Annotated in this window: 54 protein-coding genes and 2 rRNA genes; 21 read left to right on the top strand and 35 right to left on the bottom strand. The window is 65.0% G+C overall.

The window, feature by feature from the left end; genetic code table 11:
• Positions 1-31: 31 nt before the first annotated feature.
• The 3 genes from DNX69_RS23350 to DNX69_RS26795 are packed head-to-tail and all read left to right on the top strand — an operon-like array spanning position 32 to position 815.
• Positions 32-358, top strand: coding sequence for an MbcA/ParS/Xre antitoxin family protein (locus DNX69_RS23350; protein ID WP_110788398.1), 327 nt, complete (start codon positions 32-34; stop codon positions 356-358).
• A gap of 10 nt (positions 359-368) precedes the next feature.
• Positions 369-659: an RES family NAD+ phosphorylase gene (locus DNX69_RS23345; RefSeq protein ID WP_234827060.1), complete on the top strand. Its 291-nt coding sequence runs from the start codon at positions 369-371 to the stop codon at positions 657-659.
• 30 nt (positions 660-689) lie between these two features.
• Positions 690-815: a hypothetical protein gene (locus tag DNX69_RS26795; RefSeq protein ID WP_283809358.1), complete on the top strand. Its 126-nt coding sequence runs from the start codon at positions 690-692 to the stop codon at positions 813-815.
• Between the two features lie 7 nt (positions 816-822).
• Here DNX69_RS26795 and DNX69_RS23340 read toward each other — a convergent pair whose 3' ends face one another.
• From DNX69_RS23340 to DNX69_RS23325, 4 genes are all read right to left on the bottom strand, one after another.
• The gene (locus tag DNX69_RS23340) at positions 823-1,380 is read right to left on the bottom strand and encodes a sugar O-acetyltransferase (protein ID WP_110788397.1); all 558 of its coding nucleotides are present in this window, start codon (positions 1,378-1,380) and stop codon (positions 823-825) included.
• Positions 1,377-2,345 carry a bifunctional riboflavin kinase/FAD synthetase gene (locus DNX69_RS23335; RefSeq protein ID WP_110788396.1) on the bottom strand — a complete coding sequence of 323 codons (969 nt, stop codon included), beginning with the start codon at positions 2,343-2,345 and terminating at the stop codon, positions 1,377-1,379. Before DNX69_RS23335 ends, DNX69_RS23340 begins: the two co-directional genes overlap by 4 nt.
• A gap of 122 nt (positions 2,346-2,467) precedes the next feature.
• Complete coding sequence (locus DNX69_RS23330) at positions 2,468-3,160, bottom strand: ribonuclease T2 family protein (protein ID WP_110788395.1); 693 nt, start codon at positions 3,158-3,160, stop codon at positions 2,468-2,470.
• Positions 3,161-3,253: 93 nt separating this feature from the next.
• Positions 3,254-3,715, bottom strand: coding sequence for a hypothetical protein (locus DNX69_RS23325; RefSeq protein WP_110788394.1), 462 nt, complete (start codon positions 3,713-3,715; stop codon positions 3,254-3,256).
• A 166-nt stretch (positions 3,716-3,881) separates the two neighbouring features.
• On the opposite strand from DNX69_RS23325, the gene DNX69_RS23320 reads away from it, so the two are divergent.
• The 6 genes from DNX69_RS23320 to DNX69_RS23295 all read left to right on the top strand — a co-directional run bounded on the left by DNX69_RS23320 (position 3,882) and on the right by DNX69_RS23295 (position 10,690).
• Positions 3,882-4,172, top strand: a complete 291-nt coding sequence (locus DNX69_RS23320; RefSeq protein WP_110788393.1) for a hypothetical protein — start codon at positions 3,882-3,884, stop codon at positions 4,170-4,172.
• A 14-nt stretch (positions 4,173-4,186) separates the two neighbouring features.
• Positions 4,187-4,723, top strand: a complete 537-nt coding sequence (locus DNX69_RS23315) for a DUF3617 domain-containing protein (protein WP_110788392.1) — start codon at positions 4,187-4,189, stop codon at positions 4,721-4,723.
• Positions 4,724-4,844: 121 nt separating this feature from the next.
• Entirely contained in the window at positions 4,845-5,225 is a 381-nt protein-coding gene (locus DNX69_RS23310; protein ID WP_110788486.1) for a hypothetical protein, read from the top strand.
• 119 nt (positions 5,226-5,344) lie between these two features.
• Positions 5,345-7,693: a TonB-dependent receptor gene (locus tag DNX69_RS23305; protein ID WP_110788391.1), complete on the top strand. Its 2,349-nt coding sequence runs from the start codon at positions 5,345-5,347 to the stop codon at positions 7,691-7,693.
• Between the two features lie 207 nt (positions 7,694-7,900).
• The gene (locus DNX69_RS23300) at positions 7,901-8,257 is read left to right on the top strand and encodes a hypothetical protein (RefSeq protein ID WP_110788390.1); all 357 of its coding nucleotides are present in this window, start codon (positions 7,901-7,903) and stop codon (positions 8,255-8,257) included.
• A 522-nt stretch (positions 8,258-8,779) separates the two neighbouring features.
• Positions 8,780-10,690 carry a TonB-dependent receptor gene (locus DNX69_RS23295; RefSeq protein ID WP_234827059.1) on the top strand — a complete coding sequence of 637 codons (1,911 nt, stop codon included), beginning with the start codon at positions 8,780-8,782 and terminating at the stop codon, positions 10,688-10,690.
• Between the two features lie 24 nt (positions 10,691-10,714).
• Here DNX69_RS23295 and DNX69_RS23290 read toward each other — a convergent pair whose 3' ends face one another.
• The 3 genes from DNX69_RS23290 to DNX69_RS23280 form a co-directional block, all read right to left on the bottom strand.
• Entirely contained in the window at positions 10,715-11,227 is a 513-nt protein-coding gene (locus DNX69_RS23290; protein WP_110788485.1) for a GNAT family N-acetyltransferase, read from the bottom strand.
• Between the two features lie 48 nt (positions 11,228-11,275).
• Positions 11,276-12,937 (bottom strand): mechanosensitive ion channel family protein, encoded by a 1,662-nt coding sequence (locus DNX69_RS23285; RefSeq protein ID WP_110788388.1) that lies wholly within the window; start codon positions 12,935-12,937, stop codon positions 11,276-11,278.
• 277 nt (positions 12,938-13,214) lie between these two features.
• Entirely contained in the window at positions 13,215-13,703 is a 489-nt protein-coding gene (locus DNX69_RS23280; protein WP_110788387.1) for an NUDIX domain-containing protein, read from the bottom strand.
• Between the two features lie 131 nt (positions 13,704-13,834).
• Between DNX69_RS23280 and DNX69_RS23275 the strand changes: the two genes are divergently transcribed.
• On the top strand, positions 13,835-14,716 hold the full coding sequence (locus DNX69_RS23275; RefSeq protein WP_110788386.1) for a metallophosphoesterase family protein: 882 nt from the start codon (positions 13,835-13,837) through the stop codon (positions 14,714-14,716).
• Between the two features lie 158 nt (positions 14,717-14,874).
• Here DNX69_RS23275 and DNX69_RS23270 read toward each other — a convergent pair whose 3' ends face one another.
• The 3 genes from DNX69_RS23270 to DNX69_RS23260 all read right to left on the bottom strand — a co-directional run bounded on the left by DNX69_RS23270 (position 14,875) and on the right by DNX69_RS23260 (position 17,562).
• Positions 14,875-15,426 carry a hypothetical protein gene (locus DNX69_RS23270; RefSeq protein WP_110788385.1) on the bottom strand — a complete coding sequence of 184 codons (552 nt, stop codon included), beginning with the start codon at positions 15,424-15,426 and terminating at the stop codon, positions 14,875-14,877.
• 261 nt (positions 15,427-15,687) lie between these two features.
• Positions 15,688-15,903: a DUF4170 domain-containing protein gene (locus DNX69_RS23265; protein ID WP_011159927.1), complete on the bottom strand. Its 216-nt coding sequence runs from the start codon at positions 15,901-15,903 to the stop codon at positions 15,688-15,690.
• 24 nt (positions 15,904-15,927) lie between these two features.
• Entirely contained in the window at positions 15,928-17,562 is a 1,635-nt protein-coding gene (locus DNX69_RS23260) for an isocitrate lyase (protein ID WP_110788384.1), read from the bottom strand.
• A gap of 213 nt (positions 17,563-17,775) precedes the next feature.
• On the opposite strand from DNX69_RS23260, the gene DNX69_RS23255 reads away from it, so the two are divergent.
• The 6 genes from DNX69_RS23255 (at position 17,776) to DNX69_RS23230 (ending at position 23,417) form a co-directional block, all read left to right on the top strand.
• On the top strand, positions 17,776-19,218 hold the full coding sequence (locus DNX69_RS23255; RefSeq protein WP_110788383.1) for a helix-turn-helix domain-containing protein: 1,443 nt from the start codon (positions 17,776-17,778) through the stop codon (positions 19,216-19,218).
• Positions 19,219-19,254: 36 nt separating this feature from the next.
• Complete coding sequence (locus tag DNX69_RS23250) at positions 19,255-19,608, top strand: type II toxin-antitoxin system RelB/DinJ family antitoxin (RefSeq protein ID WP_110788382.1); 354 nt, start codon at positions 19,255-19,257, stop codon at positions 19,606-19,608.
• A gap of 10 nt (positions 19,609-19,618) precedes the next feature.
• The gene (locus DNX69_RS23245; RefSeq protein WP_110788381.1) at positions 19,619-19,891 is read left to right on the top strand and encodes a type II toxin-antitoxin system YafQ family toxin; all 273 of its coding nucleotides are present in this window, start codon (positions 19,619-19,621) and stop codon (positions 19,889-19,891) included.
• Positions 19,892-20,070: 179 nt separating this feature from the next.
• Positions 20,071-21,366, top strand: coding sequence for a lytic murein transglycosylase (locus tag DNX69_RS23240; RefSeq protein ID WP_425327324.1), 1,296 nt, complete (start codon positions 20,071-20,073; stop codon positions 21,364-21,366).
• Positions 21,367-21,779: 413 nt separating this feature from the next.
• Positions 21,780-22,088: a sodium:proton exchanger gene (locus DNX69_RS23235; protein WP_110788380.1), complete on the top strand. Its 309-nt coding sequence runs from the start codon at positions 21,780-21,782 to the stop codon at positions 22,086-22,088.
• A gap of 228 nt (positions 22,089-22,316) precedes the next feature.
• Positions 22,317-23,417: an alkene reductase gene (locus DNX69_RS23230; RefSeq protein ID WP_110788379.1), complete on the top strand. Its 1,101-nt coding sequence runs from the start codon at positions 22,317-22,319 to the stop codon at positions 23,415-23,417.
• Positions 23,418-23,671: 254 nt separating this feature from the next.
• On the opposite strand, the gene DNX69_RS23225 is transcribed toward DNX69_RS23230, so the two are convergent.
• The 13 genes from DNX69_RS23225 to DNX69_RS23165 form a co-directional block, all read right to left on the bottom strand.
• Positions 23,672-25,417: an ABC transporter substrate-binding protein gene (locus tag DNX69_RS23225; protein ID WP_110788483.1), complete on the bottom strand. Its 1,746-nt coding sequence runs from the start codon at positions 25,415-25,417 to the stop codon at positions 23,672-23,674.
• 118 nt (positions 25,418-25,535) lie between these two features.
• A complete protein-coding gene (locus tag DNX69_RS23220; protein ID WP_110788378.1) occupies positions 25,536-25,862 on the bottom strand; it encodes a DUF2160 domain-containing protein in 327 nt (108 codons plus the stop codon).
• Positions 25,863-25,871: 9 nt separating this feature from the next.
• The gene (locus DNX69_RS23215) at positions 25,872-26,678 is read right to left on the bottom strand and encodes a carbohydrate ABC transporter permease (protein ID WP_110788377.1); all 807 of its coding nucleotides are present in this window, start codon (positions 26,676-26,678) and stop codon (positions 25,872-25,874) included.
• A complete protein-coding gene (locus tag DNX69_RS23210) occupies positions 26,678-27,580 on the bottom strand; it encodes a carbohydrate ABC transporter permease (RefSeq protein WP_110788376.1) in 903 nt (300 codons plus the stop codon). Before DNX69_RS23210 ends, DNX69_RS23215 begins: the two co-directional genes overlap by 1 nt.
• Positions 27,580-28,680, bottom strand: a complete 1,101-nt coding sequence (locus tag DNX69_RS23205; RefSeq protein WP_110788375.1) for an ABC transporter ATP-binding protein — start codon at positions 28,678-28,680, stop codon at positions 27,580-27,582. Before DNX69_RS23205 ends, DNX69_RS23210 begins: the two co-directional genes overlap by 1 nt.
• Positions 28,681-28,692: 12 nt before the next feature.
• Complete coding sequence (locus tag DNX69_RS23200; RefSeq protein WP_110788374.1) at positions 28,693-29,772, bottom strand: ABC transporter ATP-binding protein; 1,080 nt, start codon at positions 29,770-29,772, stop codon at positions 28,693-28,695.
• The gene (gene glpD / locus DNX69_RS23195; protein WP_110788482.1) at positions 29,769-31,304 is read right to left on the bottom strand and encodes a glycerol-3-phosphate dehydrogenase; all 1,536 of its coding nucleotides are present in this window, start codon (positions 31,302-31,304) and stop codon (positions 29,769-29,771) included. The genes DNX69_RS23200 and glpD overlap by 4 nt, the downstream gene beginning before the upstream one ends.
• A 195-nt stretch (positions 31,305-31,499) precedes the next feature.
• Complete coding sequence (locus DNX69_RS23190; RefSeq protein ID WP_110788373.1) at positions 31,500-32,297, bottom strand: DeoR/GlpR family DNA-binding transcription regulator; 798 nt, start codon at positions 32,295-32,297, stop codon at positions 31,500-31,502.
• Positions 32,298-32,567: 270 nt separating this feature from the next.
• Positions 32,568-33,185: a flavin reductase family protein gene (locus tag DNX69_RS23185; protein ID WP_110788372.1), complete on the bottom strand. Its 618-nt coding sequence runs from the start codon at positions 33,183-33,185 to the stop codon at positions 32,568-32,570.
• 16 nt (positions 33,186-33,201) lie between these two features.
• A complete protein-coding gene (locus DNX69_RS23180; RefSeq protein WP_110788371.1) occupies positions 33,202-33,816 on the bottom strand; it encodes a TetR/AcrR family transcriptional regulator in 615 nt (204 codons plus the stop codon).
• A 17-nt stretch (positions 33,817-33,833) separates the two neighbouring features.
• Positions 33,834-36,968 (bottom strand): efflux RND transporter permease subunit, encoded by a 3,135-nt coding sequence (locus tag DNX69_RS23175; protein ID WP_110788370.1) that lies wholly within the window; start codon positions 36,966-36,968, stop codon positions 33,834-33,836.
• Positions 36,969-36,989: 21 nt separating this feature from the next.
• Complete coding sequence (locus DNX69_RS23170) at positions 36,990-38,096, bottom strand: efflux RND transporter periplasmic adaptor subunit (protein ID WP_110788369.1); 1,107 nt, start codon at positions 38,094-38,096, stop codon at positions 36,990-36,992.
• A gap of 233 nt (positions 38,097-38,329) precedes the next feature.
• Positions 38,330-40,954: a hybrid sensor histidine kinase/response regulator gene (locus DNX69_RS23165; RefSeq protein ID WP_110788368.1), complete on the bottom strand. Its 2,625-nt coding sequence runs from the start codon at positions 40,952-40,954 to the stop codon at positions 38,330-38,332.
• A gap of 390 nt (positions 40,955-41,344) precedes the next feature.
• Between DNX69_RS23165 and DNX69_RS23160 the strand changes: the two genes are divergently transcribed.
• Positions 41,345-41,560 carry a CsbD family protein gene (locus tag DNX69_RS23160; protein WP_110788367.1) on the top strand — a complete coding sequence of 72 codons (216 nt, stop codon included), beginning with the start codon at positions 41,345-41,347 and terminating at the stop codon, positions 41,558-41,560.
• Positions 41,561-41,670: 110 nt separating this feature from the next.
• Here DNX69_RS23160 and ggt read toward each other — a convergent pair whose 3' ends face one another.
• Positions 41,671-43,257 (bottom strand): gamma-glutamyltransferase, encoded by a 1,587-nt coding sequence (gene ggt / locus DNX69_RS23155; RefSeq protein ID WP_110788366.1) that lies wholly within the window; start codon positions 43,255-43,257, stop codon positions 41,671-41,673.
• 246 nt (positions 43,258-43,503) lie between these two features.
• Between ggt and DNX69_RS23150 the strand changes: the two genes are divergently transcribed.
• Positions 43,504-43,719 (top strand): SlyX family protein, encoded by a 216-nt coding sequence (locus DNX69_RS23150; RefSeq protein ID WP_110788481.1) that lies wholly within the window; start codon positions 43,504-43,506, stop codon positions 43,717-43,719.
• A 149-nt stretch (positions 43,720-43,868) separates the two neighbouring features.
• On the opposite strand, the gene DNX69_RS23145 is transcribed toward DNX69_RS23150, so the two are convergent.
• From DNX69_RS23145 to DNX69_RS23130, 4 genes are all read right to left on the bottom strand, one after another.
• Positions 43,869-45,407: a class I adenylate-forming enzyme family protein gene (locus DNX69_RS23145; protein WP_110788480.1), complete on the bottom strand. Its 1,539-nt coding sequence runs from the start codon at positions 45,405-45,407 to the stop codon at positions 43,869-43,871.
• A gap of 110 nt (positions 45,408-45,517) precedes the next feature.
• The gene (locus tag DNX69_RS23140) at positions 45,518-46,126 is read right to left on the bottom strand and encodes a nuclear transport factor 2 family protein (RefSeq protein WP_110788479.1); all 609 of its coding nucleotides are present in this window, start codon (positions 46,124-46,126) and stop codon (positions 45,518-45,520) included.
• Positions 46,127-46,271: 145 nt separating this feature from the next.
• The gene (locus DNX69_RS23135) at positions 46,272-46,937 is read right to left on the bottom strand and encodes a Crp/Fnr family transcriptional regulator (RefSeq protein ID WP_110788478.1); all 666 of its coding nucleotides are present in this window, start codon (positions 46,935-46,937) and stop codon (positions 46,272-46,274) included.
• Positions 46,938-47,116: 179 nt separating this feature from the next.
• Positions 47,117-47,530 (bottom strand): DUF3775 domain-containing protein, encoded by a 414-nt coding sequence (locus DNX69_RS23130; protein ID WP_110788365.1) that lies wholly within the window; start codon positions 47,528-47,530, stop codon positions 47,117-47,119.
• A gap of 138 nt (positions 47,531-47,668) precedes the next feature.
• Here DNX69_RS23130 and DNX69_RS23125 point away from each other — a divergent pair, with 138 nt between their 5' ends.
• From DNX69_RS23125 to DNX69_RS23115, 3 genes are all read left to right on the top strand, one after another.
• Positions 47,669-48,517 carry an MBL fold metallo-hydrolase gene (locus DNX69_RS23125; RefSeq protein ID WP_110788364.1) on the top strand — a complete coding sequence of 283 codons (849 nt, stop codon included), beginning with the start codon at positions 47,669-47,671 and terminating at the stop codon, positions 48,515-48,517.
• Between the two features lie 109 nt (positions 48,518-48,626).
• Positions 48,627-49,469: a fumarylacetoacetate hydrolase family protein gene (locus DNX69_RS23120; RefSeq protein WP_110788363.1), complete on the top strand. Its 843-nt coding sequence runs from the start codon at positions 48,627-48,629 to the stop codon at positions 49,467-49,469.
• A gap of 133 nt (positions 49,470-49,602) precedes the next feature.
• Positions 49,603-50,220 (top strand): glutathione S-transferase family protein, encoded by a 618-nt coding sequence (locus tag DNX69_RS23115; protein WP_110788362.1) that lies wholly within the window; start codon positions 49,603-49,605, stop codon positions 50,218-50,220.
• A gap of 16 nt (positions 50,221-50,236) precedes the next feature.
• Here DNX69_RS23115 and DNX69_RS23110 read toward each other — a convergent pair whose 3' ends face one another.
• The 7 genes from DNX69_RS23110 to DNX69_RS23080 form a co-directional block, all read right to left on the bottom strand.
• A complete protein-coding gene (locus tag DNX69_RS23110) occupies positions 50,237-50,785 on the bottom strand; it encodes a methylated-DNA--[protein]-cysteine S-methyltransferase (protein WP_425327323.1) in 549 nt (182 codons plus the stop codon).
• Positions 50,786-50,831: 46 nt separating this feature from the next.
• A complete protein-coding gene (locus DNX69_RS23105; protein WP_110788360.1) occupies positions 50,832-51,380 on the bottom strand; it encodes a glucosyltransferase in 549 nt (182 codons plus the stop codon).
• A gap of 110 nt (positions 51,381-51,490) precedes the next feature.
• Positions 51,491-52,636, bottom strand: a complete 1,146-nt coding sequence (locus tag DNX69_RS23100) for a PepSY-associated TM helix domain-containing protein (protein ID WP_110788359.1) — start codon at positions 52,634-52,636, stop codon at positions 51,491-51,493.
• 4 nt (positions 52,637-52,640) lie between these two features.
• Positions 52,641-54,971 (bottom strand): TonB-dependent siderophore receptor, encoded by a 2,331-nt coding sequence (locus tag DNX69_RS23095; RefSeq protein ID WP_110788358.1) that lies wholly within the window; start codon positions 54,969-54,971, stop codon positions 52,641-52,643.
• A 226-nt stretch (positions 54,972-55,197) separates the two neighbouring features.
• Positions 55,198-55,782 (bottom strand): hypothetical protein, encoded by a 585-nt coding sequence (locus DNX69_RS23090; RefSeq protein WP_110788357.1) that lies wholly within the window; start codon positions 55,780-55,782, stop codon positions 55,198-55,200.
• Positions 55,783-56,053: 271 nt separating this feature from the next.
• Positions 56,054-56,168 (bottom strand): 5S ribosomal RNA (rrf, locus tag DNX69_RS23085).
• Between the two features lie 75 nt (positions 56,169-56,243).
• Positions 56,244-56,372, bottom strand: a 23S ribosomal RNA gene (locus DNX69_RS23080); the annotation flags it as partial.

Here is a 56,372-nt window from a genome sequence, read left to right as displayed (position 1 = left end):
AGACTAATCTATTGATCGACGGAGGAATTCCATGTCGGTCAGGCCGCCTGCGGAAGTCTTTGAGGAATTGAAGAGGCTTCGCCGCGAGGGGGATAACCGCCCCCTCGACGAATTGCTCGACGACGCCCGAGTGGCACTTCAGGGACGACCCGACTCCCCCATCAACCTGATCCGCACGCTTGAAATCCGGACCCTGGCCGACCGGGTCTTTGCCGATCCTGCCAAGGCGGAGGGTTGGCTCAACCGTCCGAACAGAAGCTTGAACGGACAGCGTCCCGTGGACCTGCTGCGTGACGAGCTCGGCGCTGCGGTCGTCCGCGAAGAGCTGGAGCAGATCGACCACGGAATCTTCGCCTGAGTCCCCTGCCATGGAGCTCTGGCGGATCTCGAATTATGCGGATCTGACCGGGACAGGCGGGCTCAGAGCCAGCGGTCGCTGGCACAGCCGGGGGAGACGGATCGTCTATCTCACCGATCACCCGTCGAGCGCGATGCTCGAAATGCTCGTCCACATGGACCGCGAGTTTCTGCCTCCGACCTACCAAATGCTCCGCATCGCGATCCCCAGCGGGGTCGAAACGGATGTCGTCGCGTCTGACGAACTGCCGTTGGATTGGGCCGAACGGCTCGAAGTGAGTCGCCGGATCGGCGACAATTAGCTCGATCACGGGTCGCACCCGTTGCTCCGTGTGCCCTCAGTCATCGTGCCGCAAGCGGTCAACTACCTACTCAATCCGGCTCACCCCGGCGCGGCAGGCATCGCGATCGCCGAGATCGTCCACACTCGGTTCGATCGGCGGCTGATCGGCGAATAGAGCTGTTTCAGCCCTTCCCGAGCGGCTTGGCCGGATTGCCGCCGACGATGGCATTGGCCGGCACGTCCCGGGTGACGACGCTGCCGGCGCCGATCACGGCGCCGTCGCCGATGCTGATGCCGGGCAGGATGATGGCACCGCCGCCGATCCAGACGTCGGCGCCGATCGTCACCGGGCGGCCGAATTCGAGCCCGTCGCGGCGGGTGGCAGCGTCTCTCGGGTGGTCGGCGGCGTAGATCTGCACTGCCGGCCCGATCTGGGTGCGGTCGCCGATTTTCACCGGCATGATGTCCAGGATCACGCAGTTGAAATTCAGGAAGACGTTGTCGCCGAGAAAGATATTGTAGCCGCAGTCGCAGAAGAACGGCGGCCGCACCACCGCGCTTTTGCCGACAGCGCCGAAATGCTCCGACAGCAGCGCATGGCGCTCCGCAGCAGGCTGGGCGCCGGAAGCGTTGTATCGGACGATCCAGGCCTTGTTGGCGGCCTCGTCGGCGGCGAGCTCCGGGCTGCCGGGGCGATACAGTTCGCCCGCCAGCATCTTCTCTTTTTCGGTCCGGCTCATCGCAACGTTCCGAGCTTCGGGAACGCCCCGTGGTCGGCGGCGAGCGCGGCGCGGGCACGGGCGGAGTCATCGTCCATCTGACGGATCAGCGCCTCGATGCTCTCGAACTTCTCCTCGTCGCGGATGAAGGCGATGAAGGCGATGTCGAGCGTCTCGCCGTACAAAGGCTCGCTAAAATCGAACACGAACACTTCAAGCAGCGGAGCGCCGTTGTCGAAGGTCGGGCGGCGGCCGAAATTCGCCACCGCGTCGTAGTGCCTGCCGTTTCGGCCGACCCGCACCGCGTAGATGCCGTGCTTCAGGCCGCACTCCGGATCGAGCCTTATATTGGCGGTCGGATAGCCGAGGTCGCGGCCGCGCTTGTCGCCGTGGATCACCTGCCCGGTGACGAACCATGGCCCGCCGAGCATCTCCGTCGCGGCGGCGATATGGCCCTCCTCCAGACATTTGCGGATCGCGCTCGACGACACCGGATGATCGCCGAAATCGACATGCGGCTGGACGTCGACCTCGATCCCGAGCGACGGCGCTTCGGCCACCAACATCGACGGCGAACCGCCGCGGCCCTTGCCGAAGTGGAAATCATAGCCGATCGCGATGCCCTGCACCCCGAGGCGGCCGATCAGCTCCTGCTGGATGAAATCGTGCGCCATGGTCGAAGCGCGGTGCGCGTCGAAACTGAGGATCACGGCGCCGTCGAGCCCGGTGCCGGCGAGCAGCCGCAGCTTGGCGGTCTCGTCGGTGAGGCGGAATTGCGGGACGTCGGGGCTGAAGAACTTGCGCGGATGCGGCTCGAACGTCACCGCCAGCGCCGGCGCCTTCTTGATCCGCGCCATGTCGAGGCAGGCGCCGATCACGGCGCGATGGCCGCGGTGGACACCGTCGAAATTGCCCATCGCCACTACCGCGCCCTTCGGGATCGCGGCCGCCGGCGTATCGTCGCGGATTACGGCAAAGCCTGTCATTTCGGATTCAGTTCATCGCTTTCAGGAGGGACCCGGACCGTGACGCGGAGCCGCGCACGGTGTCAAGCCGTCGCTCGGCCAGGGACACCTGCCAGGACGCTCTCCGAACCGGCAATCGCCCCTCAGCCGCCGCGCTGCGGCGGGACTTCGAGCCGGTCACGCCGGCAGGCGCGGCGGTCGACCTCCTTGCAGGCCCGGAACTGCAGATCCTTGCTCATGCAGATCCGCACTTCGCTCAGCCGTTTGCGGTCGCACATCACCGCGATCGCCGCATTCGATAGCCCCGGATTGACCTTGATAAAGGCCTCCTCGACCTCGTCGGGGGTGACAGTCCGCGGCTCCTTGGCGTCGATGAACTCCGGCGGCACCCGGACCGCGGCGCGGGCCTTGCGGATCTGCTCGAAATAGCCGCGCTGCGACAGCCCCGCGCAAGTGCCGTGCTTGTCCCACTCGTTGTAGATCAGCCCTGGCGCCGGCATCAGATCCAGCATCGAATCGACGATGCGGCGATCGAGCCGCGGGGCCGAGCGCTCGCAATATTCGGGAAAGCCGCGCTCGTATTGCGGCCACAGCCCGTGCACCACGAAGGCGAACGGCCGGCCGCCACACTGCAACTGCTGGGAGCGGCCGGTGAGGCCGCGCTCGGAAGCCTGGGCGCAATAAGACGGCGACCACGACAGCGCGAGCACATAGAAATCGAACTCGCCGGGCGCGTTCTGGCGATGGTCCTGGGCTGCCGCGGGGGCGACCAACAGAGCCGAGATTGCCGCGCAGGCGGCGATCAGCGATCGTCGTCGACGAACAAATCCAAGCATGTCACAGGGCCCTGTTGCTGGAACGCGAAAAGCCTACCAGGACTCAGGAACGTTTCAAGAACGCAAAAGACGATGGTGCCGCAGCGCCCCGGCTCAGGGCTTGGCGGCTCGGCAGGCCGGGTTGAACGCCCAGTTGCGGTCGAGCCCGACTACGCAGAACTCGACGCCGTCGGTGAACCCGGCAAGACCGCCGTCCTCGACGATCGAGAAATACACCGGACGCGTGGTGTGATCGTTCAACTGCACCTCGCCGGCGCAGTAGCGGCGCGGAATGTTGTCGCTCTGCCAAGGCCGGAACGCGATGTCGCGGATCTTGCCATAGGCGGTGATCCGCAGCGACGAATTCCAGAAGGTGCCTTCCTTCTCGGCGAACTGGTGGGTGATCGACGGCAGCGCGGCTTCGCACGGCGGCAGGTTGCCGTCGTAACGTGGGCCGGACAGCCAGAAGTTCATCTCGAGCGGATTGGCCGCGTGCGCGACCGGCGCCAATGCGAACAGGCCGAGCAGAACCGCGATCGCGGCGACGGGCGTCTTGAACGTCTTAAGGAATCGCATGGCTCACTCACCGGAATTCGATGCGGCGGACGGTGCCGCGAAGCCATGCCGAGGTCAAGTGCGGCGCGGCCACACCTTCCGCAAACCCGATGCGGAACGGCCGCGCGTTCTTTTCATTCTGGCAGGGGCGTTCTAGACTCGAATCCAACGACATGAGGAGATTGCAATGCGATTGATGGGGGCCGCAGGCTTGGCCATTTTGGGTGCGGTGCTGGCGAGCACGGCGGCACGCGCCGACTACGTCGCGCCGTTCACTGGCAATGATACCGGCGGCATCATCTCCACCAGTCTGATCGGCCACGCCGACATCCGCGCGATGGCGATCGACCACTGCGCCCGCTATGGCAAGGTGGTGAAGCTGCTCGGCGTCCAGGCCAATTACGGCGGCTATGTCTCGTTCGCCTGCCGCTGGGTGCCGTATGGCGCCGACCAGCGGCCGCTGCGCACCAAGTACTGAGCGGAGCCGCAGCGATGAGCCGTGGCCGCTTGCATTGTATCTGGCTACTTCCACTGCTGCTCGCCGCACCGGCGACGGCGGCGCAGGCGATCGATCTGCCGACCCGCAAGCCGGGACTGTGGGAGCTGAAGATGCAGGGCTCCGGCTCCGGACAGAACGTCGCGATCCAGCACTGCACCGACGAGACCATCGACAAGAAGATGAACGCCGCGGTACAGCCGCTGGCCAACGACTCCTGTTCAACGCCAGCGATCCAGAAGACAGCCACCGGTTACACCAACGACTCGGTGTGCAAGGTTGCTGGAATGACCACGACCTCGCACGCCGAGATCACCGGTGACTTCAATTCGGCCTACACGGTCAAGGTGACGTCGCACAACGAGAACCCGCTGCCCGGTGTTCCCAAGGATTCCACCACGACGCTGGAAGCGAAATGGCTCGGCCCCTGCAAAGACGGCCAGAAGCCCGGGGACATCGTGATGCCCGGCGGGATCAAGATGAACATCGCCGACATGGACAAGCTGAAGGCGCTGTTGCCGAAAGCGAAGTGACGCCACGAAAGCTGGCGCAAAAGTCACACTCGCCGACCTTCGTCAGCACCTCCGTTGACAGCGGAGGCCGTTGCCGCAATGTTACATTGTAACGTTGCATGGTGGGGACGACGCCGGCAACGTGAGAGGCTGGGGCGGCATGGACTGGGTGCGGGCGAACATCCGAGGGGGGGCAAGGCTGGCGCTGATCGCGCTGGTACTGCAATTCGCCCTGTCGTTCGGCCACGTCCACAGCCTGGCGCAGACGGCGGCTGCGGTTGCCGAGATCACCGCGACCGACGGCCAGACTGATCCGGATATCGACCATCAACATCCCGGCGCCGCCGATCTCTGCGCGATCTGCGCAGTGGTCTCGATGGCCAGCCTGGCACTGGCCGCAACGCCGCCAGCGTTGCCCCAGCAACAGGCGCACACCTTCCATTACCGCCTCGCCGTCCTCGACGATGCCGAACTGTCGTCACCACCTGGTGCATTTCAACCGCGCGGCCCTCCGTTGTCCTGACCACCGATCCTTTGTGAACGCCGCGCCCGGCCACTTTCCGGCGGCGCGCGGGTCAACGTGATCGATCTGCGTCACCGCAGATCCCGGCTCCGCTGCGGGCCGGCAGTCAGGACAGAACCATGTCATCTCGCCTCAAGACCGGGCTGTTGCTCGGCACCGCAACGCTCGCCGTATGCAGCGCCGGCGCCCCAAGCGCGCGCGCGCAAACCGCTTTGCCCGAAGTCACCGTCACAGCGCCGAGCCCGATTCAGCGCCGTCACCACACCGAGGCCAAGCCCCGGCCTGCGCCGCGCGTCACCACGACGGCCCGGCAGCGCGGCGCTGCACCGGCGGAGACGCCGCCGGTGGCCCAAGCCGCACCGGCGCCGCTGCCCGGCACCCTGCCGATCGTCACCGATCAATTCGCGACCGTCACGGTGGTGCCGAACGAGGAGATCCGTCGCACCGGCGGCGGCACCCTCGGCGATCTGCTCGGCAACAAGCCCGGCATCAGCGCGTCTCAATATGCGCCCGGCGGCGCCAGCCGGCCGATCATCCGCGGCATGGACGTCAATCGCGTCAGCATCATCGAGAACGGCATCGGCAGCAACGGCGCCTCCGATCTCGGCGAAGACCACTTCGTGCCGGTCGATCCGTTGTCCACCAACCAGATCGAAGTGATCCGCGGCCCGGCGACGCTGCGCTACGGCTCGACCGCGATCGGCGGCGTGGTCAGCGCCACCAACAACCGGATTCCCGACGCGCTGCCGCCCTGCGCACAGCCGTTCCAGAGCTACGGCATGGCGAAGCCGCCGACGCTGTTCGGCGGCGCCGGCTGCATGAACGGCGAAGTGCGCAGCTCGTTCAGTTCGGTCGATCGCGGCACCGAAGGCGCAGTGCTGCTCGATGCCGCCGGCAACAACGTCGCGGTGCATGCCGACGTCTATGGCCGCCGCGCCGGCGACTACGACGTGCCGAGCTATCCCTATGCGGCGCCCGGCTTCGCCTTCAACGGACGTCAGGCGAATTCGGCCGCGCAGGCGGCCGGCGGCTCGATCGGCGGTTCGTATCTGTTCGACGGCGGCTTCATCGGCGCGGCGGTCACGCAGAACAACTCGCTGTACCGCATTCCCGGTGCGGAGGGCGCGGAAGTCGGCACCCGGATCGACGCCAAGCAGACCAAATTCAGCGCCAAGGGCGAGTATCGCCCCGACACGGCTGCGATCGACGCGATCCGGTTCTGGGTCGGCGCCACCGACTACAAGCACAACGAGATCGGCCTCTCCGATTCGGCCGACCTCACCAGCGACGGCGTGCGCCAGACCTTCACCAACCGCGAGCAGGAAGGCCGCCTCGAGGTGCAATTGGCGCCGTTTAACGCCGGCTTCGCGGCGGTGACCACCGCGCTCGGCGCTCAGGTCGGACATCAGGAGCTGACTGCACCGAGCCCCGATGATCCGGGCAGCCCGCTGAACGGCCTGTTCGACCCGAACAAGAACACCCGGGTGGCCGGCTACATTTTCAATGAGCTGCAGTTCACCAACACCACCAAGGCGCAGGTCGCCGGCCGCATCGAGCACGTCGAACTATCTGGCTCGACGCCGTCCGCGATTCCGGAACTCTTCAACCTCGAAGACGACCCATCTGCGATCGGCCCTGCGACCCAGCGCAGTCTGTCGTTCACCCCGAAGAGCCTGAGCCTCGGCCTGATCCAGGCGTTGCCCTGGGGCCTGTCGGCCAGCGTCACCGGGCAGTACACCGAGCGTGCGCCGAAGCCGGCCGAATTGTTCTCGCGCGGCGGCCACGACGCCACCGCCACCTTCGACATCGGCAATCCGAACCTGAAGATCGAAACCGCCAAGTCGGTCGAGGTCGGGCTTCGCCGCGCCGAAGGTCCGTTCCGGTTCGAGATCACCGCCTACTACACCCAGTTCAGCGGCTTCATCTATCGCCGCCTGACCGGCAATACCTGCGAGGAGGTGGAGTGCGGGGCCGGCGCCGGACTCGAGCTCAACCAGGCGATCTACTCGCAGCGTGACGCCACCTTCAAGGGCGGCGAATTCCAGAGCCAGCTCGACGTCGCCCAGCTCTATGGCGGCACCTTCGGCATCGAGAACCAGTTCGACATCGTGCGGGCGACCTTCGCCGACGGCACCAACGTGCCGCGGATTCCGCCGATGCGCGTTGGCGGCGGCCTGTACTGGCGCGACGCCAACTGGCTGATGAAGGTCAATCTGTTGCACGCCTTCGCGCAGAACGACGTCGCACCGATCGCCGAGACCACGACGCCTGGCTACAATCTGCTGAAGGCCGAAGTCAGCTATCGCACCAAGCTCGATCCCAGCGTCTGGGGCGCGCGCGAGATGCTGGTCGGCCTCGTCGGCAACAACCTGCTCAACGAGGATATCCGCATCGCGACTTCCTACAGCAAGGACAACGTGCTGATGCCCGGCATCGGCGTCCGGGCGTTCGCGAACGTGAAGTTCTGATCCACGCCAGTCATTCCGGGGCGCTCACGTAGTGAGCGAACCCGGAATCCAGAAGTTGTCGCAAGGAAAGATTCCGGGTTCGCGCTTCGCGCGTCCCGGAATGACGACCGAAAGATCTTGACCGGCGGTGCCGCTTGGGCGGCAGCGCCGGTTTTCGCCTCATCGCCGGCAGGCGAGCAACCGCTCGATGCCGGGCTCGGATGAACCATGGATTGGGTGCGGACGCATATCCGTCTCGGAACGCGGCTGGCGCTGATTGCGCTGGCGCTGCACTTTGTCGTTGCGTTCGGACACTTCCACCGGATCGTCATCCAGTCGGCGGTGCTTGCGCTCACCGCTTCCGATCCGGCTGCTCCGGACTCCGGCTCGGACTCTGACGACAGCGCCGATACCTGCACGATCTGCGCCGTCATGGCGATGGCCGATGCGATGCTCGGCGCCTCGCCGCCGGCATTGCCGCTCCGGCAAGCTACCGCCTTCACTCACAGCGTCCCGGATCTGGTCCTGATCCGCTCCCGCGGCATCCGCACCGCCTTCCATCCCCGCGCGCCTCCCGCCTGCTGACATCGCCCACACCTTGAACAAGGGTTCGCCCTCGCAGGGGGCGATCTCGCCAGATGTCAGCCAAGCCCGTCGGCCACCGACGGCAAGCCACCGCCCACATCATCTGCGGCGACGATCAGTCGCCCGGTGAGCGCGCGCGTGGCTTCGAGGAGACTCACTATGCTTTCTCACATGAAACGAAGCCTCGCGGCTTCGAGCACAGCATCGTTGCTGCTCGTCGCGCTCGGTTCGCCCGGCCTCGCGCAGAGCGCAGCGCCGGCCACGCGACGCACGACACCACTGCCGGAAATCGACGTAACCCAGCCACAGCGCACACCTCGCCCGGCTCATCACCCGAGGACCCGGACGGCAGCGCGGACACGCCGCGGCACAGCGGCGAAACAACCGAAGCAGAACGCCGAGACCGCTGCGCAAATTGCGGACCGAGCCGTTGCCGCCAAACATGCCGGCTTCGACGCCGCACGGCAGGCGATCTTTAGGCCGAACGGCGCCAGCGCCTTCGACATCAACCACGCGGCGATCGTGGCACTGCCGCAAGGCACCAATGCCACGCTCGACAAGGTGCTGCTACAGGCGCCGGGCGTGTCGCAGGATTCCGCGGCTAGCGGCGATCTGCACGTCCGCAACGAGCACGCCAACGTGCAGTATCGGATCAACGGCATCGCGTTGCCCGACGGCGTCAGCGGCTTCGGCCAGATGCTCGACACCTCGCTGGTCGGCACATTGACGCTGCTGACCGGCGCTCTGCCGGCACAGTACGGCCTGCGCACCGCCGGCGTCGTCGACATCACCACACGGACCGATGCGTTCAACAACAGCGGCACCGTCAGCGTCTATGGCGGAAGCCACCAGACCATCATGCCGAGCGTCGAATATGGCGGCACCGCCGGCAACACGCAGTACTTCGTCTCCGGCCGCTATTTCGGAACCGGGCTCGGCCTCGAGAACCCGACCTCGGCATCGAACGCGATCCACGACGACTCTCAGCAGGGCAAAGGCTTTGCCTATCTGTCCACTGTGATCGACGACTCGACCCGGCTGACGTTCATCGGCGGCGCTTCGGCCAACAACTACCAGATCCCCAACAATCCAGGGCAGGCGCCGGCATTCACCGCGTTCGGCGTCTCGAATTTCGACTCCGCGCTCCTCAACGAAAACCAGCGTGAACGCAACGGTTTCGGGGTGCTGGCGCTGCAGAAATCGATCAACGGCTTCGACCTGCAGCTGTCGGCATTCTCGCGCTACAGCATGCTGCACTTCACGCCAGATACGGTCGGCGATCTGGTGTTCAACGGTGTGGCCTCCGACGTTTACCGCAAGAGCGTCGCCAGCGGCATCCAGGCCGACGGCTCCTACCGGCTCAGCGACGCCCATACGCTGCGCGGCGGCTTCCAGGTCACAGCCGAACAGAGCCGAGTCACGAACTCATCGGTGGTGCTGCCGCTCGACAATAGCGGCAATCCGTTCGACGCACCGTTCGATGTCACCGACTCCAGCAGCAAGCTCGGCTGGCTGTTCAGCACCTATCTGCAGGACGAATGGCGGGTCACCAACACGGTGACGCTGAACTCCGGCCTGCGGTTCGATCAGATGGCCGAATACACCAACGCCAACCAGCTCAGCCCGCGCGTCAGCCTCACCTGGAAGCCGTTCGAGGGCACCACCTTCCACGCCGGCTATTCGCGCAATTTCACCCCGCCCGCGCAGGTGTTGGCGGCGCCGACCAATCTCGCGCTGGTCGGGAATACGACGTTGCAGCCCGCCGTCAACGCCAGCAGCCCGGTGCTGCCGGAGCGGTCCAACGTGTTCGATGTCGGCGTCACGCAACGGCTGCTGCCCGGCCTCGAAGTCGGCGTCGACACCTACTACAAGACCGCACGCGACCTGCTCGACGACGGCCAGTTCGGCTCCGCCTACGTGCTGTCCGCCTTCAACTACGACCGAGCCGAGAATGTCGGCGTCGAGTTCAAGGGCTCGTACACCAGCGGCAACTTCCGGATCTACGGCAATCTCGCGCTGGCACGGCAGATCGCCACCAAGGTCGTCTCGAACCAGTATCTGTTCGATCCGGACGAGCTCGCCTACATCGCCAACAATTACATCTACACCGACCACGCGCAGCTCGTGACGGCGTCCGCCGGCGCGTCCTATCGCTGGCACGACACCAGTTTCAGCGCATCGATGATCTACGGCAGCGGCCTGCGCTCGGGCTTCGCCAATATCGGAACGCTGCCGTCCTACACCCAGGTCAATCTCGGCCTCTCGCACGACTTCTATCTGGCGAGCGCGACCAAGCCGACGACGGTGCGGTTCGACGTCGTCAACCTGTTCGACAGTGTCTACGAGATCCGCGACGGATCGGGGATCGGCGTGTTCGCGCCGCAAGATGGGCCGCGACGCGGCTTCTATGTCGGTGTCGCGCAGAAGTTTTAGGCGCAGCCGGAACAGCAGGGCGCGTCAGCGCGCCTTGCTCCAATCCGGGCGAATCGCGCCACTGACGCCGTCGAACGCGCCGTCGGTGAGCTCGAGCACCAACAGGCGCGCCGCATCGACGGGGCCCGGCATGGTGACCCGGCCTTTTGGAATCTTCTTGAAGCCGACCCGGCTGTAATACGGTTCGTCGCCGACCAGGACGATCAGCTTGTGGCCCTGAGCCCGCGCATCCGAGATCGCGCGGTCGAGCAGCCGCCGGCCGACGCCGCGCGAGCGGAACGGCGGCTCCACCGTCAGCGGCCCCAGCAGCAGCGCGGGCGTCTCGCCGATCACGATCGGCAACTGCCGGACGGAGCCGACCAGCAGCGTGCCGATCCAGGCGGTGAACGACAGTTCGGCGAGGTGGTCGACGTGCTCGCGCAGTCGGTAGGCGCTGAGCACGAAGCGGCCGGGCCCGAAGGTACGCTCGTGCAACCGCTCGATGGCGTGCGCGTGGTTCGGGGACTCGGGCAGGATGGTGAGATCGAGATCGGTCATGGCGGACGCGCAATAGCACCGCGTCCGCACCAGGTCCATCGCCGCCGGCTAGACCCGATCGGCAGCGGCGGCAGCGGCCGCACTGTAAGACGACCCGTGATCGCTCTCGGGCGGCTGCGCGACGTCGACCGCATCTGCCGACTTCGGCACCGCCACGCCCTTGTCGCGGGTGACATAGATCGTCTGCGACGGGAAGGCGAAACCGCTGCCGGCCTCGTCGACCAGCTCCATGATGCGCAGGAACAGCTCCTCCTGCACCTCCAGGAACTCGTCCATGCTCGTGGCGTGAACGTAGGAGAAGATCTCAACCCTGAGCGAGATCGCGCCGAGCGCAATAAACCGCACGCGCGCCGGATCGTTGTCGACCTTGGGATGGTCGAGCAGCAACTGACGGATCGACGCCGTCAGCGCGCGGATCTGAGCCGGAGTGGTTTCGTAGCGCAGGTCGAGAACCGGGTGAAACCAGAACTTGTCGCGGCGACTGTAGTTTTCGATCTGCACCGCGGCGAGCTGACCGTTCGGCACCGTGACGACGGTCCGGTCGAGGGTGCGAATCCGGGTCGAGCGCATCCCGATGTCTTCGATCGTGCCCATCGTCTCGCCGAATTTGCAGAAATCCCCGACCCGCATCGGCTGATCGGTGACCAGCGTCAGGCTGCCGACCAGATGCTCGATCGTCTTCTGCGCACCGAGGGCGATGGCGATACCGCCGATACCGAGAGCGGCGAGACCGGCGGTGACGTTGTAGCCCAGCGAGTTGAGGCCGGCGATCAACGCGAAAGCGATCAAAGCAAATTTGACGGCGCGACGGATGAAGTTCACCGCCGACAACATCGACAACCTGCCGCGCAGCGTCATGCGATCGATTGCGAATGCCGCGAGCGCGTCGACGATCCGCCACACGATCCACGACAGCGCCAACCAGCCGAGCACCTCGGTGACGCTGTTCATGTGCTGCCGCGCCACGATCGCGACGCCGGCCAGGATCATCGCGACCCGCAGCATCCAGGCGGCCAGGAATAGCCGGATCGGCATCGCCGAGGCTTCGAGCACGCGGCGAATGCGCGAGTCGCCACGATCTCGGAAGCGGAACAGCACCCACCACAGCGCCCCGGTGATCAGCCAGACCACCGCGTAGGACAGAAAGGCGAGCACCACCACCGCGAGCCAGTGCCCGATCGGAACGCCGGCCAGACGATACTCGTCACGCAGCGCATAAGGCAGCAGCTTGTCGACCCAGCTCGACACCACGGTCCGCGACAGGTCCGGCAGGTCGGCGACCGTCCGCGGCGACACCAGCCAGATCTTGACCCCGTCCTTGTTCTCGACCCGGTGCGCCAGCAGATCGACGCTGCCGTGATCGGTCCGGACCAGGCCGAACTTCTCCTGGTCGGGCGCAAGGCCATCGTCCTGGTCGCCGGCCGGATCATCGCTCAGCCGCAGCCGGGAAAACACCACCCCGCCGCGATCGAGGATGCGCTGCAGTTGCTGCGCGACACTCGGCCCCCAAGCGCTCTTCTCCTGCGACAGGTCGAGATATTGCGCGGCCTTTTCATAATTCTGCTCGGCGGCCGCGCCGATGAAACCTGCGACCATGCCGGCCGGCGTCTCGCGGCCGAGCGGATCGGTCGGCGGCGCGGGCTGTGCAGGCGCCGCACCATTGCCATTGGTGCCGGGGATCTGAGCAAAGGCGGAACTCGCGACCAGCATCGTCGCGACGACGATCAGGCTTCGGAACAGCGCGCGTAGGGATGACGTCAAAATCGCTCCTCTTGAACGGACAGGCGCGGAATCGGGACGAATCGCCCCCGGCCACCGCCGTCTACCGGCGGCGCCATGATCCCGGCGCAAAATGCTTCGGCCCCGCCGATAGCCACGAAATGGGCCATCTCTATGGTCTCGCGAACATTGTGCTGCGGTGCGCCACCAGCATCACGCGGGGACCGGGTGGTCAAGTTCGGGCTGGAGCCAACCGCCTTGGCAAATTTTACCGCCAGGTTGCGCTCGGCGGCCGGCCCTCCAGCACTTCGGCAATCCGCTGCCGAGTGCCGGGCGTTGTTTCAGGCGGCAGTTCGTCGGCGGCGAAGAAGCCGCTATCGATGATCTCGCGGTTGGGCTCCGGCGGCCGGTCTTGCCGGTATTTTCGAACCACATAGACGGCGACGTGGTCGCGGGGCGACACATGGCTGTTGAAGAAGATGCCGTGCAACACCGGCGCGCCGGTCAGCGCGATGCGGCCCTCCTCCATCAGCTCGCGGGCCAGCGCATCGGCGAAGCTCTCGCCGACCTCGACACCGCCGCCCGGCAAATGCCAGCCGACGACATACGAATGCTTGATCAGGAACACCCGATCCTGATCGTCCAGCACCACGCCGCGGGCGCCCAGTGTCATGCCGCGGGCGAACCGCCAGTACAGGTGGAACATCCGGGTCAGGACCGGCTCGAACCTCAAACGCATCCTATGAACAGCGGTCACCGCCGGACGCCCCTCGCGCGAAGACGCAACCCGAGGGTTGCGCCGGTCCGGGCAACTTGCCAAAACCACAGGCGTTTTCACAGCCGGGAGTTTGCAGCCGGCTGGCATGCCCCTCGCGACCGGATCGTGCGATGACCGTGTTCACCCTGGCGCATCTATCCGACCCGCATTTGCCGCTGCCGCCGAAGACCGGCCTGCGGCACCTCGCCTCCAAGCGCGCGTTCGGCTACCTGAACTGGCGGCGCAACCGCCATTTGATCCACCGCCGCGACGTTCTCGATGCGCTGGTGGCGGACCTGCAGGCCCGGCAGCCCGACCACATTGCGGTGACCGGCGACCTGATGAACATCGCGCTGGCGAATGAATTCGCTCCCGCCCGGCAATGGCTGGAAAGCGTCGGCCCAGCCGACCGGATCAGCCTGGTGCCGGGCAATCACGACGCCTACGTCCGCTCCACCGCGCATCGATTCGCCGAGACGTTTCCGGACTACATCAGCGGCGACGACGGGCAGCCCGGCTTTCCCTATCTGCGCCGGCGCGAGGGAATCGCGATCATCGGGGTGTCGAGCGCGGTGCCGACCGCGCCGCTGCGAGCGACCGGCCGGCTCGGTCCCGCGCAGCGCGCGGCGCTGGAAACGCTGCTGCAAAGCCTGTCCGGCGAACGCATGTTCAAGGTGCTGTTGATCCATCACCCGCTGCAGTCGCGCTCGCGGCACAAGCGGCTGACCGATTCGGCCGAGCTGATCGCGCTTCTCCAGCGCGACCCGGTCGATCTGGTGCTGCACGGCCACGACCACGTCCACGCCACCATCCGGATCGACACACCGTCCGGCGCAATTCCGGTCGTCGGGGTGCCGTCGGCCTCGGCGATGAACGACAGCCACCGCCCCTCGGCGGCCTACAATCTGTTCGCGATCAGCGAAGCCCCTGACGGCTGGCGCTGCGAGCACCGCGTCCGCGGCTTCCAGGCCGGCGAGCTGATCGAGGATTTGCGGCCGCCGGAGTGGCTGTAGCCATGTCACTCCGGCTCTCCCCGTCATTGCGAGCGAAGCGAAGCAATCCAGGTCACTGCACGGCCATGGATTGCTTCGTCGCTTCGCTCCTCGCAATGACCGGGGAGGCGGAAGTTCGTAATGACCGGGAGATGCGGTGCCAATGACGCCGCACGGCGTCAGGAAATCCGCAGCGCCGCGAACAAGGCCAGCGCGAACAGCGCCAGCGCACCGGCGACGAAGCCGAGCACGAAGGTCCACAGTCCGCTGCGGCGCTGCGGCGCGGGAGGCGGTGGCGCGGCTTGGACGGGGGGCGCCGACAGCGCCCGCTCGCGCTCGACCAAACGGCGGGCCACATAGCCGGTCACCGCATCGACGATCTTGGCCGCCTCGTGGGATTCGGCCAGGACGATGCGGCCATAGGCGGTGTCCTGGACGAAGCGGTAGATCCGCTTGTCGCGGCCCATCACCACGTGGGCGACGACGTCGATCCACAGCCGCGGCGTATCGCCCGGGCTGATGCCGCGATCGAACAGCTCGACCCCGGCCGGCACTTCGGCGAACAGCGGATCGAGCGCTTCGTTGAGGATTTCGAGCCGGGCAAGTTCGGCATCGCGCAGGTCGACGACCACGCCAGTGCGGTCGGCGGCCTCGATCCGGGCCTGCCGCAACGCATCCTTGAGCCGCATCGGCCCTGCCGCCTTGTTTACGGAATTCTGAGCGTCGGCCATTCTCGACTTCAGCCTCGTGCCTGCCTTAAGCCCGCCGCCGATTAACCTATCAGTAACCCTTCGGCCGCGAAAGCCGGTTGCGGATCAACCAGTTGGCTCATCCACGGTAGTCTGACGGACGTTTCAGCATCCGGCCTGAGGGGCCAAAACGACGATGGCGGCCCTGCCGGGTTGCCCCGACAAGACCGCCAAAGTCCTTGGACGTCTTCTATCTCGTCAGCTCGCCGGACGGCGCGTGCGCCGCCGCGGCTGGGGAACGGATCAGGCCGGGGTCACGGCCCGGTTCGGCTCTTCCACGATCGAGAACCGAACGCCTGCGCGATGGCGGTTCTCCTCGGAAAGGACCTTCCAGGCTTCTTCGGCCTCCTTGCGCGTCTTGAAGGGACCCTTCACCTGGGCCGAGCCTTCGACGAGCTTGTGGAAGTTCATCGAGCCGAACTCGCCACCGATCACCCAGAAGTTGCTGCCCGTTGTCATGGTCCTTCTCCTGCTTCTTTCCGTTTAGCTGAACTGATTCATCGTGTTGTGGGCACCGCCGGCCTTCAGCGCGGCTTCGCCAGCGAAATATTCCTTGTGGTCGTCGCCGATGTCCGAACCGGCCATGTTCTGATGCTTCACGCAGGCGATGCCCTGACGGATCTCCTGGCGCTGCACATTCTTAACATAACCCAGCATGCCCTGGTCGCCGAAATACTCCTTGGCGAGATTGTCGGTCGACAGTGCCGCCGTATGGTAGGTCGGCAACGTGATCAGATGATGGAAGACGCCGGCGCGCTTGGCGGCATCCGCCTGGAAGGTGCGGATCCGCGCGTCGGCTTCGATCGCCAGCGCGGTCTCGTCGTACTCGGCCTTCATCAGTTCGGCGCGGTTGTACTTGCTGACGTCCTTACCTTCGGCCTTCCAGGCATCGTAGACCTGCCAGCGGAAGTTGAGGGTCCAGTTGAACGACGGCGAGTTGTTGTAGGCGAGCTTGGCGTTCGGCACGACCTCACGGATGCGGTCGACCATGCCGGCGATCTGCTCGATATGCGGCTTCTCGGTCTCGATCCACAACAGGTCGGCGCCGTTCTGCAGCGAGGTGATGCAGTCGAGCACGCAGCGGTCTTCGCCGGTGCCGGGACGGAACTGGTACAGATTGCTGGCGAGACGCTTGGGACGCAGCAGCTTGCCTTCGCGGCTGATGACCACGTCGCCATTGCCGACCTTGGTGACATCGACTTCCTCGCAATCGAGGAAGCTGTTGTACTGGTCGCCAATGTCGCCCGGCTGATGGCTGACGGCGATCTGCTGGGTCAGGCCGGCGCCGAGCGAGTCGGTGCGGGTGACGATGATGCCGTCTTCCACGCCCATCTCGAGGAACGCGTGACGGATCGCGCGGACCTTGGCGATGAACACGTCGTGCGGAACGGTGACCTTGCCGTCCTGGTGGCCGCACTGCTTCTCGTCCGAGACCTGATTCTCGATCTGCAGCGCGCAGGCACCGGCTTCGATCATCTTCTTGGCGAGCAAATAGGTCGCTTCGGCGTTACCGAAACCGGCGTCGATGTCGGCGATGATCGGCACGACGTGGGTCTGGAAGTTGTCGATCTTCTCGATCAGCGCCGTTTCCTTGGCCTTATCGCCTTCCTTGCGGGCGGCGTCGAGCTGACGGAAGATGTCGTTGAGCTCACGGGAGTCGGCCTGACGCAGGAAGGTGTAGATCTCTTCGATCAGCGCCGGCACCGAGGTCTTCTCGTGCATCGACTGGTCCGGCAGCGGGCCGAACTCGGAGCGCAGCGCCGCAACCATCCAGCCCGACAGGTAGATGTAACGCCGATCGGTCTTGCCGCCGCCGTGCTTCTTGATCGAGATCAGCTTCTGCTGGGCGATGAAGCCGTGCCAGCAGCCGAGCGACTGGGTGAACTTGGTCGGGTCGGCATCGTAGGCCGCCATGTCGGCGCGCATCACCGCCGCGGTGTAACGCGCGATGTCCAGGCCGGTCTTGAAGCGGTTCTGCAGCCGCATGCGGGCAACAGCCTCCGCGGTCACACCGGTCCAGGTCGGCTTGTCCTTGAGGAGGGCTTCGGCCGCTTCGACTTCGCTCTGGTAGGTGCTCGGAGCGTGGATGGCGCTGATGCCGCGTGGCTGGAAGTTCATGACATGATCCCTTCGATACGAATAATTCGCGACGCGACATTCGTGACAACCGCGCTGCGAAACGTGCCGAGAGATAAACGCGAGATGACAGAAGACGTACAGACCTCTTGCGAACGAATGGTGATGTCATGTAACTTCAGTACATGTAACAAATGTAATTTTGTAAATTTTGTAAAAGAAGATATCCGGGGCGGAACCTGAAAGGACCCTGAAATGGCCGGCGACACCGGTAAAAAACTGTTCGTGGGCCCCCGCTTCCGCCGCATTCGGCAGCAGCTCGGGCTGTCGCAAACCCAGATCGCTGAAGGTTTGGGCATTTCTCCGAGCTACGTCAACCTGATTGAGCGCAACCAGCGCCCGGTGACCGCCCAGATTCTGTTGCGGCTGGCCGAGACCTACGATCTGGACCTGCGCGACCTCGCCACCGCCGACGAGGACCGGTTCTTCGCCGAGCTGAACGAGATCTTTTCCGATCCGCTGTTCCGGCAGATCGATCTGCCCAAGCAGGAGCTGCGCGACCTCGCCGAACTGTGCCCCGGCGTCACCCACTCGCTACAGCGGCTGTACGCCGCCTACACCGAGGCGCGCCGCGGCGAGACCCTGGTGGCGGCGCAGATGGCCGATCGCGAACAGATCCGCTACGAGGCCAACCCGATCGAGCGCATCCGCGACCTGATCGAGGCCAACCGCAATTACTTCCCGGAGCTGGAGCAGGCCGCCGAGGCGGTGCGCGACGAGCTCAACGTCGGCTCCCAGGAGATGTTCGGCGCGCTGACCGATCGGCTGCGCGAGCGCCACTCGATCACCACCCGGATCATGCCGGTCGACGTGATGCGCGAGACGCTGCGAAGGTTCGACCGCCATCGCCGGCAACTCTTGATCTCCGAACTGATCGACGGCCCCGGCCGCGCCTTCCAGGTCGCGTTCCAAACCGGATTGACCGAGCACGGCGGCGTGATCGACGCCATCGTGCATCGCGCCGGCGGACTGGAAGATCACGCCCGGCGGCTGTACCGCATCACCCTCGGCAACTACTTCGCCGCCGCCGTGATGATGCCCTATGCGGCGTTCCACACCGCCGCCGAGCAGCTCTCCTACGACGTCAACGTGCTGGCGCAGCGCTTCAACGCCGGCTTCGAGCAGGTCTGCCACCGCCTCACCACGCTGCAGCGGCCGAACGCGCGTGGCGTGCCGTTCTTCATGCTGCGGGTCGACAATGCCGGCAACGTCTCCAAGCGGTTCTCGTCCGGCACCTTCCCGTTCTCGAAATTCGGCGGCACCTGCCCGCTGTGGAACGTGCACTCGACCTTCGATACGCCGGACCGCTTGCTCAAGCAGGTGATCGAACTGCCCGACGGCAGCCGCTACTTCTCGATCGCCCAGATGGTCCGCCGCCCGATCGCCCCGCATCCGCAGCCGCAACCGCGCTTTGCCATCGGCTTGGGCTGCGAAATCCGCCACGCCGCCAAACTGATCTACGCCGCCGGCATGGATTTGGAGAAAGCCGAAGGCACCCCGATCGGCGTCAACTGCCGCCTGTGCGAACGCGAACACTGCAGCCAGCGCGCCGAGCCGCCGATCACAAGGACGTTGATCCTGGACGAGAACACGAGAAGGGCGAGTAGTTTTGCGTTTAGTAATGCAAGGGAGCTGTGAGCTGGCGGGCGTAACGCAAACGTGTTACAGTAAAGTATGACGGCGAAGATCCAGACCAAAGCAGCCCGCTCACCCGCCAAGCGGGATGGGAAGACAGCGGGCAAGACGGCCGCCCGTAAGCCACTCAAGAGCGGCTACATCAACGCGCGAGTCGAGCCGAAGCTGAAGAAGAGCGCCGAGGCAGTGCTCGACAAGCTCGGGCTGTCGACCACCGACGCGGTGACGATGTTCCTCAAACAGGTCGTCGCCCATAAAGGCATGCCGTTTCCGGTGAAGATTCCGAACAAGGAGACCATCCGCGCCTTACGTGATGCCGAACGCGGGCGGGTCACGCGGTTCAGCGGCACGACCGAAGAGTTCTTCGCCCATCTGGACAAGACAACCCGCTGAACGGGGTGTCATGAAGGAGCTGGACCATACTGGCTCGTTCAAACGCGACTACAAGCGGATCAAGAAGCGTGGTTACGACCTGTCGAAATTGGCGGCGGTGATCGACCTTCTGCGACGGGACATACCTCTGCCCGCTTCCAATCGTCCGCACGCCCTCAAAGGCCGGTGGCGAGGCTTTCTGGAATGTCACGTCGAGCCGGATTGGCTGCTGATCTATCAGACCGACGCACACAACGTGCTCCTGGCACGAACCGGCACCCACTCCGACCTGTTCGACGAGTGACCACCGCGCGACCTCTCTCATCAAGCGTCGTTGCCGGGCTTGACCCGGCAACCCATCCCAACAAGACTCGCCGTCTGATTTGATGGATCGCCGGGTCGCGCCCGGCGATGACGTTTGTGGAGAAGGCGATGCTGCGGCTGAAAACGACGGCGAGACACCTGCGGACATCCGTTGGCGCGATGGCCGCGGTCGTAGCTATCGCGGCGGCCGCCTCCCTCGCCGCTTCCCCCACCTTCGCCCAGCGCGGCGCATCGTGCCATGGCGGACAGAGCTTTCCGCAGTTCCTCGCGGGGCTAAAGCAGAAGGCGGTTGCGGCCGGCGTGTCGCAAAGCGCAATTGCGGAAGCCTCGCCGTATCTCGTTTACGATCAGGGCATCGTCAATCGCGACCGCGGCCAGCGGGTGTTCGGACAGATCTTCACGGTGTTCGCCGGGCGGATGGCGTCCGAAGGACGGCGAGTCAAAGGTCAGCAACTGATCAAGAGATACGCGGGCGCGTTCGCGCGGGCCGAGAAGGAATACGGCGTGCCGCCGGCGGTGATCACCGCGTTCTGGGCGCTGGAGAGCGATTTCGGCGCGGTGCAGGGCAATCTCTCCACGCTGCGCTCGCTGGTGTCGCTGGCCTATGATTGCCGCCGCTCCGAGATGTTCCAGGACGAGACCATCGCGGCGCTGAAGATCATCGACCGCGGCGACCTGACGCCGGGTGAGATGATCGGCTCCTGGGCCGGCGAGCTCGGCCAGACCCAGTTCCTGCCGCGGCATTATTTCGACTACGCGGTCGACTACGACGGCGACGGCCACCGCGACCTGCTGCACAGCGCGCCCGACGTGATCGGCTCGACTGCGCACTACATCGCCACCGGGCTGAAATGGCGGCGCGGCGAACCGTGGTTGCAGGAAGTGCGGGTGCCTGAGAACCTGCCGTGGGATCAGGCGGATCTCACCGTGAAGCATCCGCGCTCGCAATGGGCGCAATGGGGCGTGACCGCGGCGGACGGCCGGCCGCTGCAAGGCGATGCGTTGCCGGCATCGCTGCTGCTGCCGATGGGGCGCCACGGCCCCGCCTTCCTGGCCTATCCCAATTTCAACGCCTACACCGAGTGGAACAATTCGCTGATCTACGCGACCACGGCGGCTTATCTCGCGACCCGGATCGCCGGCGCGCCGCCGATGCAGAAGCCGCGCGCCGCGGTGGCGCAGCTCTCGTTCAATGAGATGAAACAGCTGCAGCAACTGCTGGTGCGTGCCGGCTTCGACGTCGGCAAAGTCGACGGCGTGCTTGGCCAGAATACCCGCAGCGCCGTCAAGGCGATGCAGACGAAATACGGCCTGCCGGCGGATTCCTGGCCGACCGCCGAGCTGCTCGCCCGAATGGGCGGCAGCGCGGCAGCTCCATCTGCATCAGCCGAGCCTACGCCGGCCACCGAACCGCGACGCGTCAGACGGAGCCGGCCGGCCCCGCCGCTGCAATAGCTGAAAATCCGGTCCACGGCGCTTCAGATTCGGTCGATCTGGCGCAACATTTCCCAGCTGGGACAATGTGCGTCACCCGAAAGTCTAAGGGGCTGAGCTGACATCTCGCGAGGACGCGGCTCGCTCACCGGCGGTTGATGAATACCATACTACTCAGCGACTGATTGCAGAATTTCGGTACTTAGATGCCTTCATGCGGCACTAGATACCTCCTGCAGCCCGCACGCACGCCCTGAACTGCGAGGCATTCTCTGCGCTCGATCAATATCGTGTGCATCGCAACAAAGTATCCTGTTGCCGCTGAATAGGCGCCTGCCCATAGCGGCGCCTTTGTCGACATAGGACATCCTCCCTCCTCCAGCACCACTCAAGCTGCGACAGGCGAGGATCGTCCGACCAAACAGGAAGTTGGAATGATGCTGCTCTTGGTCCTTACCGCGATCGCCTTCGTCGCCACCGCTGTGGTTGCGCGCGTGCTGGCCGCCTCTGCGCCGGAAGGCAAATTGTACTGCCAGGCGGCCGGTGCCGCTTCGATGGTGGTCGGGCCGTTCATCACGCTGATCGCCGCCTTCGTGCTCGGCAAGGTCGGCATCGGCGGCGAAGTGCTCGACGCCGCCGCCACCCTCAGGGTCGCGGCGCTGCCGGCGTTCGGCACGCTGTTCGTCGGCCCGATCGCGTTCTGGTTCTTCCGCCGCCAGCGCCGCACGGTTGCGGTCGCCTGACGATCGTAAGCGCCTGACAACCAGTTCGGCGGCGCTCCGCCGCCGAACCTCGGCCCGTAAGATTCTTCTTCTGGACCATCCACTCCGGCAGACCTGTTTGATCTCGAACGGCCGCTTCGATCCGCCGTTCAAAATTTCATGCGGACGCATCTATTTTTCGCCCGGGTCATTGTGTTTCCGGTTCCGCGCCCCACGTTCCTGGCACCCGCAACTGTCCAGGACTACCCCATGTCCCAATCCAAGCTATTCGAGCCTTACCAGCTCGGCCCGATCACCCTCGCCAGCCGCGTCGTGATGGCGCCGCTGACCCGGAACCGCGCCGTACCCGAGGGGCTCGTCCCCAGCCCGCTGGCGGCTGAATATTACGGCCAGCGTGCCAGCGCCGGGCTGCTGATTACCGAGGCGAGCCAGGTGTCGCAGCAGGGCCAGGGCTATCAGGACACCCCCGGCATCTATTCTCAGGCGCAAGTCGAAGGCTGGCGCAAGGTCACCGGCGAGGTGCACAAGCGCGGCGGCAAGATCTTCATCCAGCTCTGGCACGTCGGCCGTATCTCGCATGTCGACCTGCAGCCGAACCACGGCGCGCCGGTGGCGCCGTCGGCGATCCGCGCCAATACCAAGACCTTCGTGGGCGGCCAATTTGCCGACGTCTCCGAGCCGCGCGCATTGGAGCTGTCTGAAATTCCTGGAATCATTGAAGACTTCCAGAAAGCCGCCGCCAATGCCATCGCGGCCGGCTTCGACGGCGTCGAGATCCACGGCGCCAACGGCTATCTGCTCGACCAGTTCGCCCGCGACAGCAGCAACAAGCGCACCGACGACTATGGCGGCTCGACCCAGAACCGCGCGCGCTTGATGCTGGAAGTCGCCGCAGCGGTGGCCAAGGAGATCGGTCCCGAGCGCACCGGCATCCGGATTTCGCCGGTGACGCCGGCCAACGACGTCTCGGACTCCAACCCGCAGGCGCTGTTCGACTACATCGTCGACGAGCTGAATAAGCTGAAGCTGGTCTATATCCACGTCATCGAGGGCGCCACCGGCGGCCCGCGCGACATCGCACCGTTCGACTACGCGTCCTTGCGCAAGCGCTTCAGCGGCACCTATATCGGCAACAACGCCTACGACCTTGCGCTCGCCAACAAGCAACTCGACGCGGGCGCGGCCGACCTGATCGCCTTCGGCAAGCCGTTCATCTCCAACCCGGACCTGGTCGAGCGCCTGAAGCGCAACGCTCCGCTCAACGAGCCCGACAAGTCGACCTTCTACGGCGGCGGTGCCAAGGGCTACACCGACTACCCGACGCTGGAGTCGGCGCAAGCGGCGCAGTAGTTGTTACCTCTCCCCGCGTGCGGGGAGAGGTCGACCGGCATCGCGCAGCGAGGCCGGTCGGGTGAGGGGGCGCGTCCACGCGGCCGAGACTCAGTGCTCGCGTCCGCCCCTCACCCCACCCCTCTCCCCGCAAGAGCGGGGCGAGGGAGCGCGCTCACAGCGCGGCGGCCTCAGCGGGTCAATTCACCTTCAGCAAACAAAAGGCCGGGATCGCTCCCGGCCTTTAGCATCGGTGGTGCCTTGTTGGCGGCCGCTTACTTCGCTTCGGCGCGCTTCGGCGGGGTGGCCGGCCACGACTTGATCAGGGTGTCGTAGTCGACGGTTTCTCCCTTCGGCTTTTCGTTCGCCAGCTTGCGCTGCGGAGCGAGATTGCCGTCCTTGGCGGACTTCTCGTACCAGTACTCCGCGGTCTCCTTCTTGTTCAGCTTCGGACCGCAGTCGCCCTGCACCTTCGAGCGTTCGAGCCGCTCCAGCACCGAGTCCTGCGCCGCCGCGAGCGAGTCCATCGCCTGTTGCGGGGTCTTGGAGCCCGACGCTGCGTCACCGATGTTCTGCCACCACAGTTGCGCCAGCTTCGGATAGTCGGGGATGTTGTTGCCGGTCGGCGACCACTGCACGCGGGCCGGCGAGCGGTAGAACTCGATGAGACCGCCGAGCTTGGGCGCACGCTCGGTGAACGACTTGTCCCAGATGTCGCTCTCACGGATGAAGGTGAGACCAACGTGGCTCTTCTTCAAGCTGACAGTCTTGGAAGTGATGAACTGCAGATACAGCCAGGCGGCCTTGCGGCGATCCGGCGGGGTCGACTTCAGAAGCGTCGCAGAACCGACGTCCTGATAGCCGAGCTTCATGCCCTGCTTCCAGTACGCACCATGCGGCGACGGCGCCATCCGCCACTTCGGCGTGCCGTCGGCGTTCATCACCGGCAGACCAGGCTTCACCATGTCGGCGGTGAAGGCGGTGTACCAGAAGATCTGCTGGGCGACGTTGCCCTGCGCTGGCACCGGGCCCGACTCCGAGAAGGTCATGCCCTGCGCCTGCGGCGGCGCGTACTTCTTCATCCAGTCGAGATATTTGACGATCGAATAGACCGCCGCGGGGCCGTTGGTGTCGCCGCCGCGCTCGATCGACGAGCCGACCGGACGGCAGCCTTCCATGCGGATGCCCCATTCGTCGACCGGCAGACCGTTCGGAAGGCCGCGATCGCCGCTGCCGGCCATCGACAGCCAGGCGTCGGTGAAGCGCCAGCCGAGCGACGGGTCCTTCTTGCCGTAGTCCATGTGGCCATAGACTTTGACACCGTTGATTTCCTTGATGTCGTTGGTGAAGAAATCGGCGATATCTTCATAGGCCGACCAGTTCACCGGCACGCCGAGCTCGTAGCCGTACTTCGCCTTGAACTTGGCCTTGTATTCCGGATTGGTGAACCAGTCGTAGCGGAACCAGTACAGGTTGGCGAACTGCTGGTCCGGCAACTGGTACATCTTCTTGTCGGGCGCGGTGGTGAACGAAGTGCCGATGAAGTCCGGCACGTCGAGCATCGGATCAGTGACGTCCTTGCCCTCGCCCTTCATGTAGTCGGATAGAGCGACCGTCTGGTTGTAGCGGAAGTGCGTGCCGATCAGATCGCTATCGTTGATCCAGCCGTCATAGACGTTCTTGCCGGACTGCATCTGGGTCTGCAGCTTCTCGACGACGTCGCCTTCCTGGATTAGGTCGTGCTTCAGCTTGATGCCGGTGATCTCGCTGAACGCCTTGGCCAGCGTCTTGGCTTCATATTCGTGCGTCGTCAGCGTTTCGGAGACGACGTTGATCTCCATGCCCTTGAACGGCTCGGCCGCCTTGGCGAACCACTGCAGTTCCTTGAGCTGTTCCTCCTTCGAGAGCGTCGAAGGCTGGAACTCCTCGTCGATCCACTTCTTCAGGACCGCATCGTCGGCGGCGCGCGCCGGCACTGCCAGCGTCACCGACGCCGCGGCGAGCGCGGCAACGCTCGCCATCGCCATCAGGCGTCTTCTGCTCGGGTGGGGGATTCGTCCGATCATCGTTGATTTCCTCCGTTGCACCACATTAATTCAGGCCCGGGTTGATCCCGGATCTGGTCCTCCTTCGCCGGGGTCAGACGGTGCGGAAGATCGCAGCGGCAGAGACCAGCGACAGCCCCGTGGCGAGCCACAGACTCGACACTTCGACTCCCTCTCCGATCGGCAGCGTCGCGATCGGATCACTCCCGACCAGGGCGATCCAAACCAGATGGATCACCGCGGCCAGAATCAGCGAAATGAACAGCCGATCGCCGCGCGTGGTCGGAATCCGCAAGATTCCGACGCGCTCGACCTCGGGATAAGCCACCGCGAGCCAGGTCATGGTTGCGAGCGTGCCGGCGAGCACGATGAAGAAGATCGCGGTCGGCCAGGTCCACGCCATCCATGCGAAAGAGTCCATCGTCGCCTCTTAGACCCGGCCGAGCGCGAAGCCGCGCGCGATGTAGTTGCGGACGAACCAGATCACCAGCGCTCCCGGGATGATGGTGAGCACGCCGGCCGCGGCGAGCAGACCCCAATCCATGCCGGCGGCCGACACCGTCCGGGTCATCACCGCCGAGATCGGCTTGGCGTTGACGGAGGTGAGCGTGCGGGCCAGCAGCAGCTCCACCCAGGAGAACATGAAGCAGAAGAACGCCGCGACGCCGATGCCGCTGGCGATCAGGGGCATCAGGATCTTCACGAAGAACCGCGGGAACGAGTAGCCGTCGAGGAACGCGGTCTCGTCGATTTCCTTCGGCACGCCGGAGACGAAGCCTTCGAGAATCCACACTGCCAGCGGCACATTGAACAGACAGTGCGCCAGCGCCACTGCCCAGGGCGTATCGAACAGGTTCAGTGCCGAATACAGATTGAAGAACGGCAGCGCATAGACGGCGGCCGGCGCCATCCGGTTCGACAGCAGCCAGAAGAACAGGTGCTTGTCGCCCAGGAAGCGGTAGCGCGAGAACGCGTAGGCCGCCGGCAGCGCGAATGAGATCGACAGCACGGTGTTGATGACGACGTATTGCAGCGAGTTGATGTAGCCCGAATACCAGCTCGGATCGGTGAAGATGGTGCGGTAATTCTCCAGTGTCGGCTCATGCGGCCACAGCGTCATCGTCGAGACGATCTCGCCGTTGGTCTTGAAGCTCATGTTGACGAGCCAATAGATCGGCAACATCAAAAACAGCAGATACAGCGCCATGACGATGCGGCGGCCGGGGATCGAATGCATCACACGCTCCCTTCGGTCGGCCGGCGTTCGCTGCCGGCATTGGTCATCACGGTGTAGAACACCCAGCAGACGATGATGATGATCAGGTTGTAGACGATCGACAGCGCCGCGGCCTTGCCGAGGTCGAACTGGCCGAGCGCGATCTTGACCAGTTCGATCGAGATGAAGGTGGTCGAATTGCCCGGCCCGCCGCCGGTGACAACGAACGGCTCGGTGTAGATCATGAAGCTGTCCATGAACCGCAGCAGCACCGCGATCAGCAGCACGCGGTGCATCTTCGGCAGCTGGATCGCCTTGAACACCGCCCAGCGCGAGGCGCCGTCGATCTGCGCCGCCTGATAATACGCGTCCGGGATCGACTTCAGGCCGGCGTAGCAGAGCAGCGCCACTAGGCTGGTCCAGTGCCAGACGTCCATCACCACCACGGTGGCCCAGGCGTCGAACTCGTTGGAAACATAATTGTAATCGATGCCGAGGCTGTTCAGCGTGTAGCCGAGTAGGCCGATGTCGGGGCGGCCGAAGATCTGCCAGATGGTGCCGACCACGTTCCATGGGATCAAGAGCGGCAGCGCCATGGTGACGAGGCAAAACGCCACCGACCAGCCGTGGCGCGGCATCGCCAGCGCCACCACGATGCCGAGCGGGACTTCGATCGCCAGGATGATCGCCGAGAACGCCAGATTGCGCCACAGCGAGGCGAAGAACCGGCCGCCGAGATCGGTCGACGGATCGAGCAGCTCCTTGAACCAGCCCACTCCATTCCAGAAGAACTGGTTGTTGCCGAAGGTGTCCTGCACCGAGTAGTTCACCACCGTCATCAGCGGCAGGATTGCCGAGAACGCCACGATGGCGAACACCGGCAGCACCAGGAACCAGGCTTTCTGGTTGACGACCTTGTCCATCAGGCGACCTGCTCCAGTGAGCTGCCTTCGACGATTTCGCTGTCGGCATAAACGTGGATGCGCGAGGGCTCGAACCGCAGCGCGGCTTCATCCCCGCTCGGTGAGAAGCCGTCCGGGACGCGCGCGGCAAATCTGACATCGCCGACCCGCACCGAGGCGAAGCGGATCCGGCCGAGATCGTCGATCCGCTCGATGCGGCCGGTCATCAGGCCGGGTGCGCTCGCAGTGAGGTGAACGAACTCCGGACGGACACCGATCTCGATCTTGCCTGGCGGCAGCTTGTCGTAGCTGCGCGCGAGCGGCACGCGGTGGCCGGCGACCAACGCCTCGCGCCCCTTCACCTCGGCCGGCACGATGTTCATGCCGGGGGAGCCGATGAAGTAGCCGACGAACGTGTGAGCAGGACGCTCGAACAGTTCCTCCGGCGTGCCGCTCTGCACGACACGGCCGTCGTGCATCACCACTACGGTGTCGGCGAAGGTCAGCGCCTCGGTCTGGTCGTGGGTGACGTAGATCATCGTCAGGTCGAGCGCGCGATGCAGCGCCTTGAGCTTTGAGCGCAGCTCCCATTTCAAATGCGGATCGATCACCGTCAGCGGCTCGTCGAACAGGATCGCGGCGACGTCGCTGCGGACCAGGCCCCGACCGAGCGAGATCTTCTGCTTGGCGTCGGCGGTGAGCCGCGTCGCCTTGCGGTTCAGGTTCGGCGTCAGGTCCAACAGATCCGCGATCTCGGCGACGCGCTTGTCGATGTCCGGCTTGGCGACGCCGCGGTTCTTCAGCGGAAACGCCAGATTCTCCCGCACCGTCATGGTGTCGTAGATCACCGGGAACTGGAACACCTGAGCGATGTTGCGGTCGCGGGTGGAGAGCTGGGTGACGTCCTGGCCGTCGAACAGGATCTTGCCGCGCGACGGCGTGACGATGCCAGAGATCAGATTGAGCAGTGTGGTCTTGCCGCAGCCGCTCGGCCCGAGCAGCGCATAGGCGCCGCCCTGCCGCCAGGTCATCGACACCGGCTTCAGCGCATAGGCCTGCGGCGGCAGGTCGTCACCGACCAGATAAGAGTGAGCAAGATCGACGAGATCGATGCGCGCCATCGGGCTGTCCCCTCAGATCGGCTTTGGCGCGGCGACGAGGCGATCGGCCGCGTCGAACACGAACAGATTGGCGGGGTCGAGGATGGCGTCGAGCGTCTGGCCCGGCTCGAACTCGTGGATGCCCTGCAGCACCGCGACCCAATAATCGTCGCCGCGCTTCAGATGCACGAAGCTCTCCGAGCCGGTGATCTCGGTGACTGCGACAGTGGCCTGGAAGGCGTGACGCTCCGGATCGGTGCCCTTCACCTCGATCTGATGAGCCCGGAAGCCGACTCGGTAGGCGCCATCGGAGAGCCCGGCGAACACGCCGGTCGCAGGCGCGGTGACGCCGCCGGAATAGTGCACCGTGCCGGCCTTTTTCTCGGCCGCGACGATATTGAGCGGCGGATCGGAGAACACCTGCGCCACCCGCATCGTGTCGGGCTGGCGATACACGAGCGGGGTCGCCCCGACCTGCAGCGCCTGACCTTCCCACATGCAGATAGTTCGGCCGCCGAGCAGCAGCGCTTCCGACGGCTCGGTGGTGGCATAGACGAAGATCGCGCCGGACGCTTCGAAGATCTTCGGCAGCTCGGTGCGCAGTTCCTCGCGCAGTTTGTAGTCGAGATTGGCGAGCGGCTCGTCGAGCAACACCAGATCCGCGCCCTTGACCAGCGCGCGGGCGATCGCAGTGCGCTGCTGTTGGCCGCCGGAGAGCTGCAGCGGCGTGCGCTGCAGATATGGCTCGAGCTTGAGCAGCTTCGCCGCCTCCTGCACCCGCCGCTCGATCTCGGCGCGCGGCTTGCGCTGCACCCGCAGCGGCGAGGCGATATTCTCGTACACCGTGAGCGACGGGTAGTTGATGAACTGCTGATACACCATCGCCACCGAGCGGCTGCGCACGTCGGCGCCGGTGACGTCCTTGCCGTCGACCAGCACGCGCCCACTGGTCGGCTTGTCGAGGCCGGCAAGCAGCCGCATGATCGAGGTCTTGCCGGACAGCGTCGGCCCAAGCAGCACGCTCAGCGTGCCGCGCTCCAGGTTAAGCGACACGTCACGGATCGCCGGCATGCCGTCGATCGTCCGGGTGACGTTTTCCAGGCTGACACTCATGCCCCTGCTCCCGCTTGCTGCTGGGGCTTCTCGGCGGCGCGGTGGACTGTGACCCACTCGTCGAGGGCGGCGACCGCGGCAGGCGTCAGTCGCAGACCGAGCTTGGATCGCCGCCAGACGATGTCGTCCGCGCTGCAGGCCCATTCACGGCTCATCAGATAGCGGACCTCGGCCTCCGTCAATGTGCCGCCGAAGTCACGGCCGAGATCGGCCGCCGACTTCGCCGGGCCGAGCACGTCGCGTGCCCGGGTGCCGTAGGCGTGCACCAGACGGGACGCATGTGCGGACGACAGGAACGGGTAGTCCCGCAGTAGATCCCCGATCAGCTCCGGCGCGCCGTCGACAGCAAAATCGCCGCCCGGCAGCGGCTGATGCGCGGTCCAGCCCTGTTCAGATGCTTCGCCCTTCAGATACGGCGACAGCTTCTCCAGCGCCTCTTCGGCGAGCCGCCGATAGGTGGTGATCTTGCCGCCGTAGATCGACAGCAGTGGCGCGCCGCCCGGGGTGTCGAGCTCGAACACGTAGTCGCGGGTCGCGGCCTTGGCCTCGCTGGCACCGTCGTCGTACAGCGGCCGGACGCCGGAGAACGTCCACACCACATCGGCCGGCGTCACCGGCTTGGCAAAATAGCCGCTCACCGCCTTGCACAGATAATCGATCTCTTCCGGCGTCGCCTTCACCTGCGAGGGATCGCCATGATAATCGCGGTCGGTGGTGCCGATCAGGGTGAATTCGCCCTGATACGGAATCGCGAACACGATGCGGCCGTCGGCGTTCTGGAAGATGTAGGCGCGGTCGTGATCGTAGAGCTTGCGGGTGACGATGTGCGAGCCCTGCACCAGCCGCACCTTGTAGCGGGCATCGACCCCGGCACCGGCGGCGAGCACGCCTTCGACCCACGGTCCGGCGGCGTTGACCAATGCCCGCGCCTGAATCTTACTGCAGGCACCGCTCCCCTCATGCTGCAGCGTCACTTCCCAGATGCCGCCCTCCTGGCGCACGTCGACTGCGCGGGTCCGGGTGCGGATCTCGGCGCCACGGTCCGCGGCATCGCGCGCGGTGAGCACCACCAGCCGGGCGTCGTCGACGAAGCAATCGGAGTATTCGAAACCCTTGGTGTAACGGCCCGGAATCAGCGGTTTGCCGACCTCGTCATGCGCCAGATCGACCGAGCGGGTCGGCGGCAGCAACTTTCGGCCGCCGAGATAATCGTACAGGAACAGCCCGAGTCGCAGCCGCCAGGCCGGACGCAGGCCGGCGTGATGCGGCAGCACGAAGCGCAGCGGCCCGATGATGTGCGGCGCGATCTGCCACAGCCGCTCCCGCTCGATCAGCGCCTCGCGGACGAGGCGAAACTCGAAATATTCGAGATAGCGCAGCCCGCCATGGATCAGCTTGGTCGACCACGACGAGGTGCCGCTGGCGAGGTCGTTCATCTCGCAGAGGAAAACGGAATGTCCCCGGCCCGCCGCATCGCGCGCAATGCCGCAGCCGTTGATCCCGCCCCCGATGATCGCGAGGTCGTACACCATCCCCACCGACGCTCCTCACCGCATCGCAGCACTATGCTGCAATGCACTTTCGCTTCTATCGCTTTGTGCTGGAAAACGAATAAAGCACAAACCAAAACGAAAGCAACTGCGATCTGCAAAGGGATCGCGCGGGCAGACGCGGAATCGCGCCCAGACGCCAGGAGACAGGCAGAAGTTGGATGTGGAAGGAGCGGTTTAAGCCGCGGATTCGTCGAGATCCGGTTTCGCAGGACCGGCCTCGATTACCTCGATACCGTTCGTATCGCAGATCGCCTGCAGCGACGGCGGCAGCGCCCGGTCGGTCACGAAGGTCTGGATCTGGCTGAGATCGGCGATGCGCACCGGCGCGTTGCGCTCCAGCTTGGTCGAATCCGCCACCAACATCACGCTGCGGGCGTTGGCGATGATCGCCTGAGAGGCCTGGACTTCCCGATAGTCGAAGTCGAGCAGCGCGCCTTCCTCGTCGATCGCCGAGGCGCCGATGATGGCGTAATCGACCTTGAACTGGCCGATCAGGCTGGTAGCGGTGGAGCCAATCACCGCGCCGTCGGCCCGGCGCACGGTCCCGCCGGCGACGATCACCTCGATCCGCGGATGCCGATACAGCAGCATCGCGACGTTGAGATTGTTGGTGATCACCAGCAGGTCCTGATGCGCGCTCAGCGCGCTGGCGACCTCTTCGGTGGTGGTGCCGATGTTGATGAACAGCGAGCAGCCATTGGGAATCCGCGCCGCCGCCGCCGCGCCGATCGCCTTCTTCTCGTCGGCGGCAACAAAACGGCGTGCCTCATAGGCGAGGTTGGCGACGCCGGAGGCAATGATCGCGCCGCCGTGGATGCGCGTCAGCGAGCGCTGGTCGCACAGATCGTTGAGATCCTTGCGGATAGTCTGCGCCGACACTTCGAAGCGTCGCACCAGATCCTCGACCATCACCCGGCCCGACGCGCGGGCGATATTGAGGATTTCAGACTGACGATGGGTCAGGGCCGTCACGCACGCACCTTGCAACGTTGATGCGCCATGGTGCGGCGGTTCGCCCGTCAGGTCAACGCGCGGCGCGAGACGGCTGCGATCCGCAACACGCACGGCCTCATGGTGAGGAGGCGCGAAGCGCCGTCTCGAACCATGGGCTGCTGGTACTGCGCGGCCCACGCTTCGAGACGCCCGGCTGCGCCGGGCTCCTCAGGGTGAGGACTCAGTGACCGCAGCAAGGCCGCAGGACGGGCCAAAACGGAGGCGACGGCCGTCTGGACTCACAAGCCGCTAGGCCGGGCGCGGCATCTCGAACATCGCCTCGGGGCGGATCTCGAAATAGTCGCCGCGCCGACCGGCCCGCACGATCGGCCGCGCCGCGGCGGTCTGATAGACGCCGTCCTCGATCAGGCGCTTGTCGATGTGCACCATCACCACTTCGCCGATCGTCAGCCAGGCGTCGACTTCGACGCCGTCGGCGCCCTTGAGGCGGACGATTTCCGACAGCTTGCATTCGAACGACACCGGGCTCTCGGCGACGCGCGGCGGCTTGACCAGATCGCTGCCGAGCTTGGTGAGATTGCCGAGCGCGAATTCATCGACCTCGTGCGGGACGGTCGCTGAGGTCGCGTTCATCGCATGCGCCAGATCCATCGTCACCAGATTCCAGACGAACTCGCCGGTGCGCTGGATGTTGGCGACGGTGTCCTTCCAGGTGGTCGAGGAAAAACCGATCAGCGGCGGGGTGTAGTTGAAGGCGTTGAAGAAGCTGTAGGGCGCGAGATTGACGCGGCCCTCGGCATCGCATGACGAAATCCAGCCGATCGGCCGCGGCGCGATAATGGCATTGAACGGGTCGTGCTTCAGGCCGTGGCCTTCGGCCGGCTGGTAGGAGTGCAGATCGGTCACGCGGGTGTCCCTGTTGCTATGGCGCCTCGGCACCCCGATCGGCGCCGAGCGCAGTCAGCACGAAATCGATCATCTGGTCCAGGGTCGGCTGTTCCTTGGAGAAGCTCTGCGCGATCATCTGCGGGTGAAAGAACCGGACCATCGCGGCGCAGGTGCAGCTCGCCGCCTGCGGCACATCCGCGACCTTGAATTCACCGCTCGCGGCGCCCTGCGCGATCACCTCGCCAATGGTGCCGGTGACCAGCTCCATATGGGCGATGCAGACGTCCCAGTTCTCCTCCATCGCGATCGCCACCATCTCGTGCAGCTTGGCGTCGCCGATGTAGCGCTCGCAATTCATCCGGTGCACGGTGGTGAGCAGATCGCGCAGCCGTTGCCTGGCGGAGCCGGACGAATGCGCGATCTCCTCGGCGGCCTGCTCGACCTCGCCCATCAGATGTCGCGCCACGCCCTTGTGGATCGCCTTCTTCGAATCGAAGAAGCGGTAGACGTTGGCAGGGCTCATCTGCAGCAGCTTGGCGATATCGGCCACGGTGGTCTTCTGGTAGCCGATTTCGCGGAACAGCCGCTCGGCCACCACCAGGATACGGCGGCGCATGTCGGCTTCGGTGTTTTCCGTCAAAAGAGTCATGGCCTGCAGATATTCAATTATTCCGCAGCAGCGGCAAGCGGAAAGCTCCGCTGCCGATCGTCACCATGCTGCGGCGCGAGATCGGCGCCGTCGGCGCCGCGCTCGTCCAGGCTGTTCCGGAACCACAGCGCATACAGGCCCGGCAGATAGAACAGCGTCAGGAAGGTGGCGACGAACAGGCCGCCCATGATGGTGATCGCCATCGGTCCCCAGAATGCCGAGCGCGACAGCGGGATCATCGCCAGGATCGCGGCCAGCGCGGTCAGCACCACCGGCCGCGCCCGGCGCACCGTCGCCTCGACGATCGCCTCGCGTCGGGTCGAGCCCTGCGCGACATCGCTCTCGATCTGGTCGACCAGGATCACGGTGTTGCGCATGATCATGCCGGCGAGCGCGATCAGGCCGAGCAGCGCGACGAAGCCGAAAGGAGCGGATGCGACATTGAGACCAAGCGAGGCGCCGACGATGCCGAGCGGTGCGGTGAGGAATACGAGGAGCAACCGCGAGAAACTCTGCAGCTGAATCATCAGCAGCGTCAGCATCACGATCACCATCACCGGAAACAGCACGAAGATCGACGCATTGCCCTTTGCTGATTCTTCGATCGCGCCGCCGGTCTCGATGCGGTACGCCGGTTGCAGATTGGCGCGGATGCTTTCGAGCTGTGGCCAGATCGCGTTGGTGACGTCCGGCGCCTGGACGCCGTCGACGACATCGCCGCGCACTGTGATCGCCATGTCGCGATTGCGCCGCCACAGGATCGGCTCCTCGTGCGAATACTCGACCTTGGCGACCTGCGACAGCGGCACCGCCATGCCGTTGCGGGCGGTGATGGTGAGTTCGCCGATCCGGGCAAGATCGAGCCGCTCGTTCGGCACCGCGCGTGCGACCACGCCGATCTTTTCGACGCCGTCACGCACCGTGGTCACTTGGGCGCCAGAGATCAGCATCGCCAGCGCCTGCGACACGTCCTGCGGTGTCAGCCCGAGCGCGCGGGCACGCGACTGATCGACGACGAGTTTGAGATACGGCGATTGCTCGTTCCAATCGAGGTGCGGATCGACCACGTTGGCGTTCTTCTTCACCACGTCCCGGACCTGATAGGCGATCTCGCGGACTTTCGCGGTATCCGGCCCAATCACCCGGAACTGCACCGGGAAGCCTACCGGCGGGCCGAAGTTGAAGCGGTCGACACGCACCCGCGCCGCCGCGAGCCGGCCGTCGTGCGCAGCCTGCTCGATCCGCGCCTTGATGCGCTCGCGTGCCGCTACGTCCTTGGCGACGATCACGATCTCGGCGAAGGATTCGGTCGGAAGCTGCGGATTGAGGCCGAGCCAGAACCGCGGCGAGCCCTTGCCCACATAAGCCGTGTAGGTCGCGATGTCGCCGTCGTCCTTCAGCAGCGTCTCGGCTTCCTTCACCGATTTCATCGTGACGTCGAAGGCGGTGCCTTCGGGCAGGCGCAATTGCAGGAACAGCTCGGGACGCTCCGACAGCGGGAAGAACTGTTGCTGGACGTGGCCGAATCCGACCACCGCCGCGACGAAGATCGCGACCGTCGCCATCACCACCGTGCCGCGCCAGCGCACGCACCACGTCACCGCGGCACGCAGCGCCCGGTAGATCCGGGTGTGATAAACCTCGTCCGGATTGTGGCCCTTCTTACCGGCGAAGTCCGGCAGCAGCTTGACGCCGATATAGGGCGTGAAGATCACCGCGACGAACCACGAGGCGATCAGCGCGATCGCCACGATCCAGAAGATGCCGCCGGCATATTCGCCGACGCTCGAATTGGCGAAACCGATTGGCAGGAAGCCGGCCGCAGTGACCAGCGTGCCGGTCAGCATCGGAAACGCCGTCGACTCCCAGGCGAACGACGCCGCCTTGGCGCGGTCCCAGCCTTGCTCCATCTTCACCACCATCATCTCCACCGCGATGATGGCGTCGTCGACCAAGAGGCCGAGTGCAATGATCAGCGCGCCGAGGGTGATGCGGTGCAGATCGAGCGACATCGCATTCATCACGATGAACACGATCGCCAGCACCAGCGGCACCGACAACGCAACCACGATACCGGTGCGCCAGCCGAGCGCCAGAAACGAGACGAACAGCACGATCACCAGCGCCTCGACGAACGAGCGCATGAATTCGCCGACAGCGTGTTTCACCACATCGGGTTGATCGGCGATCTGCTCGATGTCGATGCCCTGCGGCACATCGGCCATGAACGACGCCGTCGCAGCGCCGACCTGCTCGCCGAGCTGCAGGATGTTGGCGCCCTTGGCGGTGACGACGCCAATGCCGATCGCCGGCTTGCCCTTCTGCCGGACCTGGTAATCGGTCGGGTCGACATAGCCGTGGTGAATCTCGGCGACATCCCCGAGCCGGAACACCCGGCCGCCGCTCTCGACCGGCGTCTCCGCCACCGCCTGCGCCCCGTCCAGCGCGCCGGTCACGCGCAGCGGCACGCGCTGCGACGAGGTCTCGACCGTGCCGGCCGGCACCACAGCGTTCTGCTTGGCGAGCGAGTCGAAGATCGCCTGCGGCGTCAGCCCGAGCGTCGCCAGCTTGGCGTGCGAGAACTCGACATAGATCTTCTCGTCCTGGGTACCATAGATGTTGACCTTGGAGACGTTGGCGACTTTGAGCAGCCGCTGCCGCAAGCCTTCGGCAGCCTTCTTGAGCTGCGCGTAGCTCGCGCCGTCGCCGGTCATCATGTAGAGGATCGAGTCGACGTCGCCGTATTCATCGTTGATCGACGGGCCGATCAGATTGCTTGGCAGTTGCGGCGCCACGTCCCACAGCTTCTTGCGCAGCAGATAGAGCAGGTGCGGCACTTCCGCCGCCGGCGTGGAGTCGCGGAACGTCACCTGCATCGCGGTGAACGACGCCTTGGAATAGGTCTGCACCTTTTCGAAATATGGCAACTCCTGCAGCTTCTTCTCGATCGGGTCGGCGACCTGTTCCTGCATCTCCTTGGCGGTGGCGCCCGGCCAGATCGCCGACACCACCGCGACCTTGACGGTGAACGACGGGTCTTCGCCGCGTCCGAGCCGCTGATACGAATAGATACCGGTGAAGCCGAGCGCACAGATCAGAAACAGGATCAACGCCGGATGTCGGACCGCCCAGGCCGACAAATTGAAACGCATCTTCGCACTCCCCAGCGCAGATCAGAACGTCAGAGCCGACACCACCCGCACCTTTTCGGCAGGATCGAGTTTCTGCACGCCGAGCGTGACCACCTGGTCGCCTTCGTCGACGCCGCCGGCGATCAGCACGTCTTCGCTCTCGTAAGCCTTGACCGCGACCGCCTTCAGCCTCACCTCGCCGGCCGCGTCGACGACGTACAGCGACGACTGGCCGCCCTGGTTGAACAGCGCCGACAGCGGCACCCGCGCGACACGAATTTTGTCCGGGTCGGTGAGGGTCAGCGTCGCGGTCATGCCGAGCGCAACGCGGTCGTCGGCATCGGGCAGAGAGAACTTGGCGAGGAACGTGCGGGTCGCGGGATCGGCGAGCGGCGCCACCTCGCGCAGCTTCGCCGCATAGTGCCGGCCAGGCTCCGACCACAGCGTGACGTCGGCCAGCCCCTTGGTGGCGCGAGTGATCAGCGTCTCCGGGATCGCCACCACCGCCTCCTTCTCGCCGATTCGCGCGAGCCGGAATGCAGCCTGGCCGGTCGCCACCACCTGCCCGGACTCGACCAGAACGGCGGCGACGACACCTGGGCCGTCCGCCTCCAGCGTGGCATAGGACAGCGCGTTGCGGGTCAGTTCGACCGAACGCTCGGCTCGAGCGAAGCGGGCGCGAGCCTCGTCCGCTGCGGCCCGGGCTTGGTCCATCTGCGCGTCGGTCGCCCAGCCCTTGACCCGCAGCTCCTTGGCGCGGTTCTCGGAAGCGATCGCCTGCGCGAGCACGCCCTTGGCGGCACTGTACTCCGCTTCGGCCTGCTCGGCCTGCAGCTTCAGATCGGTCTGATCGAGGATCGCCAGCTTGTGGCCGGCTTCGACGCTCTGGCCAACCTCGACCAAGCGCTTGGCGACCTTGCCGCCAACCCGGAAGCCGAGATCGGTTTCGGTCCGCGGCTTGATGGTGCCGACGAAGCTGCGCTCCGGCGCCTGCGGCGCGTAATGCACAGCGGTGATCAGGACGGGACGCTTCGACAGTCCCTGTTTCGGGTCCTTACTGTCGCAGCCGGCGAGACCGATCATCGCGACGGCCAGCAACGAACCAGCCAACAGTCTGAAAAACCCATCAAAAAGTGTAATCGCGCGCATCGACAGCCCTCCCTAGACGGCAGGGAACTGTCGGCTGATCAGTGACGATTGTCAATAATCATCACTGATCAGGAATCCGTGATACTAGCTTGGGTGTTTGGCGGTCTCCCGCCGGGTTAGGGGTCAACTTGCGCGACGCAGCAGGGATGACCTGACAGGACAAGCCGTAACGGTCCGCGGGCCGCAGCCCGACGGCCGGCGTCGAATTTCCAGACGAAACAATTGAAAGAGCTTCAGCTCGCCAACTTCAGGCTGCCTTCGTAGTGCCGGCGCAGTTCGGCGAGCGCGTTGGACAATTGGCCGGTCAGGAGGTCGAGCAGTTCGGGGGAAGCCGTTTCGGCATCCCGCTCGATGGCGAGGGCGATTTCGGCGATCGCATGGAAACCGAGCGTGCGCGCGCCGCCCTTCAGGGAATGCGCCTCGACCTCGAGAGTTTGACGATCGATGTTCTCAACGAAACGACGGAACAGCGCGATCCGACGCTCGGTTTCGGCGAAGAACAGCGACACCATCTCGGCAACCTGATCGCGGCCGATCTCCTCGGTGAGTTCGGCCAGCGTATCGAGATCGTTCTGCACCGTGGGCACCGGCAGTGACGGCGGCGGCACGGGCGCGTGGCGCAGCGCCCGCAGCACGGCGGCGACAAGCGCAGGCTTGCGCAGCGGCTTGGCGAGGAAATCGTTCATCCCGGCCTCACGGCACACTTTGACGTCGTCCGGGAATGCGTTGGCGGTGAGTGCGATGATCGGCAGCTTGGCGAGCACGCCACCCTTGCCGCGGATCGCACGGGTGGCGGCAAGGCCGTCCATATTGGGCATCCGCACGTCCATCAGCACCACATCGAACTCGCCCTCGGCGGCGGCGTGGACCGCATCGCCGCCGTCGGAAACGATAGTGATCTCGGCGGCGAATTCCTGCAGCATCTTCATCACCACCATCTGGTTGGTGGTGTCGTCCTCGGCGATCAGCACGCGGAGCGGCCGACCGAGCAGCGCGATCCGCGTGCGCAGATCGTCGCTGCCGAGCCGGTCAAGCCGGTGATCGGCGACCCAGGCGTTGCTCCACGGCAGGTCGAGGCTGAAGCGGAAGGTCGAGCCCTCGCCTTCGCGCGAGGTCACGGCGATGTCACCGCCCATCTGCTCGACGATCCGGCGGCTGATCGCGAGGCCAAGGCCGGTGCCGCCGAACCGGCGGTTGATCGACACGTCGGCCTGCGCGAAATCGGTGAACAGGCTGCCGACGCGATCCGCCGAAATGCCGATGCCGGTGTCGGTGACCTGCCACTCGACGGTGGCGTGGCTGTCGTTGCGCTTGACGCAAGTCAGCACGATCGCGATCGAGCCGCGCTCGGTGAACTTCACGGCATTCGAGGCGAGGTTTAGCAGCACCTGGCGAATCCGTGCTGCATCGCCGCTGAGCGACGGCGGCAGCCGCGGATCGATGTCGACCTTCAGTTCGACACCCTTGCCCCTGACCTCCGGCTCGATGATCGCGCGCACCGATTCCACCAGAGTCGCCGGCGAGAAGTCGGCCTGCTCGAATTCGAGCCGGCCGGATTCGAGCTTCGACAGATCGAGAATGTCGTTGAGGATGCGCAGCAGATCGTCGCCGGAATCGCGGATCGTGGTGACGGCCTGTTGCTGCTCGAGATCGAGCTTGGTTTCGAGCAGCGAGTTGGCGAGGCCGAGCACGCCGTTCATCGGAGTGCGGATCTCGTGGCTCATCATCGCCAGGAAGCTGGACTTGGCGCGGTTCTCGGCCTCGGCCTGCTCGGCGCGCCAGCGCTCGGTGACGTCGCGGCCGACGCCGCGATAACCAGCGAATTCACCGGCGGCATCGACCATCGGTTTGGCGGTGAGCGACCACAGCCGCGGCGAGCCGCCGATCACGACATGCACGACGAAATCGTTCATCGGCTCGCGCTGCGCCATCTTCGCGGCGACGCCCATCGCGCAGCGGCCGTCCTCCGGGCACAACATCCCGATCACGTCCGACAGCGTCGCGCCGGCCAGCAGCGTGGACGGCAATTTCGCGACTTCGACGAACCGTTCCGGCACATGCACCAGCCGGCCATCGGCGTCGGTCTGCCATAGCCAGTCGCTGGCGTTGGCCTGGAAATCCTTGAGCAGCAGCGAGATAATTTCGGTCTGGCGTTCCAGCTCGAACTTCGCGCGCAGATTTTCGAAGAACATCTCGCCGTGCGAGACCAGGCTGCGCGACATGAACACCGCATACAGCAGCAGAAATGCCGCGGTGATGCGATAGGCGGTACCGTCGCTCATCGCCAGCGATAAGGCCGAGCCGGCGGCCAGCGCCCAGGTATAGGCGAGGCCTGCGCGCGGCACCGTCGACAGCGTGAAGGCGCCGCCGGAGATCATGCCGGCGGCGACGCAGGCGACGATCAATTGATCGCTCGGCGCCGCGCTGGCGAATACCAGCACGGGCATCGCGCCCCAGACCGCTCCGAGGATCAATGCGTGCAGCGTCATCCGCTGGATCGCATTGTCGGATGCTTCGAGTCGGGGTTCGAGCCGGGCATTCAGCCAGGACTTCACGGCGGTGGTGGCGGCAAACACGATCAGGCCCATCCACACCAACAATTGCGGGCGTGCACTGCTATCCCAGAACGTGAACAGGATCAGCGCCGCATTGGCGACGTTGATACTCATCGTGACCGGGGTCAGACGGGTGACGCTGTCGATCTGTGCGGCGCGGATCCGCCGCATCTCGTGCTCATCGACGTCCGTCTGGCGCAACAGCGTGCCGCCGCCCCGGCCGCCGAGCCAGAAGTCGAGTAGCGCAGCCCGGTCGGTTCGGGACGCCCAGGCCGCCGTCATTGATTGCCACAGGCCGGACATCTCGAAGCGCTCTCTCGGCCGTCCTTAGATCGGAATCCTCGCTGCTCTGTGCGCGGCCTCGCATGGAGCAGTTTAGCCGTCCGGGAGGATGAAGTCTTCTTCCGTACGACAGCACCGGCGGCGATCGTCCATGTGTCGCCCGTCGGTCAGGTGATAGGCCATCGACCATGCGGCGGGGGTGCTTCACGAACGTTAACTCGACCGCCGAACCTCCGGCGCAACGGCCGCCGGGGTTAACAATCCGCCAAGTCGATCTAATAACGGTAACAAGGTAGCTATTAAGCCATCTAAAATCGCGCATTTTTCCCGAACTGCAACCCACACCCTGGGGAACGTTCGAGGGGTCTGCCCGTTGCCTCATCGAAGCGCATGAAGCGAAGGAGAGATCTGATGGGTAGCACGACAGACAAGATCAAGGGTCAGGCCAACGAACTCGCCGGCAAGGCCAAGCAGGGAATCGGCGAAGCCACCGGTTCGGACAAGTTGCAGGGCGAAGGCGTGATGCAGGAAGCCAAGGGCCACGGCCAGCAGGCGCTCGGCAACGCCAAGGACGCGGTCAAGGATACGGCCGACAAGGCCGCCGCCGCCGCGCACAAGAATCTGTGATCTCTGCGCGTTGACCGCCGCCGAGGCGGCGATCAGCAGATGCAAGACCGGCCCTCGGGCCGGTCTTCGCATGTAACGACCAAGGACGTTTGGATCAAACGCCCTCGAGATCAGTAGCCGAGCGCGCAACCGTCCTTGCGCGGATCGGAACCGCCGGTCAGCGTGCCTTTATCCCAATCGATCCAGATACCCTGACCGCCGCCATGGGGTGTGCCGATCGGAACGACCTTGTGACCAAGCGCCTTGAGGCCCTCGACAGTCTCGGCCGGCACGCCATCCTCGAGCTGATAGATGTCCTCGTAGTGCAGGCCGCGCGGCAGATCGATCGCTTCCTGTATATCAAGTCCGTAGTCGAGCACGTTGGTCAGCACGTGAACCTGGCCGACCGGCTGATACTGGCCGCCCATGACGCCCCACGACATCCGGGCGCGGCCGTTCTCGGTCGCAAGTGCCGGGATGATGGTGTGGAGCGGGCGTTTCTTCGGCGCGATGCAGTTCGGGTGGCCGGGCTGAATGCGGAAGCCGGCGCCGCGATTCTGCAGTAGCACGCCGGTCTTGTTCGACACGATCGCCGAGCCGAACGAATGCGCGATCGAGTTGATGAACGAGCAGACGTTGCGCTCCGCATCGACCACCGTGATGTACACCGTCGACGGATTCATCGGCGGCGACACCACCGGCAGATCGAGCAGCTTGTCGAGCGCGATCTGACTGTAATGCTCCTCGGCGAATTCTTTCGCCAGAATACGCAGCACGTCGACATCGACATGCTGCGGGTCGCCGATGTGCTGCTCGCGGATCATGTAGGCGATGCGGGTCGCCTCGGCTTCCAGATGGAAACGCTCGACGCTGAGCGGGCCGAACTTGGTGAGATCGAACCGGCTGAGGATGTTCAGCATCACCAGCATGGTGATGCCCGGGCCGTTCGGCGGGCACTGCCAGACGTCGAGGCCCTTGTAGATCGTGCCGATCGGCGAAGTGGTTTCAGTAGAGTGCTCGGCGAAGTCTTCCAGCGTATGCAGACCGCCGAGCCCGCGCAGCGTCTCGACCATATCCTCGGCGACGGCGCCCCTGTAGAAGCCGTCCGGCCCCTTGTCGGCGATCAGCTTCAGCGTGTTCGCGAGCTCCGGCTGAGTAATGACGTCGCCGGTCTTGGCGGCTTCGCCGTGCGGCAGCAGATAGCGCTCGGTGTTGGCGCCCTTCTTCAGCTTGGTGAAGCCGTTGGCCCAGTCGAACGCGATGCGCGGCGCCACCACGTAGCCTTCCGCCGCCGCCTTGATCGCCGGCTGCAGCACCTTGTCGAGACCGAAACGGCCGTGATCGCGCAGGATCGTCGCCCAGGCGTCGATCGTACCGGGTACCGTCACCGAATGCGGGCTGGTCAGCGGGATCGCGTCGATGCCCTTTTCCAGAAACCACTCCGCCTTGGCGGCCGCCGGAGCCCGGCCCGAGCCGTTATAGGCGGTGATCTTGCCGGTGCCCTTGGGCTGCACCAGAGCGAAACAGTCGCCGCCGATGCCGGTGGATTGCGGCTCGATCACCGCCAGCAGCGCCGAAGCAGCGATCGCGGCGTCGGCCGCGGTGCCGCCGGCCTTCAGGATCTCGATCGCGGCCAGCGCCGCCTGCGGATGCGAGGTCGCGACCATGCCGTTGCGCGCATGAACGGTGGACCGGCCGGCGAGATGGAAATTCCTCATAGGCACAAGCTCGTTGGGTTGGTTACGCCGCGCTCCGGCGCCGGCCTAGTTGGCATATTCCGCGGGGCGCGAGCAATCCTCACCGAGACCGTCGCGGACGGCCGTGATCCCCCTGGGAGGGCCGGTTTCCAGCAGGTGCCAGCGCTGTTAAACCCGCCCGTGCAATGCCGCGCTCTGCATCCGGGCCGGCGACAACCTCTGCGTCTTGCCAGCCGATGGCGAGATCGAGCCGAAATGGAGCGGGCGATGGCCGGCGAGAAAGATCTGAACGATCGTGTCGAAGCGCTCGAAGTGCGCCTGAGCTACCAGGACGAGACCATCGAGGCGCTGAACCAGACCGTCACGGCGCAGTGGAAGCGGATTGACGCACTGACCCGGCAGATTACTGCGCTGAGCGAGCGGCTCGACCAGGCCGAGAGCAGCGCCGGCGCTCCGATCAACGAACGTCCGCCGCACTATTGAGGGAGAAGGCTCGCCCGCTTGAGCGCAGGCCCTCCCCTCGTCATTCCGGGGCGCGCGAAGCGCGAACCCGGAATCTCCTTGTCGCAACAACCTCGGGATTCCGGGTTCGCTCACTGCGTGAGCGTCCCGGAATGACCGTCAGATTGTAATCACGAGGCCGCCTTCAGGCCGAGGCGTTGGTCGCGGAGTTCGCGCTTCAGCACTTTGCCGATCGCGCTGCGCGGCAGCGACTCGACCAGGATGACTTCGGCGAGCCGCTGGGTCTTGCCGACCTGCCCGTTGGTCCAGCTCTTCAGCTCGGCAGGGTCGATAGCGCGACCGGGACGTGCCGCCAGGAAGGCCACCGGGGTCTCGCCCCATTCTTCCGACGGCATGCCGACGACCGCGACTTCGAGCACGTCGGGATGCTTGGCGACCACCGCTTCGATGTCGCTCGGATAGATGTTGAAGCCGCCGGAGATGATCATGTCCTTCTTGCGGTCCATCAGGGTGATGAAGCCATCGGCGTCGAACCGGCCGACGTCGCCGCTGCGCACCCAGAGGTTGCCGTTCTTGTCGGTCCAGAACACTTCGGCGGTCTTCTCCGGCTGATTGAGGTAGCCCTTCATGATGGTATCGGAGCGGCCGACGATTTCGCCGACCTCACCGTTGGGCAGGAAGTTGCCGTCCTCGTCGATCATCCGGATTTCATGGCCGGGCCGCGGCTGGCCGACAGTGTGCAGCTTGTTCGGGAATTCGTGGGCGAGCAGCGTGCACGAGCCGCCACCCTCGGTCATGCCGTAGTACTCGGTCAGGCCGCCCGGCCAGCGCTTCAAAATATCGGCCTTCAACTCGGGCGCGAACGGCGCCGAGGTGCAGAACTTCATCTGGAACGACGACAGGTCGAATTGATCGAACTCCGGCAGCGCCATGATCCGGCGATATTGCACCGGCACCAGCATCGCGTGGGTGACCCGATGCTTCTGCGCCAATTCGAGGAAGCCGCGGGCGTCGAACTTCTTCATCAGCACCACAGTGCCACCGCCGGCGAGCGTCGGATTGAAACACACCAGCGTGGTGTTGGAATAAAGCGGCGTCGACAGCAGCGTCACTGCCTCGGGGCCGAAACCGATCGGATCGAGCTTGCCGTATTGCGCCCAGCGCATCCGGTGGCTGTGGACGATGCCTTTCGGCGTGCCGGTGGTGCCCGACGAGTAGATGATGTTGAACACCCACTCCGGATCGATCGTCACCGGCGCAGGCTTGGTACCTTCCGGCACCAGCCAGCGCGAGAACGCTTCGCCGCTCGTGCCATCGTCGAACGCCACTCGCTTCACCGCAGGATCGATCTCGGCGTCCTTCATCGCACTGGCGGCAAAGTCGTCCGTGAACAGGATCTTGGCGCCGGAGTCCCGCACCATCGCGGAGAAATCCTTGGCCGTCGACGACGGCGCCAGCGGCGCCACGGCAACGCCGGCGCGCAGCGCGCCGAGGAAGGTCGCCACGTATTCGATCGACGACAGCGCGCAGATCGAGATGGTGTCGGTCGGCTTCAGACCGTCGCGCTGCAACGTCGCGGCGATGCGATCAATCAGCGCATCGAATTCCGCGTAGCGCAATTGCCGTTCCCCGTCGATCACCGCGATCCGGTCCGGCCGCGCCTGCGCGGTACCGCGGACCAGGGCAGGAAGAGTGATGAAGTCGGGCATTTCGGTCTCCACGTTTCTTGGTTATCGAGTTCGAACAGGGCTCTGCCATCGCGAAAAGCGAACCGACGACGCAATCGCTCGCAATGGCGTGCGAGACAAATCAGCTCGCGTCAGCGATCCAAAGCCTCGCCTTTCAACCACTTCGCGCCGCTGGCGTACAGCCGCTCGACGGCGTCGCCTTTCAGCCCCGGCATGTCGCGCTTGATCGGATAGCCGAGGCCGCTCTGCAAGTAAGCGAGGTGACGATAGCCTTCCGGGAACTGCGCGAGCAGACCCGGATCGAGCGACAGCTTCGCCGCAGGGTCGACCGGATCCATCCGGTCCTTCTCATAGATCGGCTGGCGCAGCACCAGGCCCCAACGGCCATCGCGCTTTTCGAGAAAATCGTAGAAACGGCCGGTGCAGACGACATCGACCACGACGTCGTGCACGCTGGCGCGCTGCGAAATCGCCATCTTGGTCTGCGAGATCGCGCGACTGCCGGCGAGGTCGATCGACTGGCCGCCGAGGAAGTGCAGGATCGACACGCCCTTGACCCAGCCGGCCTTGCTCATCGCGATGAATTCGTCGGCGGTGCCTTGCGTCCAGGTCGCCATCATCCGGCCGTCGTCGAACCAGACGCTACGGAATCGGTCCCAATCGCCAGCGTCCCGCCACACCACCCAGTTCTCGATCAGTGCGCGGATCGCGAGCCGATCGTGCCGCTCCTTGTCGTCCATGCCGTTTCCGCCCTGCGTCTTGCGCGCGGGGTGCATTATAGTGGCGGCGCTGCCGCGCGTATCGGGCAAAAGCGAATAGCGGTTTTGCGGTCCGAAGCCCTGCGAATGCCTTGACCGCAGCGCCGGGGAAAATGCAGCGGCGCAACTAGCTTCGGGCCGCTTCCCGACCGTGCAGCACGGCGCTGAGCCGGGCCGGATGCACCTCGATGGTGCGATCGTAGCTGATCAATCCGAGCTTGCGGAACTTGTTCATGAAGTAGCTGACACGCGATCGCGTGGTGCCGATCATCTCCGCCAGCGTCTCCTGGCTGATGTGCGGCGCGATCGGCTGCGGTTCACGGCCCTGATCGAACTCGGCCAAGCGGAGCAACAGCCGCGCCAGCCGTTTCTCACTGCAGTTGAACAACTGATCAAGCAGATCCTCTTCGATCCGCCGGTTGCGCAGCAGCAGATGCCGCACGAACAATTCGGCGAAGTCCGGTTGCACTCGCAGCGTCTCGATCAACCGCGCACTCGGGATAGTCGCAACCACGCACTCTTGCATCGCGATAGTGGTGGTGGCGCGCGTTTGCTCCCCGACCAGGCAGCCGTCACCGAAGAACTGCCCGGGCGCGACGATCCCCGTCGCAGCCTCTTTGCCTTCCTCCGACAGCACCACGACTTTGATGCGTCCCTGCAGCAGCAAATGAACACTGTCGGCATCGTCCCCCTGCGCGAAAACCGTCTGATTCTTGGCGAATTTCGCGATCGAACTGCCCGTGCCGAGCTTGCGCAGCAGGTCGCGGGGATCGAGACCGGCATCCAGCTTCATCATCGCCTCCACGGATTGATCAGCGTTGGATCGCTTGATCAAAGTTGCCGTAGAATAGCCCCTAGAACGATGGATTCACTGGTAAAACTGATTTCCTCGGGATGTTACGAAGGGCGCTGCGCGAGCGGGGAGCGCAACGAACGCAGTTAACGAATCATCAGCCTTAAGGCCGCGGCTGATCAGACCACCGGCGTGGTCCGTTCGTCATTCCAGGACAGACCGAACTCCTCCAACCCATCGGCGAGGTAATCACCGAGCAGCGGCTCGCCGAGCAAGTAGCGCGCGGTGTGACCGTTGCGGCCTTCGGCCGCCTCGCGGCGGAGATCGTCCCATTCGTCGAGGCTGCCGTCGCCACGCCCCAGACGCATCAAGGCGACGAGGTCGATCTGCTCTTCTTCGGTCATTGCGCCGATGAAGCTGCTGATCTCCTGCACCACCGGGTCGCTGCCGGTGTCCTCGAGCACGTCCACCATGTTGTCGTCGGCGCCGTTCGATCCGGAATCCGCATCGCTGACGCCTTCCTTGACGTCGAATTCACGCGCCTTCTCGATCAGAAACGCGACCTTGTCGGTCGAAATCGCGAGCTCGGGCATCGTCCATCCTCCGTTTTCGCGCCGCCTGCGGCGCAGTCCTCGGCCAGGCTAACGCATCGCAGCGCGACGCGATCCATTGCGCCACGACCGCAAAACCCGCATGTTCGGGCAAAACAAAAGCCTGGGAGAAGACGTGGGATGGCGTGGTCAGTCGGCAAGGTCAAAATCACAAAAATCGTCGAGATGGAGATGACCGGCGGGACCCGGTTCATCCTGCCGCAAGCTACCCCTCAGCAAATTCAGACCATGCCTTGGCTGACGCCGCAGTTCGCCAATGACGAGGGGCGGCTGACGATGTCGGTACATAGTTGGGTGGTGGAAACGCCGACCCGACGGATCGTGGTCGATACCTGCATCGGCAACGACAAGCAGGGCCGCGGCGTGCCGCATTGGAACGGGCTGGACAAGCCGTTCCTGCAGGATCTGGAACGCGCCGGCTATCCGGCCGACAGCGTCGACACCGTGGTCTGCACGCACCTGCACGTCGACCACGTCGGCTGGAACACCAGACTGGTGGACGGGCAATGGGTGCCGACCTTTGCCAAGGCGCGCTACCTGTTCGGCCGCGTCGAGTATGATTACTGGAAGACGCATTCCACCGACGCGGCGCACGCCGCGGTATTTGCCGACTCGGTGCAACCAGTGATCGATGCGGGTGTGGTCGATCTGGTCGATAGCGATGCGCAGATCGCCGACGAGATCACGCTGATCCCGACGCCCGGCCACAGCCCCGGACACGTTGCGCTGCACATTCGCTCCGAGGGCGAAGAAGCGGTGCTGTCGGGCGACGTTGCGCATCACCCCTGCCAGATGGCGCGGCTGGATTGGTCGTCCAGCTTCGACTCCGATCCGCTGCAATCGATCGAGACGCGGCGCCGGCTGTTCTCGCGCTTTGCCGATACGCCGACTCTGCTGTTCGGCGGGCATTTCGGACCGGGCCGGATCGTGCGCGACGGCGACGCCTTCCGCCTTGTGGCGCAGCTATGACAGCTCGCAGCGGTGGCGTGCATAGCCCGGCGGCGCCAGCATGTATTGAACTCGACTCACCACTGGTCCATCAGTTGGACTACCTGCAATACTGCGGAGGAAACGCCGGATGAAGCTCGTTCGTTATGGTGTCGTCGGCCACGAGAAGCCAGGACTGATCGATCAGTCCGGCCAGCTTCGCGATCTGTCCGGACAGATCGCCGACCTCGCCGGCGAGGCGTTTTCGCTCGCCGGCCTCGCCAAGCTGGCGGCGCTCGATGTCGCCGGACTGCCTGCCGTGCCCGGCCAGCCGCGGCTCGGTTCACCGGTCGGCGGCGCGCCGAAGTTCATCGCGATCGGCCTGAACTACGCCGATCACGCCGCCGAAGCCAACATGCCGATCCCGGCCGAGCCGATCGTATTCATGAAGGCCAACAACTCGCTGTGCGGACCGAACGACGACGTCGAGAAGCCGCGCGGCTCGACCAAGCTCGATTGGGAAGTCGAGCTTGCGGTGATCATCGGCACCCGCGCCAAATACGTCAGCGAAGCCGACGCGCTGAATTATGTGGCCGGCTACGCGGTGTGCAACGACGTCTCCGAGCGTCACTTCCAGATCGAGCGAGCTGGGCAGTGGACCAAGGGCAAGTCGCACGACACGTTCGGTCCGCTCGGACCATGGGTCGTCACCAAGGACGAGATCGCCGACGTCCACAAGCTCGGGATGTGGCTCGACGTCAACGGTCAGCGCTGTCAGACCGGCTCGACCACGACCATGATTTTCAACGTGCCGAAGATCGTGTCGTATCTGTCGGAGCTGATGACGCTGATGCCCGGCGACATCATCACCACCGGCACGCCGCCCGGCGTCGGCATGGGCAAGAAGCCGCCGCAGTTCCTCGAGGTCGGCGACGTCGTCACCCTCGGCATCGAAGGTCTCGGCGAGCAGAAACAGACCATCGTGGCGGCGTAAGGATATCCACGCCGTCATTGCGAGCGAAGCGAAGCAATCCAGCGCCATTCGCGCGAGACTGGATTGCTTCGTCGCTTCGCTCCTCGCAATGACGGCGAAAGCAACAACGCTTCGTCCCTGAGGACCTTATCTGATGAAACTCTCTTTCTCCCAAGCCTCGCCGTTCGCCCGCAAGGTGCGGATCGCGGCGATCGAACTCGGACTGATCGACCGGATCGAGTTCGTGACTGCGACCGTGATCCCGGCGCAGGCCAACGAGCAGTACATGCACGAGGTCAATCCGCTGAAGAAGCTGCCGGCGCTGATCCTCGACAATGGCGAGGTGATCGTCGACTCCTATGTGATCGCCGAATATCTCGACGACCTCGCCGGCGGCGGCAAGTTGATCCCGGCGTCGGGACCGGAACGCTGGCGGGTGAAGAGCGACCACTCGATGCTGCAGGGCATGCTGGATTCGATGCTGCTGTGCCGCTACGAGAAGCTGGTGCGGCCGAAGGAGCTGTTCTGGCAGGGCTGGTACGACGATCACTGGGCGCGCGCCTGGGCCGGCATGGCCCGGTTCGATCGCGATACCGCAATGCTGAACGGGCCGCTGACGATCGCGCAGATCGCGCTTGCCTGCGTGCTCGGCTATGCCGACTTCCGCTTTGCCGATTGCGGCTGGCGCGCGGCCTATCCCAATCTCGACGCGTTTTATCAGCGGATGATGCAGCGGGAGTCGCTGAAGGTGTCGGTGCCGCCAGCTGCCTGAGCATCGGCGGCTCGACTCAGTCGAACAGGCTCGGCGTGTAGTTGACCGCCGCGCCTTCGATCGCCAGCAGCTTCAGCTTGGTGGCGACGCCGCCATTGGCCGAGAAGCCGCCGGGCTTGTCCCCGGCGGCGAGCACGCGGTGGCACGGCACGATGATCGGGCACGGATTGCGCCCCAAAGCCTGGCCGACCTCGCGCGACAGCTCCACGCCGCCGAGCTGCTTGGCGATGTCGCCATAGGTCAGCGTCCTGCCGGCCGGAATGCTGCGGGCGATGTCGTAGACCCGGCGCTGAAACGCGGACGTGCCGTCGAGATCCAGCGCGACGCCGGTGAAATCGATCGCCGCGCCTTCGAGCAGCGCGACGATCCCGTCGATCGCGAGCTGAACGTCGGCCGGCGGCGGCGCTTCGGCGCTGTCGGCATGACGCTGCATGATCCGGGCGAGGGTCTGTGGTTCGGTGGGTTGCGGCAGTTGCACTGCAACGATCCCACGGGAACCCCAAACGATGCCGCAGCGGCCGATCGCCGTGTCGAACAGGGCGTGATTGTGCTGGCTGGTCGGCATCATGGCACCGAGATTACGACGGCCGGACTGGCTCAGCCACCCGATTTCACGCCGCCGGGACGTGCTGCTCCAGCCGCGCAGCGACCGTGGCCAGAAGCTTCTTCGGATCCGCCGGCAGCACACGGGCGCGGGCCGGATCGAAGTCGTAGGCAATATGATAGGCGTCGAGCTGGTCCTGGGTCAGGAACCACAGCTCGGTGCGCGAGGCTGCGGCGAACACGCCGCGCTCCAGCGCCAGCCGGATTCGTTGCCGCGGCGGCCACGCCCACAGCCGGTCGCGCAGGATCGCCGCATCGTCGGCGACGTAGTGAAAATCGGCACCCGGCACCAGTTCGAACGACAGCAGCGCATCCGGCTGATGCTGACGGCGGTGCTCGCGGACGGCGCGGGCGAAATTGCGCGCCCGGCGGTGATTGGTCAGGCCGCGAGCCTTCACCCGGACGGTGACGATCCGGTCGAGCGGTTCGGGCGACGGGATGGTGGTGACGATGGTGACGGCGTGGCCGCGACCGGCGAGATGGCGCGCGATGGCGATGCAATCGCGTTCTTTGCCGCTCTGCTTTTCGAGTTGGAAGACCGCCAGCAAGATTTTCATGACGCGGCGGTTGGTTCGCGACGGGTCGGGGTGACTTGACCGAGGGCTTATAGCGCGGCGGATCGGCGCGGCGCAACATTTCGGCCGCCGGGCTCATCCCCGACGTCGGGTTAGCCGGCGTTGCCGCGGGCGGCGAGCTGCATCCGCTTGTGACGCCGGCGCGACAGATACAGCAGCACCCCGGTCACACCGAACAACGGCATCGCCGCCGCCGCCAGCATGAACAGCAACTGACCGGGCCACCCGAAAATGCTGCCGCGGTGGATGTCGAGCAAGCGCGCCAGTACCTTTTCGCCGATCGTCTTGTCTGCATAGAGGTCGGCGGACAGGATTTGGCCGGTCCGGCCGTCGATCCGGAAGTCGTCGTGCACACCGTCGCGGGCGTCGGTCAGCCAAGCGCGGACCCGGACGGTGCTGTCGCGGCCGGACGGCAGCGTCAGGCGGGCGGCGGCGAACCTGTCCCCACGCTCTGTCACGAACGTCGCCCAGACCCGATCCAGCGAAACCGGCACGGACGGCGCTTCGGGCACGGCGGGACGATTCGGACGCTGTGTCGTGACCGGCGATCTCGCCAGAAGCCAGGTCGCGGCGGCCTTGTACCAGTCGAACGACCACCACAGTCCGGTCAGCGTCATGATCAGGTAGACCAGCAACACCCAGGTTCCGATGACGGCGTGCAGCGACCGGTGCAGTCCGCGTCCGCGCAATTGCCAGTGCGGCTTCAGCCACACCCTGATGCTGCCGGGACGATGCGGCCATCGCAGCACCAGCCCGGTGAGCAGCATGGTCAGCAGTCCGAGCACAGTCACGCCGGTGATCGTCCGGCCATAACCGTTGCCGTCGCCCGGCAGCAGCAGCCAGCGGTGCAGCTTGCGGACCGTCACAAAGAACGCGTCGGCGGCCGGATGGCCGAGACTGTCGCCAGTGTAGGGATCGAGATAGAGCGGCGCCGGCCGGGTGTGATCCGGCTTGCGCGCGAACCGGACCTCGACGGCGGACGTCGCGGCGCGCGGCATCGTGATCGATGCGACCGGATCGGCGCCGGCCTGCAGTTTCGCGATCAGCGCATCCGGCTGCATCCTCGATAACGGGTTCGCTGCGGGCTGCACGCGGCCGGCATCCAAGGCGCCGCGGATTTCATCTTCGAAACTCATCACCGCGCCGGTCAGCGCCACCAGCACCAGCACCGCCGCAAGCACCAATCCCGCCACGGAATGGAGTTGCAACAGGATGGCCTTGAGCGTCGTCGCCCGCATCGCGCTAGAACTTGACGGTTGCGGCCAGCGAAAAGCGCCGGGCGTCGCCGAGCGCGACGTTCAGGGAATTCACGGCGGACGGGTAGTACACCGTATCGAACAGGTTCTTGACGTTGAACTGGTAGACCACCGGCGTTCGCCCGTAATTGACCTCGTAGGTCGCGAACAGGTCGGCTACCGTGTAGGACGGCAATACGAAAGAGTTGTCGCTATCGCCCGGCCGGTCGCCGACGTAGCGGGCGCCGCCGCCGAGCCGGAGCCGGCCCGGCAGCGCAGTGCCGAAATCGTAGACCAGGAACAGCGACGCCGTGTTCATCGCGACGTTTTGCAGCCGCTTTCCGACGAGCGCGGGATCGTCGGTGACGATGGCGTCGGTGTAGCCATAGGACGCGATCGTGCTCCAATGGTCAGTCAGACGGCCGGTGACATCGAACTCGACGCCGCGCGAGCGGACTTTGCCGGCGGCGCGATATTCGTTGAGGCCGGTCCCCGCGTTGAACTGCGACACCAGCACGTTCTTCTTCTCGATGTCGTACAACGCGAGCGTGCCGGAGAGGCGCTTGTCGAGATCGAACTTGACGCCGGTTTCGTACTGCGTGCCCTCCTCCGGCGCGACGCTTGCCCCGATCACATAACCGCCGCTCAGCGGCGCGATGCTCGATGTCGGCTGCAGCGACTGGGTGTAGCTGGCGTAGAGCGAGATCTGATCGGTGAGCTTGAAGACGGCGCCGCCGAGCGGCAGCAGCTTGTTGCCGCTGAGGTCGGTGTTGGCATTGAACGGCCGTCCCCGGCCTGCAAGCTGCTCGTAGTCCATCCAGCGCAGGCCGCCGACCAGCGAGAACCGGTCGGTCAGGTGCAGTGTGTCCTGCGCGAACACGGCGCGGGTCTCCAGCCGGTCGGTCTGGTCGCTGTCCGACGCCGACACCGTGGTGCCCGGCCCGACGCGGCCGTAGACGGGATCGTAGAAGTTGAAGGTCGGCGTCGCCTGCCGGATCAGATCCTGGCGATAGATCACCCGGCGTTGCGCCTCGCCGCCGATCAGCACCTCGTTGCGAAAACCGCCGAGCCAGACATCGCCCCGCAGATAGGACGTGCCGTAGCCCACATAAGCGAGCGCACCATGCGTGCCGTCGTTGCTGCGCTTCTCGATCCCGGTGACCGGGTCGACGGCGGTGATACGGAGCTGATTGGCTTCGTAGATCTCGCGGTTGTAGCTGTAGGCGGCGGTCAGCTTCCAGTTATCGTCGAGGCGCTGGTCGACCGATGCCTGCAGCAGATCCGATTGGCCCCAGGTGCGATTGAACGCCTCGTCGAGGCGGCGCGTCGCCGGGATCGCCAGCGGCGCGCCCTTGACGAAGGCGGTGCCGCGGTCGAACGGATAGCTGAAATCGCGGTGCTCGTAAGACAGCTGCACCGTGGTGGACTCGCCGTACCAGGCCAGCGACGGCGCCAGCAGCCGCTCGCGGTTGGCGCCGAAGTTACGCCAATAGTCCTCGTCGAGACCCGAGCCGATCACCCGATAGGCCAAGCCGCCGGTGCCGAGCGGCCCGGTCAGATCGAAGATCGCATTGGCGCCATTGTGGCCGCCGCCGAAGGTCGAGCCGATCAGGGTGAGCGAGCCGTGCTGATACAGCTCCGGCCGCTTGCTGATGGTGTTGACGACCCCGCCCGGCGACTGAATCCCGTACAACAGCGACGCCGGCCCCTTCAACACCTCGACGCTTTCGACCGTGGGTCCAAGGCTGCGTCCCTGAACCAACGGCATGCCGTTGCGCATGATGGAGCCGTCACGGTTCTCGCCGAAACCGCGACGGATCACGGCATCGAACGAGCCCGCCAGCGTGTTGGTCTGGGTCACGCCGGAGACGTTGGCGAGCGCATCATCGAGATTGCGCGGCAATTGATCCTTGAGCACCTGCTCAGGGACGACTGCGACAGCTTGCGAGGTGTCGAGCGGTGACGCGCCGCTCCGCAGCGTGGTCGGACTCGGCATCGCTCGGTAGCCGAGTTTGGCTTCGTTCAGTTGCGTGGCAGCTGCCGCTGCTCGCTCGGACGGGCTCGGCGGCGCAGCGACTGGCGTGCGACGCGCCTGCCTTCTGATGGGGGCACGCGTGTTTCGCTGCGGCTCTGGCACGGACCGAGCTGCAACCGCACGATTAGGTGCCTCGACGGTGACGCTCGGCAGTTGTTGAGATTGCGCCTGCGCATCCGCGACTCGCGGCAGCATCGCCACCCAGCACACGGCCGAGCCGAATGCGACACGGCCGACCACAGTGCCGCAACTCGTCAGGAGAGCCCGATGGGCTCGGCGGCGGGCAGTGGATCGGTCGGACATCTGGCTCTTCTGTTGCGTCGCAATAGATGCGATCGCCTAGCAGAAGCAAGCAACCAGGAGAATGCGAGTGAGCCTGGAATCGGTCTAAGGCAGCCGCGAGGTCTCGGCATCGGTCACCGCTCCCCAACTCCGCCTGCCTTTGGCGCCAGCAGAAGCCGCGCGACACGACAGCGCCGCCTCTCGAGACAGAGGCGACGCTTAACGAGCTCGGCTTTTCCGGTGACGGCTATTCGTCGTCCTCGAGCGCCTGGGACAGCGCATCGTAATTCTTCAGCACCAGATCGATATTGGTCTTGTTGGTCACAGCCGGCCCAGGATTCTTCGCAGCTTCATTGAGGTCGGCGAGCGCCTGTTTCTTGTCGTCGGCTGACATCTTGGTGTCGGCTTCGACCGCAGCAATCTGATCCTTCAACGCGGCGGCGGGGCCCACATAGGTCTTGGTCTTGGGATCCGTGCCGGCCAGCACCATGCCGATCGCTTCGATCACATCGCTGTATTCGTCGTAGGACGCAAAGCCGTGCTTCTTGGCCGCGTCATCGAGTTGCTTCAGCACCTTCGGATCAGGCTTGGAGTCCTGATCATCCGGCAGCTTGGCAGCGATCGCATCGACGTCCTTGTGCGCAGCGAGCACACCCTGGATCTGCTTATCGGTGAGAGTGATTTCCTTCATTGCCGGCTCGGCAGCGGCCGGGGCCGACGGCGCGGCTTTGTTCGCCTGAGCGAACACCGCAGTGGTCGAAGCCGAAGCAAGTGCGACGGCGATGACACCAGCGCCGAGAGCAACGACGACGGGACGAAGGGCAAAAGGCATGAACGATCTCCTCGGGTGGACCTGGCTTGCAGGCGACCGTTGTGAAACGTGACGCGAGCACCGCGGTTCACGATCAATCTGACGACAGATCGAGTCGGAACGGGGGCGAGGCTAGGCCAATCGAGATGAACCACTGCCAAATGCCGCGCTGAACGCACAGGAAACGCGTTTCATGCGCCCCGAACGCGAAACGCCGCCTTTCCCGGAGGAAGGCGGCGTTTTGTGTTTGGCTGTGTCATCGTGATGTTTGAGGGGATTTTGTCCTTTGCAGGCCTGGCAGCGACCTACTCTCCCGCGTCTTGAGACGAAGTACCATTGGCGCTGAGGAGTTTAACGGCCGTGTTCGGGATGGGAACGGGTTCAGGCTCCTCGCTACAACCACCAGGCCGGCGAAGGACAAAAGCACGAAGCAATATCTGGTTTCTTGGTCACCACATGTGTGGTGGACACTGATAATGAGAGCAATCAAGCCAATCGAACGATTAGTACCGGTAAGCTACATGCATTGCTGCACTTCCACATCCGGCCTATCAACGTGGTCGTCTTCCACGGTTCTCAAGGGAATGCTCGTTTTGAGGTGGGTTTCCCGC

Source organism: Rhodopseudomonas palustris (genome assembly GCF_003226555.1).
In the GTDB taxonomy this organism is placed as follows: Bacteria; Pseudomonadota; Alphaproteobacteria; order Rhizobiales; family Xanthobacteraceae; genus Rhodopseudomonas; species Rhodopseudomonas palustris_I.
This window is presented reverse-complemented; position numbering and strand designations above follow the sequence as displayed.

Coding starts and splice junctions, on each gene's coding strand:
- DNX69_RS23095 (WP_110788358.1), bottom strand. CDS start 54,971: ATGTCCGACCGATCCACTGCCCGCCGCCGAGCCCATCGGGCTCTCCTG.
- DNX69_RS23270 (WP_110788385.1), bottom strand. CDS start 15,426: ATGGCCGACGCTCAGAATTCCGTAAACAAGGCGGCAGGGCCGATGCGG.
- DNX69_RS23290 (WP_110788485.1), bottom strand. CDS start 11,227: ATGACCGATCTCGATCTCACCATCCTGCCCGAGTCCCCGAACCACGCG.
- DNX69_RS23180 (WP_110788371.1), bottom strand. CDS start 33,816: ATGACTCTTTTGACGGAAAACACCGAAGCCGACATGCGCCGCCGTATC.
- DNX69_RS23170 (WP_110788369.1), bottom strand. CDS start 38,096: ATGCGCGCGATTACACTTTTTGATGGGTTTTTCAGACTGTTGGCTGGT.
- DNX69_RS23320 (WP_110788393.1), top strand. CDS start 3,882: ATGCGATTGATGGGGGCCGCAGGCTTGGCCATTTTGGGTGCGGTGCTG.
- DNX69_RS23150 (WP_110788481.1), top strand. CDS start 43,504: ATGGCCGGCGAGAAAGATCTGAACGATCGTGTCGAAGCGCTCGAAGTG.
- DNX69_RS23145 (WP_110788480.1), bottom strand. CDS start 45,407: ATGCCCGACTTCATCACTCTTCCTGCCCTGGTCCGCGGTACCGCGCAG.
- DNX69_RS23250 (WP_110788382.1), top strand. CDS start 19,255: ATGACGGCGAAGATCCAGACCAAAGCAGCCCGCTCACCCGCCAAGCGG.
- DNX69_RS23255 (WP_110788383.1), top strand. CDS start 17,776: ATGGCCGGCGACACCGGTAAAAAACTGTTCGTGGGCCCCCGCTTCCGC.
- DNX69_RS23090 (WP_110788357.1), bottom strand. CDS start 55,782: ATGCCTTTTGCCCTTCGTCCCGTCGTCGTTGCTCTCGGCGCTGGTGTC.
- DNX69_RS23135 (WP_110788478.1), bottom strand. CDS start 46,937: ATGAAGCTGGATGCCGGTCTCGATCCCCGCGACCTGCTGCGCAAGCTC.
- DNX69_RS23105 (WP_110788360.1), bottom strand. CDS start 51,380: ATGAAAATCTTGCTGGCGGTCTTCCAACTCGAAAAGCAGAGCGGCAAA.
- DNX69_RS23330 (WP_110788395.1), bottom strand. CDS start 3,160: ATGCTTGGATTTGTTCGTCGACGACGATCGCTGATCGCCGCCTGCGCG.
- DNX69_RS23225 (WP_110788483.1), bottom strand. CDS start 25,417: ATGGCGAGCGTTGCCGCGCTCGCCGCGGCGTCGGTGACGCTGGCAGTG.
- DNX69_RS23100 (WP_110788359.1), bottom strand. CDS start 52,636: ATGCGGGCGACGACGCTCAAGGCCATCCTGTTGCAACTCCATTCCGTG.
- DNX69_RS23215 (WP_110788377.1), bottom strand. CDS start 26,678: ATGCATTCGATCCCCGGCCGCCGCATCGTCATGGCGCTGTATCTGCTG.
- DNX69_RS23210 (WP_110788376.1), bottom strand. CDS start 27,580: ATGGACAAGGTCGTCAACCAGAAAGCCTGGTTCCTGGTGCTGCCGGTG.
- DNX69_RS23345 (WP_234827060.1), top strand. CDS start 369: ATGGAGCTCTGGCGGATCTCGAATTATGCGGATCTGACCGGGACAGGC.
- glpD (WP_110788482.1), bottom strand. CDS start 31,304: ATGGTGTACGACCTCGCGATCATCGGGGGCGGGATCAACGGCTGCGGC.
- DNX69_RS23315 (WP_110788392.1), top strand. CDS start 4,187: ATGAGCCGTGGCCGCTTGCATTGTATCTGGCTACTTCCACTGCTGCTC.
- DNX69_RS23120 (WP_110788363.1), top strand. CDS start 48,627: ATGAAGCTCGTTCGTTATGGTGTCGTCGGCCACGAGAAGCCAGGACTG.
- DNX69_RS23115 (WP_110788362.1), top strand. CDS start 49,603: ATGAAACTCTCTTTCTCCCAAGCCTCGCCGTTCGCCCGCAAGGTGCGG.
- DNX69_RS23200 (WP_110788374.1), bottom strand. CDS start 29,772: ATGAGTGTCAGCCTGGAAAACGTCACCCGGACGATCGACGGCATGCCG.
- DNX69_RS23160 (WP_110788367.1), top strand. CDS start 41,345: ATGGGTAGCACGACAGACAAGATCAAGGGTCAGGCCAACGAACTCGCC.
- DNX69_RS23130 (WP_110788365.1), bottom strand. CDS start 47,530: ATGCCCGAGCTCGCGATTTCGACCGACAAGGTCGCGTTTCTGATCGAG.
- DNX69_RS23335 (WP_110788396.1), bottom strand. CDS start 2,345: ATGACAGGCTTTGCCGTAATCCGCGACGATACGCCGGCGGCCGCGATC.
- ggt (WP_110788366.1), bottom strand. CDS start 43,257: ATGAGGAATTTCCATCTCGCCGGCCGGTCCACCGTTCATGCGCGCAAC.
- DNX69_RS23265 (WP_011159927.1), bottom strand. CDS start 15,903: ATGACAACGGGCAGCAACTTCTGGGTGATCGGTGGCGAGTTCGGCTCG.
- DNX69_RS23340 (WP_110788397.1), bottom strand. CDS start 1,380: ATGAGCCGGACCGAAAAAGAGAAGATGCTGGCGGGCGAACTGTATCGC.
- DNX69_RS23235 (WP_110788380.1), top strand. CDS start 21,780: ATGATGCTGCTCTTGGTCCTTACCGCGATCGCCTTCGTCGCCACCGCT.
- DNX69_RS23245 (WP_110788381.1), top strand. CDS start 19,619: ATGAAGGAGCTGGACCATACTGGCTCGTTCAAACGCGACTACAAGCGG.
- DNX69_RS23125 (WP_110788364.1), top strand. CDS start 47,669: ATGGCGTGGTCAGTCGGCAAGGTCAAAATCACAAAAATCGTCGAGATG.
- DNX69_RS23220 (WP_110788378.1), bottom strand. CDS start 25,862: ATGGACTCTTTCGCATGGATGGCGTGGACCTGGCCGACCGCGATCTTC.
- DNX69_RS23140 (WP_110788479.1), bottom strand. CDS start 46,126: ATGGACGACAAGGAGCGGCACGATCGGCTCGCGATCCGCGCACTGATC.
- DNX69_RS23275 (WP_110788386.1), top strand. CDS start 13,835: ATGACCGTGTTCACCCTGGCGCATCTATCCGACCCGCATTTGCCGCTG.
- DNX69_RS23300 (WP_110788390.1), top strand. CDS start 7,901: ATGGATTGGGTGCGGACGCATATCCGTCTCGGAACGCGGCTGGCGCTG.
- DNX69_RS23260 (WP_110788384.1), bottom strand. CDS start 17,562: ATGAACTTCCAGCCACGCGGCATCAGCGCCATCCACGCTCCGAGCACC.
- DNX69_RS23110 (WP_425327323.1), bottom strand. CDS start 50,785: ATGCCGACCAGCCAGCACAATCACGCCCTGTTCGACACGGCGATCGGC.
- DNX69_RS23240 (WP_425327324.1), top strand. CDS start 20,071: ATGGCCGCGGTCGTAGCTATCGCGGCGGCCGCCTCCCTCGCCGCTTCC.
- DNX69_RS23325 (WP_110788394.1), bottom strand. CDS start 3,715: ATGCGATTCCTTAAGACGTTCAAGACGCCCGTCGCCGCGATCGCGGTT.
- DNX69_RS23305 (WP_110788391.1), top strand. CDS start 5,345: ATGTCATCTCGCCTCAAGACCGGGCTGTTGCTCGGCACCGCAACGCTC.
- DNX69_RS23205 (WP_110788375.1), bottom strand. CDS start 28,680: ATGGCGCGCATCGATCTCGTCGATCTTGCTCACTCTTATCTGGTCGGT.
- DNX69_RS23165 (WP_110788368.1), bottom strand. CDS start 40,954: ATGTCCGGCCTGTGGCAATCAATGACGGCGGCCTGGGCGTCCCGAACC.
- DNX69_RS23230 (WP_110788379.1), top strand. CDS start 22,317: ATGTCCCAATCCAAGCTATTCGAGCCTTACCAGCTCGGCCCGATCACC.
- DNX69_RS23175 (WP_110788370.1), bottom strand. CDS start 36,968: ATGCGTTTCAATTTGTCGGCCTGGGCGGTCCGACATCCGGCGTTGATC.
- DNX69_RS23285 (WP_110788388.1), bottom strand. CDS start 12,937: ATGCTGGTCGCGAGTTCCGCCTTTGCTCAGATCCCCGGCACCAATGGC.
- DNX69_RS23350 (WP_110788398.1), top strand. CDS start 32: ATGTCGGTCAGGCCGCCTGCGGAAGTCTTTGAGGAATTGAAGAGGCTT.